The organism is Companilactobacillus pabuli (assembly GCF_014058425.1).
GTDB classification, from domain to species: domain Bacteria; phylum Bacillota; class Bacilli; order Lactobacillales; family Lactobacillaceae; genus Companilactobacillus; species Companilactobacillus pabuli.
In genome coordinates this window covers 1,672,473-1,730,143 of sequence record NZ_CP049366.1, presented here as the reverse complement: position 1 = coordinate 1,730,143, position 57,671 = coordinate 1,672,473, and the positions used below count along the sequence as shown (strand labels likewise).

Here is a 57,671-nt window from a genome sequence, read left to right as displayed (position 1 = left end):
CGTAGTTATGCGAAGATCAAGGAAGTACTTCCTTTGCCAAATTTGATTGACATCCAAACAAATTCTTACAAGTGGTTCTTAGATGAAGGACTAAAAGATATGTTTGACGATATTATGCCAATCGATGACTTTGCGGGAAACCTTTCTTTGGAATACGTCGATTACAAGTTGCTCGAACCAAAATATACTGTTGAAGAAGCTAGAGCACATGATGCAAACTTCTCAGCACCATTACACGTAACTTTGAAATTGACAAATCATGAAACTGGTGAAATTAAGACACAAGATGTCTTCTTTGGTGATTTCCCAATCATGACAGATGAAGGAACTTTCATCATCAACGGTGCTGAACGTGTTATTGTTTCTCAATTAGTACGTTCTCCTGGTATTTATTACAATCAAGATACTGATAAAAATGGTCGTATAAACTATGGTACAACTGTTATCCCTAACCGTGGTGCATGGTTGGAATATGAAACAGATGCTAAAGGTATCGGTTATGTAAGAATCGATAGAACTAGAAAATTGCCTATTTCTGAATTAGTTAGAGCTCTTGGCTTTGGTGAAGACTCAGAAATTCTTGATATTTTTGGTGAAAACGATACTTTGAACCTAACACTTGAAAAAGATGTTCATAAAGAAGCAACTGACTCACGTGTTGAAGAAGCTTTGAAGGATATCTATGAAAGACTTCGTCCTGGTGAACCAAAGACTGCAGATAGTTCTCGTTCATTACTATATGCTAGATTCTTTGACCCACGTAGATATGACTTAGCTCCTGTTGGTCGTTACAAGATCAATAAGAAGTTAAATCTTAAGACAAGACTTCTTAACAAGACTTTGGCTGAAACACTTGCTGACCCAGATACTGGTGAAGTTATTTTAGCTAAGGATACATTGCTTGATCGTGATGCAATGAAGAAATTGAGTCCATATCTTGATAGAGACGATTTCAAGACTATTACTATGACTCCTTCAGACGAGGGTGTTCTAACAGACCCAATTACTATTCAAACAATTAAGATTTATTCAGAAGCTGACAATGAAAAAGTTGTTAATATTATTGGTAACGGTCATATTCCTGAAGAAAACCGTACAATTACACCAGCTGATATTTTAGCCGGTATTAACTACTTCTTGAACTTGAAAGAAGACATCGGTACTACAGATGATATTGATCACTTGGGTAACCGTCGTATCCGTTCTGTCGGTGAATTGCTACAAAACCAATTCCGTATTGGTTTGTCACGTATGGAACGTGTTGTACGTGAAAGAATGTCAATTCAAGACTCAGCAACTGTTACACCTCAACAATTGATCAACATTAGACCTGTTGTAGCTTCAATCAAGGAATTCTTTGGTTCATCACAATTGTCACAATTCATGGATCAAACAAACCCACTTGGAGAACTAGAACACAAGCGTCGTCTATCAGCCCTTGGACCTGGTGGTTTGACTCGTGACCGTGCCGGATATGAAGTTCGTGACGTTCACTATACTCACTATGGTCGTATGTGTCCTATTGAAACACCTGAAGGACCTAATATCGGACTTATTAATAACTTGGCTTCATACGCTATCATCAACAAGTATGGTTTCATCGAAACACCATATCGTCGTGTTTCATGGGATACTCACAAAGTAACTGACAAGATTGATTACTTAACTGCTGATGAAGAAGATAACTACGTTGTTGCTCAAGCTAATACACCATTAAACGATGATGGTTCATTTGTTGAAAACACAATTTTGGCTCGTCATAAAGATGACAACATCGAAACTACTCCAGAAAAAGTCGATTACATGGACGTTTCTCCTAAGCAAGTAGTTTCTGTTGCTACTGCATGTATTCCTTTCTTGGAAAACGATGACTCGAACCGTGCCTTGATGGGTGCCAACATGCAACGTCAAGCTGTTCCTTTGATCAATCCACATGCACCATTAGTTGGTACTGGTATGGAATACATTGCTGCCCATGATTCTGGTGCTGCTTTGCTTGCTGACCACAGTGGTGTTGTTGAATACGTTGATGCTAAGAAAGTTACTATCAAACGTGACGAAGATGGCACAACTGACGATTACAAGATCACTAAGTTCCGTCGTTCAAATAATGGTAAGTCATATAACCAAAGACCTATCGTTCACAAGGGTGAAGAAGTTAAGAAGGGTGAAATCATTGCCGATGGTCCTGCCATGGAAAATGGTGAATTAGCTCTTGGTCAAAACCCACTTATCGCCTTCATGACATGGAATATGTATAACTATGAAGATGCGATCGTTCTTTCAGAAAAATTAGTTCGTGAAGATGCATATACTTCAATCCATATTGAAGAGTATGAATCAGAAGCACGTGATACTAAACTTGGACCTGAAGAAATCACACGTGAAATTCCTAATGTTGGTGAAGATTCATTGAAGGATCTTGACGAATTCGGAATTATCCGTATTGGTGCTGAAGTTCGTGATGGTGATATCTTAGTTGGTAAAGTTACACCTAAGGGTGTTACAGAATTATCAGCCGAAGAAAGACTATTGCACGCTATCTTTGGTGAAAAGGCTCGTGAAGTTCGTGATACTTCACTTCGTGTACCACATGGTGGTGGCGGAATTATCCAAGACGTTAAAGTCTTTACTCGTGAAGCCGGAGACGAACTTGATCCTGGTGTTAACATGTTAGTTCGTGTTTACATTGCTCAAAAGCGTAAGATTCAAGTTGGTGACAAGATGGCCGGACGTCACGGTAACAAAGGTACTGTTTCAATCGTTGTTCCTGAAGAAGATATGCCATACATGCCAGATGGTACTCCAGTAGATATCCTATTGAATCCAATGGGTGTTCCATCACGTATGAATATCGGACAAGTTCTAGATCTTCACTTAGGTATGGCTGCTAGAAAACTTGGTATCCACGTTACAACACCTGTTTTCGATGGTGTAACTAACGATGAACTTTGGGACATTGTTAAAGAAGCTGATATGGATTCAGATGGTAAGTCAATCCTTTATGATGGACGTACTGGTGAACCATTCAAGAACCGTGTTGCTGTTGGTGTCATGTACTACTTGAAACTAGCTCACATGGTTGATGATAAACTTCATGCTCGTTCAATCGGACCATACTCACTAGTTACTCAACAACCACTTGGTGGTAAAGCACAATTTGGTGGACAGAGATTTGGTGAAATGGAAGTTTGGGCCCTTGAAGCTTATGGTGCCGCTTATACATTGCAAGAAATCTTAACATACAAGTCTGATGATATTGTTGGACGTGTTAAGACTTATGAAGCTATCGTTAAGGGTGAAAGTATTCCAAAACCTGGTGTTCCTGAATCATTCCGTGTTCTTGTCAAAGAACTACAAGCCTTAGGACTAGATATGAAAGTTCTAGACTCACATAAGAAAGAAATCGAACTTAGAGATATGGATGAAGATGATGATACAGTAAGCATCGACGCTCTATCTAAGTTTGCTAAACAACAAGAACAAAAACGCGCTGAAGAAGAAGCTAAGAAACTCGAAGCATCTAAAGATTCAGCTGAGTCAACTAGTACAAAATCAGAAAACTAGTTAAAACTTTAGGGAGGTTACCTTTTGATAGACGTTAATAAATTCGAAAGTATGCAAATTGGTTTAGCATCTCCGGATAAGATTCGTAGTTGGTCTTATGGGGAAGTTAAAAAGCCAGAAACTATCAACTACCGTACTTTGAAACCAGAAAAAGATGGTCTATTCGATGAAAGAATTTTCGGACCAACTAAAGACTGGGAATGTGCCTGTGGTAAGTACAAGCGTATCCGTTATAAGGGTATTGTTTGTGACCGCTGTGGTGTTGAAGTTACTCGTTCAAAAGTTCGTCGTGAACGTATGGCTCATATCGAACTAGCAGCCCCAGTATCACACATCTGGTACTTTAAGGGTATCCCATCACGTATGGGACTTGTTTTGGACATGAGTCCAAGAAACTTGGAAGAAGTTATCTACTTTGCATCATACGTAGTTATCGATCCAGGTGAAACAGATCTAGAAAAGAAACAACTATTAACTGAAACAGAATATCGTAAGAAACGTGAAGAATTTGGCGACAAGTTCGTTGCTAAGATGGGTGCTGAAGGTATCCGTGATTTACTTAGCCAAGTTGATATGGATGCTGAAGTTAAAGAATTGCGTGATACATTGAAGTCCGCTCAAGGACAAAAACGTACACGTGCTATCAGACGTTTGGATATCTTAAGTGCTTTCCAAAAATCAGGTAACAAACCTGAATGGATGGTAATGGAAGCAATTCCCGTTATCCCACCTGATTTACGTCCAATGGTTCAACTTGAAGGTGGCCGTTTTGCCACTTCCGATTTGAACGATTTGTACCGTCGTGTTATTAACCGTAACAACCGTTTGAAGAGATTGTTAGACTTGCACGCTCCAAGTATCATTGTTCAAAATGAAAAGAGAATGTTGCAAGAAGCTGTCGATGCTTTGATTGATAATGGTCGTCGTGGCCGTCCTGTTACAGGTCCTGGTAACCGTCCATTGAAGTCACTTTCACACATGCTTAAAGGTAAGCAAGGACGTTTCCGTCAAAACTTACTTGGTAAACGTGTTGACTACTCAGGACGTTCAGTTATCGATGTTGGTCCTACACTTAAGTTCTATCAATGTGGACTTCCACGTGAAATGGCTTTGGAATTGTTCAAACCATTCGTTATGCATGAACTTGTAAAGAGAGAAATTGCTTCTAACGTTAAAAATGCTAGAAGAAAGATCGACAGACAAGATGATGACATTTGGGATGTACTAGAAGACGTTATCAAAGAACGTCCAGTACTTCTTAACCGTGCCCCTACACTTCACAGACTTGGTATTCAAGCCTTTGAACCTGTATTGGTTGATGGTAAATCAATGCGTTTGCACCCACTAGCTTGTGAAGCTTACAATGCCGATTTTGATGGGGATCAGATGGCTATCCACGTTCCTCTATCAGACGAAGCTCAAGCTGAAGCTCGTATGTTGATGCTAGCTGCTCACCATATTCTTGCTCCTAAAGATGGTAAGCCTATCGTTACTCCTTCACAGGATGTTGTTTTAGGTAACTACTATCTAACAATTGAAACAAGACATATGACTGGTGAAGGTAAGATCTTCAAGGATGCCAACGAAGTACAAACAGCACTTCTAAATGGTGATGTTCACTATCACACAAGAATTGGTATCGCTGTAGACTCAATGCCTAACAAACCATTCAAGGATGAACAAAGAGATAAGGTTATGATTACTTCAGTTGGTAAGGTAATCTTTAACGAAATTCTTCCTGAAGATTTCCCATATTTGAATGAACCAACTGATGACAACTTGATGCACGGTGTTCCTGATAAATACTTCCTTGGTAAAGGTGAAGATATTCATCAACGTCTTGACGAAATGGATCTAGTAGACCCATTGAAGAGTGGTTATCTATCAGATATCATCGCTCAAGTCTTCAAGATTTACCGTGTTCAAAGAACTTCATCACTACTTGATGATATGAAGGAATTAGGTTACACAATCTGTACACTTTCTGGTTTGACAGTTGGTGTTACTGATGTTCCTAACTTAACTCAAAAACCTGAAATCATCGAAAAAGCCCACAAACAAGTTGCTTCAATTTCTAAGCAATTCCGTCGTGGTCTTATCACTGACTCAGAACGTCACGACCGTGTTATCAGTGTTTGGAACGATACAAAGGATGAAATTCAACAATTGTTGATCGACTCATTTGATCCTACAAACCCTATTTCAATGATGTCTGACTCTGGTGCTCGTGGTAACATTTCAAACTTTACTCAGCTAGCTGGTATGCGTGGACTTATGGCTGCCCCTAATGGTGGTATGATGGAAATCCCTGTTATTTCCAACTTCCGTGAAGGACTAACAGTTATGGAAATGTTCATGTCAACCCACGGTGCTCGTAAAGGTATGACCGATACAGCTTTGAAGACAGCCAACTCAGGTTACTTAACACGTCGTCTAGTTGATGTTGCTCAAGATGTTATCGTTCGTGAAGAAGATTGTGGTACTGATCGTGGTCTTGTTGTAAGTGCAATCACTGAAGGTACTGATATGATCGAACCATTGTATGACAGACTAGTTGGTCGTTATACACAAAAGACTGTCAAGGATCCTAAGACTGGTGAAGTTATCGTTCCTCGTGGTGTCTTGATGGACGAAGATATCGCTCAAAAGGTTGTTGACGCAGGTGTTACACACGTTACAATCCGTTCAGCATTCACATGTGATACAAAACATGGTGTATGTAAGAAATGTTACGGTAGAAACCTTGCTACTGGTGAAGAAGTTGAAATTGGTGAAGCTGTTGGTACTGTTGCCGCTCAATCAATCGGTGAACCTGGTACACAATTGACTATGAGAAACTTCCATACCGGTGGTGTTGCTGGTGGCGATGATATTACTCAAGGACTTCCTCGTGTTCAAGAAATCGTTGAAGCTAGAAATCCTAAAGGTCTTGCTGTTATTTCTGAAGTTGATGGTACTGTTACTGCAATCGACGAAAACCCAGCTGAACATACTAAGGAAATCACTGTTGAAGGTGATATCGATAAGAGATCTTATAGTGTACCTTACACATCAAGTGTTGCGGTTGCCGAAGGTGATCACGTTAAACGTGGTGGTAAGTTAACACAAGGTTCAATCGATCCTAAGGAATTGATCAAAGTTACAAACGTCCTACATACAGAAAACTATTTGCTTGCTGAAATTCAAAAAGTTTACCGTATGCAAGGTGTTGATATTTCTGATAAGCACTTTGAGGTTATGATTAGACAAATGCTTAGAAAGATTCGTATTCTTGATCCTGGTGACACAGATGTATTGCCTGGTCAATTAATGGATATTTCACAATTTACTGATCATAACCGTGAGACATTGTTCAATGGCGGTGTTCCTGCTACTGGACGTCCTGTTCTTCTTGGTATTACGAAGGCATCTCTTGAAACTAACAGTTTCTTGTCAGCTGCTTCCTTCCAGGAAACAACAAGAGTTCTTACAGATGCTTCAATCAGAGGTAAGAATGATCCACTTCTTGGCCTTAAGGAAAATGTTATTATTGGTAAACTTATTCCTGCCGGTACTGGTATGGCTAAGTACAACCATATGGAACCTAAGAAAGTCGGCCCTATGGCAGATAATTCTTTAAATGGTGCCTACACAATTTCTGACATCGAAGCTCAAATGAAAGCTGAAGATGCTGCTAAAGAAGAAAAGCATTAGTAAATAATAAAAGCCGATAGATTAATTTCTATCGGCTTTTTTTGTGATTTGTTGAGTAAATGACTTGTATTTAGCCCAGTGTTATCCTCTATAATAAGAGATATAAATTACTGAAAATAATTTGGGGGTTAATATTTTGCAAAAACAAGAATTATCTTATAAAGACACCAAATTTACTGTTGATACTTACTGGATTGATCCATTAGTAGATTATGAAGAACAAGTTGATCGACCAGTGGTTATTATTTGTCCTGGTGGAGGTTTCAAGTTCCATTCAGATCGTGAAGCCCAACCGATTGCTCTGAAGTTCAATTCAATTGGTATCCACGCTGTAGTACTACGTTATCAATTAGTAGACGATGATCACAGCGTTTATCCTTTATCATTGCAAGAAATGGCAACAACTTTGAATTGGTTGAAGACACAAGTTGAACATCATATTGATTTGAAGAAAGTTATTTTGATTGGCTTTTCAGCGGGTAGTCAAATTGTGGCTGATTTTAATTCCATCATGTTGGATCCAGAACAAAGGGAGAAGATCTTTACTGACGAATTAGAAGTAGAGCCTGCAGTCAATGTTATGGGTTATCCAGTTGTCGATATGACACTAGGTTGGCCTAAAGAAGATAGCTGGGCTATGAAGATTTCTCCAGATATTTATTATTGGCAAGCTCAAGAACACTTAACGAAGAATGGTAAACCAACTTTTATTTGGCAAACTGTTACTGATGAAGTAGTTCCGGTAATGAATTCAATTATTTATGCACAAAAAATGGATATGTTAAAGATTCCATATGAGTTGCATTTGTTTGGCTCAGGTAGTCATGGGTTGTCACTGGCAACTTACGTAACACAAAATCCTGGAGTAGCAAAGAATCTTAATGATTATGATGCTAAATGGTGGGAGCTTTGTGTCAACTGGCTTAAACTACAAAAGATTTTGCCTAAACATTAAATAAGAGAGCAGATAGATTATTCCTGTTGACCAAGTCAGGTAGGGAATGAATCTAAAAGCTCTTTTTTTGTACCAAAAATATTGAATCAAACAAAAGAAACAAGCTAATAACAATATGTATAAAAATGAATTTAAGCCAAAGAGTAATCCAATAATAGTTAAAACTTCGATGTCTCCTAATCCTAGGGGATATTTTTTATGCAATAGAATTAAAGTCAGGTAAATGGTCAAGGCTACTAACCAGTGAACATGATTGAAACGTAGAAGAAGGCTTGGAATCGCCAATAAATAAAAAATAGGGTAGACGTAACCAAAGAATGAATCACTGAATCCTGAAATAATCAGCATTACGAAAAATGACAAATACGAAAAGTCACCGATATATAAGAAGAAACACAGTAGTAAACCACCAGTAAATTCAAGGAATGGATTACTAAAATCAAGTTGATTTTTGCAAGAAATGCATTTACCATGAACAATGAAATAACCTATTATAGGTATAATTTCGAACCATCGTAGAATCCTACCGCAGTAGTCGCAATGAGAACGTCGAGAAAGACTGATCTGTGGGTAATCATGTGCAATAACTTTTAGAAAGGAGATAATGCAAGCTCCTAGTATGAAAAATAATAAGTATAAAAAGTATATCAATTTAACCACCTCATTAAAGATTACGTTGAAATGTGGATAACTTTTTAGAAAGGTTGCATTGACATGGCATTTTTAAGATGGTATTCTAATAGACGTGCTTTTATTGGCAGCAATATTAGTTTGTTTATTAAATATAAAGCTCATAACGTACGCCACTAACGTGGTTTATTATTTTACTCAAATATGAACCACCTGGATGTGTGTACTTAAATAATTAGGAGGAACTTTGAATGCCTACAATTAATCAATTAGTTCGCAAAGGCCGTAAGTCACAAACTTCAAAGTCTGATGCACCTGCATTGAACTACGGCTACAATAGTATGAAGAAAGTTGCCACAAAGAACCCAGCTCCACAAAAACGTGGTGTTGCAACTCGTGTCGGAACAATGACACCTAAGAAACCTAACTCTGCCCTACGTAAGTATGCCCGTGTTAGATTATCAAACCTTATTGAAGTAACAGCATATATCCCAGGAATTGGCCACAACCTACAAGAACACAGTGTTGTTTTAGTACGTGGTGGACGTGTAAAGGATCTACCTGGTGTTCGTTATCACGTTGTTCGTGGTGCCTTAGATACTGCCGGTGTTGATGGACGTATGCAAAGTCGTTCAAAATATGGTGCTAAGAAGCCTAAGAAATAACAATTAATTATTATAAAGAAATAATGTAATAACGGAGGAATTTAATATGCGTAAAGGTAGAGCTCCAAAACGTGATGTTTTGCCAGACCCAATGTACAACTCAAAGCTAGTAACTCGTTTGATTAACCATTTAATGTATGATGGTAAAAGAGGTACTGCTTCAACAATTTTATATCGTGCATTCGATATTATTAAGGATAAGACAGGTAACGAACCATTGGACGTGTTTGAAGAAGCAATGAACAATGTTATGCCTGTTCTTGAAGTTAAGGCTCGCCGTATCGGTGGTTCTAACTATCAAATTCCTATCGAAGTTCGTCCAGATCGTCGTACAACTCTTGGACTTCGTTGGATTACAAGCTATGCTCGTCTACGTGGTGAACACACAATGGACGAACGTCTAGCTAACGAAATTATGGATGCAGCTAACAATACTGGTGCTGCTGTTAAGAAACGTGAAGATACACATAAGATGGCCGATGCTAACCGTGCATTCGCTCACTATCGCTGGTAGGATCTAGTTTAAAACTAGTTAATTTGAGAGGAGAAACAATTTTTCATGGCTAATAAACGTGAATTTCCACTAGAAGATACCCGTAATATTGGTATCATGGCCCACATCGATGCCGGTAAAACTACAACTACAGAACGTATCTTGTACTATACTGGTAAGATCCACAAAATTGGTGAAACACATGATGGTGCTTCACAAATGGACTGGATGGCTCAAGAACAAGAACGTGGTATTACTATCACATCAGCTGCTACAACTGCTGAATGGAAGAACAACCGTATCAATATCATTGATACTCCCGGACACGTTGACTTCACAATCGAAGTTGAACGTTCACTCCGTGTTCTAGATGGTGCTATTACAGTTCTTGATGCTCAATCAGGTGTTGAACCACAAACAGAAAATGTTTGGCGTCAAGCCTCAACATATGGTGTTCCTAGAATCGTCTTTGTTAACAAGATGGATAAAATCGGTGCTAACTTTGACTACTCTGTAGAAACATTGCATGAAAGACTAGATGCTAACGCACATGCTATTCAAATGCCTATCGGTGCCGAAGACAAATTCGAAGGTGTTATCGACTTGATCGAAATGAAAGCCGATCTATACGACGAAGATGAATTAGGTACAAAATGGGATACAGTTGATGTTCCTGAAGAATATCGTGCTGAAGCTGAAAAGAAACGTTCAGAATTAATCGAATCTGTTGCTGATGTTGATGATGATATCATGGACAAGTACCTTGAAGGTGAAGAAATCAGTAACGATGAAATCCGTGCTGCTATTCGTAAAGCAACAATCAACTTGAAATTCTTCCCAGTTCTTGCAGGTTCTGCCTTCAAGAATAAGGGTGTTCAAATGTTGATGGATGCCGTTGTTGACTACTTACCATCACCACTTGATGTACGTCCTTATAAAGCTACAGATCCTAAGGATAATTCAGAAGTTGAACTTATGGCTGACGATGCAAAGCCATTTGCTGGTTTAGCATTTAAGATTGCTACTGACCCATTCGTTGGACGTCTAACATACATTCGTGTATACAGAGGTTCACTAGAATCAGGTTCATACGTTCTTAACGCAACTAAGAACAAACGTGAACGTGTTGGTCGTTTGCTACAAATGCACTCTAACCACCGTAAGGAAATCCCTGAAGTATTCTCTGGTGATATCGCTGCTGTTATTGGTTTGAAGAACACTACAACAGGTGATTCTCTAACAGATACTGACCACCCATTGATCCTTGAATCATTGGATATTCCAGATCCAGTTATCCAAGTTTCTATCGAACCTAACTCAAAGGAAGATAGAGATAAGATGGATGTTGCTATCCAAAAACTATCTGAAGAAGATCCTACTTTCCAAGCTGAAACAAATCCTGAAACTGGTGAAACATTGATCGCCGGAATGGGTGAATTGCACTTGGATATCATGGTTGACCGTATGAAACGTGAATTTAACGTTGCATGTAAGGTTGGTGAACCTCAAGTTGCTTACCGTGAAACATTTACACAACAAACAAGTGCTCAAGGTAAGTTCGTTCGTCAATCTGGTGGTAAAGGTCAATATGGTGATGTTTGGATTGAATTTACACCTAATGAAGAAGGTAAAGGCTTCGAATTCGAAGATGCTATCGTCGGTGGTGTTGTTCCTCGTGAATACATCCCTTCAGTAGAACAAGGATTGAAAGAATCAATGGAAAACGGTGTTCTTGCTGGATACCCATTGATCGATGTTAAGGCTAAGTTGTATGATGGTTCATACCACGAAGTCGATTCATCTGAAGCTGCCTTCAAGATTGCTGCTTCAATGGCTCTACGTAACGCTGCTAAGTCAGCTGGTGCTGTAATTCTTGAACCTATTATGAAGGTTGAAATTGTTACACCAGAAGATTACTTAGGTGATGTTATGGGACAAGTTACTGCTCGTCGTGGACGTGTTGAAGGTATGGAAGCACGTGGTAATGCACAACTTATCAATGCTTTCGTTCCACTTGCAGAAATGTTTGGTTACGCTACAACACTTCGTTCAGCAACACAAGGTCGTGGTACATTTACAATGACAATGGACCACTACGAAAAGGTTCCTAAGTCAATTCAAGCTGAAATCATTAAGAAAAATGGTGGAAACCCTGAAGACTAATTATTAATTTAGTAAATTAAAAAACGTAATGACAATCGTCGTTACGTTTTTTTTGTACAAAAAAATACTTCTCAATTAAGAGAAGTATCTATTAAACGACTTGTTTCTTCTATTATAAACTGATTTTAATAACAACAAGGCAATGACAATGAAGACTAAAGTTTCAATAATCGTTAATATATTGTCGGCTGTGGTGACTTTTTCAGACATCAGTTCTCCAGAAACACTAAATACTAGTGTATCTAATAAGAAGTGAATGATGACCGGTAAGTAGAACAGATCAGTATACAAGTAAATTCCGCACATCAACAAACCCATGCCAAAAGCGAAAACTACTTGCTCAATAGTACTTGCTAGGTTTTGTCCCGCGGAGAGATTACCTAAATGTAATAATCCAAAACATAAACTACTGATAATAGCTGCCCAAAAGACATGATAAGAATTGTTTTTGAAAGCTACTAATAAGATAGTTAAGAATGCATATCGGAAAAGTAACTCCTCAGCGATACCAGCTTCAAGTCCACTCAGAATGTATTGTGGTTTCAAATTGATGCCTGAGAAATTAAAGCGAAAAAATGAAGTTAAGATATTACCACTACCAAATGCGTTCCAAAGTACAAACCAAAGGCTAAAAATTAAAACCAAACTAAGAACAATCCAATTAACGTCATTTGACAGACGCATCTTAGGAAAACCATAACCCCAGCGTGTCATTAAAACTATGATTAAGATCATAAAGGTAATTCCACCGAGAAAACTTGAATTAGTGATTAAAGAAACAAATGGATTGAAGTAAAGAATTGTTCCATAGGTAATCAGACTCAAAGTACTCATGGAAAGCACTGCAAAACAATAAATACTGATCAATAGTTGCAATGATTTACTCTCAATTGTTCCAAAAAACACTCTGACATAAGGAATATAAATCACTAACATCGAAACGAGCATTAAAGCTAGTGAAGAAGGTAAGTTCCAATTGTATAGTCGCATGGAGACGTTAATTAAATAGTGATAAGATTCCGCAATCGTTACCGCTTGAAAGAATAGTTGAAAGATATAATTCATTCGATCGATTATTTTTTGAGGACTTGGTTTTAAATACAAAGCTAAGAGATTTAAAAATATAGGAACGAATAAATAAAGGTTCTTCGTCAAAGCACTGTACCAAAAAAAGATTAGTGCATTAAGGATAACTTGGACTTTAAACAAAATAAAATAACTTTTGTCTTTATTATTTCGTGAAAACCTGTTATTATAACTAAATTCGAGATTATTATTCAATTTACACCTCCACTACTTCTTTAGAGTATAGTTGAAAAACATTTTTTTAGAAAGCGTCTTTCATTTGAAAAAATACTTGATTTTACCTTGAAAATGTAGAGTTCATCGTGTAATATTATAAGAGTGCTTATTTCAGATAGAAGTATGTACAAAAGTGATATTGAAATAATATCGACGGCTTAGAAGTGAGAGGTTGCGACACACCCGGCCGCTTTGCCACGGCAGGGCTGGCGGATATTTTCACGGAGCCGGTCATCTTGAAAGAGACAAAAAGGAGGTAACCCCATGGCAAGTCAAAAAATTCGCATTCGTTTGAAGGCTTATGAACATCGTATTTTAGATCAATCAGCTGACAAAATTGTGGAAACAGCAAAGAGAACTGGAGCACAAATTTCAGGTCCAATTCCATTGCCTACAGAACGTTCACTATATACAGTGCTAGCATCACCACATAAGCACAAGGATTCTAGAGAACAATTCGAAATGCGTACACATAAGAGACTTATCGACGTTGTTAACCCAACAAAGAAGACGGTTGATTCACTAATGAAGTTGGATCTACCATCTGGTGTTGACATTGAAATCAAATTATAATCAATTAATTAAACAAAAATAAATTATTGGAGGTGCAAACATGGCCAGAAAAGGTATTCTTGGTAAAAAAGTCGGAATGACTCAAATTTTCACTGACAACGGAGAACTTGTTCCCGTAACAGTTGTTGAAGCAACACCAAACGTTGTTATGCAACTTAAGACAGTTGAAAATGATGGTTATGAAGCCGTTCAACTAGGTTTTGAAGATAGACGTGAAGTTCTATCAAACAAACCAGCCAAAGGTCATGCAGAAAAGGCAAACACAACTCCTAAACATTACATTCGCGAATTCCGCGATGTTGAAATGGGAGATTACGAATTAGGTGGCAACGTAACAGTTGATACATTTAATTCAGGTGATATTGTCGACGTTACAGGTACAACAAAGGGACACGGAATGCAAGGTAACATCAAGCGTTTTGGTCAAGCTCGTGGTCCAGAAACTCACGGTTCTAGATATCACCGTGTTGCTGGTTCAATGGGTGCCATCATTAACCGTGTATTCAAAGGAAAGATGCTTCCAGGTGTTATGGGTAACAACCGTGTTACTACACAAAACCTTGAAATCATCAAAGTTGATGCAGAACGTAATGCAATCATGATCAAGGGTAATGTTCCCGGTGCAAACAAGTCATTAGTTAAAATCCAAACAGCTATTAAAGCTAATCAAAAATAGGAAGGAGGAAATGAGTTATGACAAAAATCACAGCTTACAAAGATAACGGTGCTGAGAACGGTGCTGTTGAAGTACAAGATGCAGTCTTTGGTATCGAACCAAACGATAGTGTTGTTACAGATGCAGTAATCATGCAACGTGCATCAATGAGACAAGGTACTCATGATGTTAAGAACCGTTCCGAAGTACGTGGTGGTGGAAGAAAGCCATGGCGTCAAAAGGGTACAGGACGTGCTCGTCAAGGTTCAATCAGATCACCTCAATGGGTAGGTGGTGGTGTCGTATTCGGCCCAACACCAAGATCATATGCCTATCACCTTCCTAAGAAGGTTAGCCGTTTGGCATTGAAGTCTGTACTTTCACAAAAGGCTGCTGACAGTAACTTAATCGTTATTGACTCAATTTCATACGACAAGCCAAGTACAAAAGCTTTTGCACAATTACTAAATACAGTAGGTGCTGATAACAAGGCTCTTGTAGTTGTTGAAGATGGTAACGACAATGTTGCTTTATCAGCAAGAAACATTGATAAAGTTAAGGTTGTTGCACCAGAAGGTGTTAACGTTCTTGACGTTATTAACGCAAACAAGTTAGTTGTTACAAAAGCAGCACTTTCTAAAATTGAGGAGGTGCTTGGATAATGAACGCTAGAGACGTAATTATTCGCCCTGTTATTACTGAAAGCTCAATGGATGCTATGAACGACAAGAAATATACTTTCGATGTTGCTCTAGATGCTAACAAAGTTCTTGTTAGACAAGCCGTTGAAGAAGTTTTCGGTGTTAAGGTTAAGCAAGTAAATATCATGAATGTCGCTGGTAAGAAGAAGCGCCAAGGTCGTTACGAAGGTTTTACAGCAAAACGTCGTAAGGCTATCGTTACTCTTACAGCTGATTCAGATGAAATTAAGATTTTTGACGAAGAATAAATAAGGAGGTCAAATAATGGCGATTATCAAGTATAAACCAACCACAAACGGTCGTCGTAATATGAATGGTTCTGACTTTTCTGAGATCACAAAGACAACTCCTGAAAAGACACTTCTAGAATCACAAAGCCATACAGCTGGTCGTAACTCATACGGTCATATTACAGTACGTCACCGTGGTGGTGGACATAAACAAAAATACCGTGTTATTGATTTCAAACGTAATAAAGACGGTGTTAAAGCTACAGTTAAGGCTATCGAATACGATCCTAACCGTACAGCTAATATTGCACTTATTCATTATTCAGATGGTGTTAAATCATACATCTTGGCTCCAAAGGGTCTAGAAGTAGGACAAGTTATTGAATCTGGTAAAGATGCAGATATCAAACCAGGTAACGCATTAGCACTTGCTGATATTCCTGTTGGTACAACACTTCACAACGTTGAATTGAAACCAGGCAAGGGTGGTCAACTAGGCCGTTCAGCTGGTACTTCAATCCAATTGCTAGGTAGAGATGGTAAGTATTCAATCTTACGTATGCCTTCTGGTGAAGTTCGTTTGATCCTTTCAACTTGCCGTGCAACTGTTGGTGCTATTGGTAATGAACAACATGAACTTATTAAGATTGGTAAGGCTGGACGTAAGCGTTGGTTAGGTATGAGACCTACAGTTCGTGGTTCAGTTATGAACCCTAACGATCACCCACACGGTGGTGGTGAAGGTAAAGCTCCTATCGGTCATCCATCACCATTGTCACCATGGGGTAAGAAGACCTTGGGTAAGAAGACTCGTTCATCACATGCCAAATCTGAAAAGCTTATCGTTCGTCATAGAAAAGGTAAGTAAACTATTCATTAGAATAATATAAGGAGGACATAAGATGAGTCGTAGTTTAAAAAAAGGACCATTTGCTGATGCACACCTTCTAAAGAAGATCGATGCTCAACAAGACTCTGATAAGAAGTCAGTTATCAAAACATGGTCAAGACGTTCAACAATTTTTCCTAGTTTCGTAGGATACACAATCGCAGTTCATGATGGTCGTAAGCACGTTCCAGTTTATATCCAAGAAGATATGGTTGGTCACAAATTAGGTGAATTCGTACCTACACGTACTTTCCATGGTCATGCAACTGATGACAAGAAGACAGTTAAGAAATAAGAAGGGAGACTTAAATGATGGCAGAACAAGAAATTACATCTGCAACAGCTAGAGTTACTAACGTGCGTATCGCACCTCGTAAGGCTCGCCTTGTTATTGATCTAATCAGAGGCAAGAATGCTGCTGAGGCACTTGCAATTTTGCAATTCACACCTAGAGCAGGCTCTCCAATTATTGCTAAAGCTCTTAAGTCAGCAATTGCAAACGCAGAACATAACTTTGATTTAGATGCACAAAACCTATTCGTTAGCGAAGCATTCGTAGACGAAGGACCAACTCTAAAACGTTTCCGTCCTAGAGCTAAGGGTTCAGCATCACCAATTAACAAGAGAACAAGTCACATTACAGTTGTAGTAAGTGAAAAAGAATAGTATTGGAGGTAACTTGAGTGGGTCAAAAGATTAATCCAGTCGGATTCCGTGTCGGTGTTATCCGTGACTGGGATGCCAAATGGTATGCAAACAATAAAGACTTTTCAACATTTTTACATGAAGACCTTAGAATTCGTAAGTACATTGAAGACAAACTTTCAAATGCTTCCGTTTCAAGAATCGAAATCGAACGTACTGCCAAGAACGTTACAGTTTCAATTCATACTGCTAAACCAGGTATGGTTATCGGTAAGGGTGGTTCAGAAGTTGAAAAATTACGTAATGAACTAAACAATTTAACTAAGAGAAATATTCACATCAACATCATTGAAATCAAGAAACCTGATTTGGATGCAAAATTAGTTGGTGAAAGTATCGCTCGTCAACTTGAAGCTCGTATTGCTTTCAGACGTGCACAACGTCAAGCAGTTCAACGTTCAAGACGTGCCGGTGCTAAAGGTATCAAGGTACAAATTTCTGGTCGTTTAAACGGTGCCGATATGGCTCGTCGTGAATGGCATACAGAAGGAACAGTTCCTTTGCACACATTGCGTGCAGATATCGATTATGCTTGGGTTGAAGCTAAGACTCAATACGGTAATCTAGGTGTTAAGACTTGGATCTATCGTGGTGAAATTCTTCCAGCTAAGCCACAACATAACGATCAAAAAAATGAAGGGAAAGGAGAATAATCTATGCTAGTACCAAAACGTGTAAAACACCGTCGTGAATTCCGTGGTAAGATGCGCGGAGAAGCTAAAGGTGGAAAAACTGTTACATTTGGTGATTATGGTTTGAAGTCACTTGACTCAAGCTGGATCTCAAATAGACAAATTGAAGCAGCCCGTGTTGCTATGACTCGTTACATGAAGCGTGGTGGTAAGGTTTGGATTAAAATCTTCCCTCATAAATCATACACTGCTAAGGGTGTAGGTGTTCGTATGGGTAATGGTAAAGGTGCTCCAGCCGGATGGGTAGCTCCAGTTAAACGCGAAAAGATTTTATTTGAAATCGGTGGCGTTTCTGAAGAAGTTGCTCGTGAAGCTTTAAGACTTGCATCACACAAACTACCCGTTAGAACTAAGTTTGTAAAACGTGAGGAAGTAGGTGGCGCTGATGAAGGCTAGTGAAATCAAAGAGCTAACTGCTGCTCAATTGCAAGACAAAGTTAAAGAATATAAAGAAGAACTATTCAACTTGCGTTTCCAACAAGCCACAGGTCAATTGGAAAACACAGCTCGTCTAAAGGCTGTAAGAAAGAACATTGCAAGATTAAGAACAGCTCAAAACCAAAAGAATAACGAAAAATAATAAACAGGAAGGGGATATCAAGTTGAGCGAAACACAAACTCGTAACCATCGTAAAGTATATCAAGGACGTGTCGTTTCAGATAAAATGGATAAGACAATCGTCGTTGTTGTTGAAACAAGAAAACAACATCCAGTTTATGGTAAGCGTGTAAGATATTCTAAAAAATACTACGTTCAAGACGATAACAACGAAGCTAAAGTTAACGATATTGTACGTATCATGGAAACTCGACCTTTGTCAAAGACAAAGCGCTTCCGTTTATTAGACATCGTTGAAAAAGCAGTTAAGATCTAGACTATAACGGATGAGAGGAGGGCCAAAACGTGATTCAACAAGAAAGTCGTCTAAAAGTTGCAGATAATTCTGGAGCTCGTGAAATTCTAACTATTAAAGTACTTGGTGGTTCAAACCGTAAGATTGCTAACATCGGTGATATTATTGTTGCTACTGTCAAACAAGCAACACCAGGTGGCGTTGTTAAAAAAGGTGATGTAGTTAAGGCAGTTATCGTAAGAACTGTTTCAGGTGCTCACCGTGCTGATGGTTCTTACATCAGATTTGACGAAAATGCTGCAGTTATTATTAATGCTGATAAAACACCTAGAGGAACTCGTATCTTTGGACCAGTTGCTCGTGAACTACGTGATAACGATTTTATGAAGATCGTATCTCTAGCACCAGAAGTGCTATAAAAAGAACAATTAAATTCAGGAGGTGCTGAATAGTGTTTGTAAAAACTGGAGACAATGTCAAAGTTATCGCTGGTGACGCTAAGGGTAAAACAGGAGTAGTTAAAAAAGCTATGCCTGCAGTAAACAAAGTTATCGTCGAAGGCGTAAACGTTGTAAAGAAACACTCTAAGCCAACTAACGCACAACCACAAGGTGGAATTGTTGACGTTGAAAGACCTATTAGCGCAACTAACGTTAAAGTTGTAAATAAGACAACTGATAAAGAAGACAAATAAGAAAGGAGAAAACTAAATGGCTAACGCATTAAAAGAACAATATGTTAGTGAAATCACACCATCAATGATGAAGAAGTTCAACTATTCATCTGTTATGGAAACACCTAAGATCGAAAAGATTGTTTTGAACATGGGTGTTGGTGATGCCATTGCTAACTCAAAGAATCTTGACGAAGCTGTTGAAGAACTAAGCTTGATTGCTGGTCAAAAGCCTTTGATCACAAAAGCTAAGAAATCAATCGCTGGTTTCAGACTTCGTGAAGGTATGTCAATCGGTGCTAAAGTTACTCTACGTGGTGACCGCATGTATGACTTCCTTGACAAATTAATCAATATTGCTTTACCACGTGTTCGTGACTTCCGTGGTGTATCAACACGTTCATTCGATGGTCGTGGTAACTATACACTAGGTATCAAAGAACAATTGGTTTTCCCAGAAATTGACTACGATAAGGTTAACAAGATTCGTGGATTGGACATTGTTATTGTTACAACAGCTAACACAGATGAAGAATCACGTGAACTATTAACTCAAATCGGTATGCCATTCAAAAAATAATAGGAGGTAAATTCATTGGCTAAGAAATCACAAATCGTACGTAATCATAGACCCGCAAAGTTCTCATCACAAGCTTATACACGTTGCGAACGCTGTGGACGTCCACATTCTGTATATCGTAAGTTCAAGCTTTGCCGACTTTGCCTTCGTCAATTGGCTCATGAAGGTCAAATCCCTGGTATGAAAAAAGCTAGCTGGTAAAATTTTTAATTTAAAAAGGAGGCAAATCAAATGGTCATGACAGATCCTATTGCAGATTACTTAACACGTATTCGTAATGCAAACATGGTTAAACATGAATCTCTAGAAATTCCTGCTTCAAACATCAAGAAGAGTATGACAGAGATTCTTAAGAATGAAGGATTTATCAAGGATTACGAAGTTGTTGAAGACAACAAACAAAACGTACTTCGTATTTTCTTGAAATATGGTAAAGATCAACAACGCGTTATCTCAGGCTTGAAACGTATCTCAAGACCAGGTCTACGTAGTTATGTTGATTCAGATAACGTGCCAAAGGTTCTTAACGGATTAGGTATCGCTATTCTTTCAACTTCAAAAGGTGTTATTACTGACAAAGAAGCCCGCGCTCAACACGTTGGTGGAGAAGTAATCGCTTATATTTGGTAATATACTTAAAAAGTAAGGAGGTGCACTAATTTGAGTCGTATCGGTTTAAAAGTAATTGAAATACCAGCAGGTGTTACAGTTACTCAAAAAGATGAAAACATTACTGTTAAAGGCCCTAAGGGTGAATTAACAAGACATTTTGATCCAAAAATCAAGTTAACTCTTGATGATAAGGAAGCTAAGTTCTCACGTGAAAGCGAAAATGATAAAGCTCTTCATGGAACAATGCGTGCTAACTTAAACAACATGATTATTGGTGTTACAGAAGGTTATGAAAAGAAGCTTGAACTAAGAGGTGTTGGTTACCGTGCACAAGTTAAGAACAATCAACTAACACTTACAGTTGGTTATTCACATCCTGTTGTTATGGACACACCAGAAGGTATCAAAGTTGAATCACCTTCAAATACAGAAATCAACGTTTCAGGTATTAGTAAGCAAAAGGTTGGTCAATTTGCTGCTGAAATCCGCGATGTACGTTCTCCAGAACCTTATAAAGGTAAAGGTATTCGTTATGTTGGCGAATATGTACGTCGTAAAGAAGGTAAAACTGGTAAATAGTAAATAAATCCATGAGGTGAAAATTGTGATAACAAAACCAGACAAAAACAAAGCACGTCAAAGACGTCAAAGACGCATTCGTGCCAAAATCTCTGGTACTGCTGAGCGCCCACGCTTAAACGTATTCCGTTCGAATAAAAACATTTACGCTCAATTAATTGATGACGTAAAGGGTGTAACGCTAGCAAGTGCCTCAACTCTTGATAAAGAAGTTAAAGACGGTTCAAAAGTTGAACAAGCTCAAGCTGTTGGTGCATTAATTGCACAAAGAGCACAAGAAGCAAAAATCAGTGACGTAGTATTTGATCGTGGCGGTTACCTATACCATGGTCGTGTACAAAGTCTTGCTGAAGCAGCTCGTGAAAATGGGCTAAAATTCTAGAAGGAGGAAACCAAATTTATGACATATATCGATCCATCTCAATTAGAATTAGAAGATCGCGTTGTCTCAATCAACCGTGTTACTAAGGTTGTTAAAGGTGGACGCCGTCTACGTTTTGCTGCTATCGTAATCGTTGGTGACAAGAATGGTCACGTAGGTTTCGGTACTGGTAAAGCTCAAGAAGTTCCAGAAGCTATTCGTAAAGCTGTTGAAGATGCTAAGAAGAACCTAATCAGTGTTCCTATGGTTGGCTCAACAATTCCTCATGAAGTTATCGGTAACTTCGGTGCTGGTAGAATCTTGTTGAAACCTGCTGAAGAAGGTTCTGGTATTGCTGCTGGTGGTGCTGTTCGTGCCGTTATCGAATTATCAGGTGTTGGTGATGTTACAAGTAAGTCACTAGGTAGAAATACACCTATCAACGTAATTCGTGCAACAATCGATGGACTAAAACAACTTAAGACTGCCGAAAGCGTATCTGAAATGCGCGGTATCTCAGCCCAAGAATTGCTTAACTAGAAGAAAGGTGCGTAATGATGGCTAAACTTAAAATTACTCTAATTAGAAGTGCAGCTCACCGCCTTCCTGCTCAACGTACAATTGTTAAAGAACTAGGACTCGCAAGAGTTTCAAGTTCAGTTGTTAAGCCGGATGATCCTGCAATTCGTGGTGCTGTACGAAAAATCGCTCACTTAGTAAGCGTTGAAGAAGTTAAAGATTAATAAATTTACAAGAGATTAGGAGGTGCAATAATGGAACTAAACGAACTTAAGCCAAGTGCAGGCTCAAGACATGCTAGAAAGCGTCTAGGTCGTGGTACTTCAAGTGGTACAGGTAAAACTGCTGGTCGTGGTCAAAAAGGTCAATTAGCTAGATCAGGTGGTAAGACACGTGTAGGTTTTGAAGGTGGACAAATGCCATACTTCCGTCGTATGCCTAAACGTGGATTCAATAACATCAACCGTAAGGAATATGCTATTGTAAACCTAAGTGATTTAAGTAAGTTTAATGATGGTGCTGAAGTAAATGCTGAAACATTGAAGGCAGCAGGAATCATTAAAAAACAATATAATGGTGTTAAGTTGCTTGCTAACGGTGAGGTTAGTGCTAAGTTAACTGTTAAAGTTGCTAAGAGTTCAGCCGCAGCTACTAAAGCAATCGAAGCCGCTGGTGGCACTGTAGAGGTGATCTAATGCTTAGAACTATCAGAGATGCTCTAAAGGTTAAAGAAATCCGTAAAAAGATTCTCTTTACCTTGATGTTACTTGTTATATATCGTTTGGGATCACAAATCACAGTGCCTGGTGTTAATGCTGCGGCAATGGATAAAGTTGGTTCTACAGGGTTAGTTCCACTATTGGATACTGTAACCGGTGGTGGTCTTTCAAACTACTCTATTTTCTCAATGGGTGTTTCACCATTCATCACGGCTCAAATCGTTGTTCAACTTTTACAAATGGATATCATTCCAAAATTTGTTGAGTGGAGCAAACAAGGTGAGGTAGGTCGTAGAAAGTTAAATCAAGTAACGAGATATTTGACGATTGTTTTAGGTTTTGTTCAGTCAATCGGTATTACTGCCGGTTTTAACCAATTAAGTGGGTTAGGATTAGTTAAATCACCTAACATGAAAGCTTTCATTACAATTGGGATCATCTTAACTGGTGGTACAATGCTTCTTACTTGGATTGGTGAACAGATTACCGATAAAGGTTTAGGTAATGGAGTGTCAGTAATTATCTTCGCTGGTATTATTGCTAGATTCCCTAATGGAATTCAACAAATTTACCGTGATTATATTACTAATTCTAGCTCAGCTGATCTTGCTAAAAATATTGGATTCTTGGTTGGTCTTGTGATCATCATCTTGATTGTTGTACAGTTTGTTACTTATGTTCAACAAGCAAGTAGAAGAATTCCAATTCAATATACAAGACGTGCTGCAGGTAGTGGTAGTGAAAGTTTTCTACCATTGAAGGTTAACGTTGCTGGTGTTATTCCTGTTATCTTCGCTAGTTCATTTATTGTTACACCACAAACTATTTTGATGGCGTTCCAAGCAAATCACAGTGGAGATCAATGGTATCAAGTATTAACAGAAATATTCAGTATGCAGACTACAACAGGTTCGATAATTTATACATTGTTGATTGTATTATTTACATTCTTCTATGCATTTGTTCAAGTAAATCCTGAGAAGCTTGCAGAAAACCTACAAAAACAAGGGGCTTATATCCCTGGTGTTTGGCCTGGTAATGAAACAATTAAATTCATGTCAGGTGTATTAATGAGACTATCAACTGTCGGAGCTGCGTTCCTAGGTTTGGTTTCATTACTTCCATTACTAGCTGCTAACTTATTCAATTTACCTCAATCCATCGGATTAGGTGGTACGAGTTTATTGATTATCGTTGGTGTTGCTTTGGAAATGGATCGTCAATTACGTGGTCTTTTGATGAAGCGTGAATACGTTGGATTTATTAGATAATTGGAGATGTGACAATGAATATTGTATTGATGGGATTACCTGGTGCTGGTAAAGGTACTCAAGCTGAAAAGATTGTTGAAGATTTTAAAGTTGTTCATATTTCAACTGGTGACATGTTTAGAGCAGCCATGGCTAATAAGACAGAAATTGGTCTAAAGGCTAAAGGGTTCATCGACAAAGGTGAACTTGTTCCAGATGATGTTACCGAAGGTATCGTTCAAGAACGTTTATCTGAAGAAGATGTTCAAAAAGACGGATATATGTTAGATGGATTTCCGAGAACTCTTGAACAGGCTAACGCTTTACAGACAATTGCAAAGAATGTAAACAAACCAATAGATGCTGTCATCTATATTGATGTAAAGCCTGAAACATTAGTTGATCGCTTATCTGGAAGATATATTTGTTCTAATTGTGGAGCAACTTATCATAAAGTATACAATCCTACTAAGGTTGAAGGAACATGTGACGTTTGTGGCGGACATGATTTCTATCAACGTGAGGATGACAAACCAGAAACAGTTAAGAATAGATTGAAAGTTAATATTGAAATGAATACACCATTAATTGATTTTTATGACAAGCTAAACTTGTTGTACAAGATCAATGGTGAACAAGAAATAGATGAAGTTTATAACGAAGTTAAGAAAGTTTTACAAAACTTGTAAGACTTTTTGCTTTGAATGTTTACATGTACGGAAAATTATTGTATAATTCGCCAGTATATGCAGAATAATTTCATCCCGTATGGAGGTTAATATCTTTGGCAAAAGAAGATGTCATTGAAGTAGAAGGTACAATTTCAGAAACATTGCCTAATGCGATGTTTAAGGTAAAGCTTGAAAATGGAGCTACAGTTCTAGCCCATGTGTCAGGTAAAATCCGTATGCACTATATCAGAATTTTACCCGGTGACAAGGTTACCGTGGAATTATCCCCTTATGATTTAACCAAGGGAAGAATTACATATAGATATAGATAATAAGTTTTTTAATGGAATGGAGGTTCCACAATATGAAAGTAAGACCATCCGTTAAACCTATGTGCGAACACTGTAAAGTAATCAAGAGACGCGGTCGCGTCATGGTGATTTGCTCTGCAGATCCAAAGCACAAACAAAGACAAGGATAATTTAATAGGAGGTGCATTGATTAATGGCTCGTATAGCAGGTGTAGATTTACCTCGTGATAAGAGAATCGTTATTGCCCTAACATACATTTTTGGTATCGGTAATACAACAGCTCAAAAAGTGCTTGAAAATGCCGGCGTGTCAGAAGACATCCGTACTAGAGATTTAACTCCTGATCAAGAAGATAAGATTCGTGCAGAAGTTGATAAGGTACGTGTTGAAGGTGACTTACGTCGTGAAGTAAGCATGAATATCAAGAGACTACAAGAAATTGGCTCATATCGTGGTATGAGACATCGTCGTGGTTTGCCAGTAAGAGGACAAAACACAAAGAACAACGCAAGAACTCGTAAGGGTAAGAAGACTACCATTGCAGGTAAGAAGAAGTAATAATAAGATAGGAGGTTAATCATGGCACAAAATAAAGGTCGTAAACGCCGTACTAAAAAGCATATTGAATCTGGCGTGGCACATATCCACTCAACATTCAATAACACACTTGTTATGATCACTGATGTTAACGGTAATGCCGTTTCATGGTCATCAGCTGGTGCATTAGGATTCAAGGGTAGTCGTAAATCAACACCATTTGCTGCACAAATGGCTGGAGAAGCTGCTGCTAAGGAATCAATGGAACATGGTATGAAAACAGTTGAAGTAGCTGTTAAGGGACCAGGCTCTGGTCGTGAAGCTGCAATCCGTTCACTACAAGCTACTGGTTTGGAAATTACTGCTATTCGTGATGTTACACCAGTTCCTCACAATGGTTCTCGTCCTCCAAAGCGTCGTCGTGTATAGAATGGTTGTATACCCATATGAACTACGCTACACACATTTCGTTTTGAAAGGGGAACTAACCGAATGATCGAATTTGAAAAGCCAGCTATTACTTCTGTTGAAGAAAGCAGTAGTTATGGTAAATATATTATTGAACCGCTTGAAAGAGGTTATGGTACAACTTTAGGTAATTCATTACGTAGAGTATTGTTAGCATCACTCCCTGGTACAGCGGTATCTGATATTCAAATAGATGGTGTATTGCATGAATTCTCAGCTATTGATGGCGTAATTGAAGACGTTACACAAATCGTGCTTAACGTGAAGAAATTAAAGCTTAAATCTTATGCTGAAGACAGCCTAAAAGCTGAAGTTGACATTGTTGGCCCAGCTACTGTTACAGCTAAAGATATCAAAGCTGACGATGACTTGGAAATCCTCGATCCAGAACAATTTATTTGTACTGTTGCTGAGGGTGGACACTTCCACATGCAAATGACAATTAAAAATGGTCGTGGATATACTCCTGCAGAACAAAATAAGACGGACGAAACACCTATTGGTGTTCTTCCAGTTGACTCTATTTTTACACCTGTAGAAAAAGTTAACTATCAAGTTGAAAACACTCGTGTGGGTAAGAGAAACGACTTCGACAAATTAACAATCGATATCTGGACAAATGGTTCAATTGGACCACGCGAAGCTATTAGTTTATCAGCTAAGATTCTTACAGAACATCTAAACAGTTTTGTAAACCTTACTGAAGAAGCTAAGAGTGCTGACATGATGATTGAAAAAGAGGAAACTCAAAAAGAGAAGAAACTTGAAATGACTATTGAAGAACTTGACTTGTCAGTTCGTTCATATAATTGTTTGAAGCGTGCCGGTATTAATACTGTGCAAGAGCTTACTGAAAAATCCGAAGCAGATATGATGCGTGTCCGTAATCTTGGACGCAAGTCACTTGTTGAGGTTAAAGAAAAGCTTGCTGATCTTGGATTGTCATTGAAGCAAGAAGACTAATACTATCAAATTCAAACAGGAGGTATAGACATGGGCTACCGTAAATTAGGACGTAACAGTTCACAAAGAAAAGCTATGTTACGCGATTTAACTACTGATTTAATCATTAATGAACACATTGTTACTACTGAAACACGTGCTAAAGAAATCAGTCGTACAACAGAAAAAATGATAACCTTAGGTAAACGCGGTGATTTGCATGCTCGTCGTCAAGCTGCTGCTTATGTTAGAAACGAAGTTGCTAACATTACAGAAGATGATGATGCAGTTATTGTACAATCAGCTCTTCAAAAACTTTTCAGTGATATTGCACCTCGTTACAAAGAACGTAATGGTGGATACACACGTATCTTGAAGACAACTCCACGTCGTGGAGATGCTGCACCAATGGTTGTTATTGAATTAGTTTAATAATAATTGTTTATTAATATTTAAAAAATCAGTCATTCTGATAAATTAGTGAGTGTTAAGATGATGGTCGCGAGACTAAGTCTATCTCTGAGATCTCTTTAAAAGGGGACACTAATTTGTCGAATGATTTTTTTTTACATAAATTTTGGTATTATAAATGTATGTCACACGGTTAGGGAGATAACGCTGTGGAAAAAATCATATCAATAAAGAATTTAACTTATACTTATCCTGATTCAAAAACACCAGCTATCAATGATTTGTCATTAGATATTTATAAAAACGAATGGCTTTCGATTGTTGGGAAAAATGGGAGTGGTAAGTCAACTTTGACCAAATTGATTGATGGCTTGATTGAGGCGGATTCTGGAACTATTGCTATTGATGGGGAAATCATTAACGAAGAGAACATTTGGGACGCTAGAACTAAAATTGGAATTATTTTCCAAAATCCTGATCATCAATTCGTTGGAGCAACAGTGGAAGATGATGTAGCCTTTGGACTTGAGAACCAAGGTATGCCTCGAGAACAAATGGTTAAAGAAATCGATCGAGCATTGGATTTAGTTAAGATGTCAGGCTTCAAAACACGTGATCCTCAGTCATTGTCTGGTGGTCAAAAACAGCGTGTTGCTATTGCTGGGGTGTTGGCGACTAAACCACAGATTGTCATAATGGATGAGTCTACTAGTATGCTGGATCCTGACGGTAGAAAGACGGTTCTTGATTTGGTTCAAAAACTACGTCAGGAACAAGATTTAACAATTATTTCTATTACACACGATATTGAAGAGACAGAATTGTCGCAAAGAATTGTAGTCATTAATGATGGGAAAATTGTTCAAGAAGGAACACCGGCATCTATTTACGATATTGGACCTAATTTGACTAAATTTGGACTTGAGGAGCCATTTTCAAGTCAGTTAGTCCAAACACTAAGGGATAGTGTAAAATTGCCTGAAGGGTATCTGAGTGAAGAGGAGTTGAAGGAACAACTATGGAAATTACATTCGAACATGTGACCCATTCTTATAACGTGGGTAGTCCGACAGCAAGTCTTGGCTTAGATGATGTTTCTATGACAATCAAGGATAAGAAATTTACGGCTATCGTTGGGCAAACTGGTAGTGGTAAATCAACTTTGGTTCGTCATATTAATGCTTTGCTCAAACCAACGTCAGGAACGATTTTGGTTGGAGACCGCAAGATAACTTCAGAAACTAACAACAAGAATCTGAAGTCATTGCGTAAAAATATTGGTATGGTTTTTCAATTTCCTGAGAGTCAATTATTTGAAGATACGGTTCAAAAAGATATTATGTTTGGACCAATGAATTTTGGAGCTAGTGAAGAGGATGCTAAAGAAGCTGCTAAAAAGATGATCAAATTAGTTGGACTTGATGAATCATATTTGCAGAAGTCACCTTTTGATTTATCTGGTGGTCAAATGCGTCGTGTGGCGATTGCTGGAGTGTTAGCTAGTGATCCTGAAACAATTATTTTGGATGAACCAACAGCCGGATTGGATCCTGTAGGTCGTGCGGAGATTATGGGCTTATTTAAGGATTTGCAATTAAAAGGTAAGACAATTATCCTGATTACGCATAATATGGATGACGTGGCTAATTTCGCTGATGAGATGGCAGTTATTCACAGTGGAAAACTAATTGCGACTGGTTTACCAAAGAACGTTTTTAATCAACAAGATTTATTAAAAGAGGATCTGTTGTCGCTACCTAAGAGTGCTGAATTTGCCAAGGAATTGAGCAGTCAGGGCTTTCACTTCGATAAATTGCCAATTACAATTGAAGCCTTAGGAAAAGAAATCAAACAACAGTTAGGTGATTAAATGGATAAGATAATTTTGGGAAGGTATTTACCTGGGGATTCACTGTTGTACCATCTAGATCCGCGAGGTAAATTCCTATTAACGTTTTATTTTGTGGGGATAGTCTTTTTGGCTAATAACGTTGCATCTTATGCCTTTTTATTAGCATTTGTGGTTTTTGCTGTCTATTTGTCGAAAATCAATTTTGGCTTTTTTATCAAAGGATTAAAGCCAGTCTTTTGGTTGATTTTGTTCACGGTCGCATTGCAATTGCTGTTCACGCCTAGTAGTCATCCAATGTGGCACTGGGGGATATTTACATTCTCCAAAGAGGGATTAGTAATTGCCGGTTATATCTTCATGCGGTTTGTGTTGATTATTTTTATTTCAACTTTATTGACGTTGACGACTACGCCTATCGAAATTTCCGATTCAATCGAGAGCATTCTCAAGCCATTGAAAAAAGTTAATTTTCCAGTGACCCAAGTAGCTTTAATGTTGTCGATTGCATTAAGATTCGTGCCGTTATTAGTTGATGAAACGACCAAGATCATGGATGCTCAACGTGCTCGTGGGGTCGATTTTGGTGAAGGTGGTTTGATCAAACGGATTAAGTCATTTGTACCGATTTTGATTCCATTGTTCGTCAGTAGTTTTTCAATTGCTTACGATTTGGCAATTGCCATGGAGTCTCGTGGTTATAAGGATGGAGAAGGTCGAAGCAAGTATCGAGTTTTGAAGTGGGAAAAGCGTGATACTTTGACGATTTTGTTCATGCTAGGTTTAACGATTATTTTATTATTATTACGGAGTTATTAATTTATGACGAGATATAAATTGACGATAGCCTACGATGGAACTAAATTCCATGGCTTTCAACGTCAAAATGATTTACGGACAGTTCAAGGAGTTTTGGAAAAAGCTCTGACTAAAATGACTAAGGGACAACACATTGACGTCATGGGCTCTGGTAGAACGGATGCTGGAGTCCACGCTTTTGGCCAAGTGATCCATTTTGATTATCCAGGACAGATGCCAGCGTTGAACATGTTAAAAGCTGTTAACTCTTTGATGCCACTGGATGTTTTGGTTAAGGATTCAGAAATAGTCGATGAGAATTTCCACGCTCGTTACGGAGTTAAGAAAAAGACGTATCAATATCGCGTTGACTGTGGATATTATACAGATCCTTTCAAGCGGTTTTACACAGGCCACTATCCTTATAAGGTCTCTGTGGATAAAATCCAAACTGCACTCAAGGATTTGGAGGGTGAGCATGACTTTACGAGTTTCGCTGCTTCAGGTGGTGTGATTGAAAATAAAGTTAGGACTATCTATTCGGCGACATGCGTGTATAATAAGAACAATGACGAATTAGTTTTCGAATTTACAGGCAATGGCTTCCTATATAATATGGTTAGAATCTTAGTTGCTACTCTGTTAGAGATTGGTAATGGGCGCAGGGATGTACACGATTTCTTGAGGTTGTTTGAAGTAAAAGACCGCCAAGAAGCACGAGGAACAGCACCTGCTAGTGGGCTATATTTAAAAGAAGTTTTTTACGATTAATCTGTGGATAATTATTGACTTACAATGAAAATCACAGTATTATTGTAACTGGTATTGTTTGCCCCACGATAAGCCCCGGAAACTTATTGAGTTGTCAAACAGACGTAGAAACTGGAGGAAATTAAAGTGCGTACAACACCATTAGCAAAAGCAAGTGAAGTTGAACGTAAATGGTATGTAATCGACGGTGAAGATGTTGTCTTAGGTAGACTTTCATCTGTTGTTGCTTCTATTCTTAGAGGTAAGAACAAACCAACTTACACACCTAACGTTGATACAGGTGATAATGTTATTGTCATCAATGCAGATAAAGTTAGATTAACAGGTAAGAAAGCTAAGAATAAGATTTATTATTCTCACTCAGATCACCCAGGTGGGTTGAAGAGTATTAGTGCCGGTGAAAAGAGAGATACAAAGCCAGAACTCTTTGTTGAAGACTCAATTCGCGGTATGTTACCTAAGAACACTCTTGGTCGTCAAGAAATCAAGAAGTTGCATGTTTATGCAGGTTCAGAACACAACCACCAAGCACAAAATCCAGAAATGTTGGATATCAACAAACTAATTTAAGGAGGAAAAGAATTTGGCACAAGTATCATACGCCGGAACAGGTCGTCGCAAGGACTCAGTTGCTCGTGTACGCCTAGTACCCGGAAACGGAAAGATTACTATCAACAAACGTGATGTCAAAGATTACATTCCTTTTGACAATTTGATTGCTGATATGAAACAACCTCTAGATGTCACTGAAACAGCAGACAGCTATGACGTTATTGCTAACGTTAACGGTGGAGGCTTCTCAGGACAAGCTGGAGCAATTAGACATGGTATCGCAAGAGCCCTACTTGATGTTGATCCTGATTTCAGACCATCACTTAAGTCAGCAGGCTTCTTAACACGTGACCCTCGTATGAAGGAACGTAAGAAACCAGGTCTTAAGAAAGCCCGTAAGGCTTCACAATTCTCAAAACGTTAATATTTATTATTTCCAGTTTTGGTTCAAAAACATCTCTCAATGCGAGGGATGTTTTTTTGTTATAATTAAGAAAAAATTGGAGGATACCGATGTTCTGGCTATTACTAGTACTGATTATTATTGTCAATCTATATTTGTATTTTCATTACAGCAAGCGTAGTAAACAAAAAAATTCAATCAATTCTTGATACTCCAGAGATTGTCAGTGAAATCAAAGAGATAGTCCGCAATCACAACGATTCAAAAATAGTGTTAAAATTGATGCGCGATAAGTACTTCTTGAACACCAAAGAAGCCATTTTAGTCTTAAAGAGGATAAAAGAGGAGAAAAAATGATAGATTTGACAAAGTTATCCACAAGTTATCAAGTAAGAAGACTTAAACCTCAAGATGCTGATCACGTTTTGAAGTTAGCCTTGAGCAATGACAGTTATTATAATTTCTGTCCACCACGTCCTAATCGTCATACCATTTTGGAGGATATTAAAGTCGTTCCTACCAATAAGACAATGGATGATAAGTATTATGTTGGTTTTTATGAGGAAGACAAACTAGTCGCTGTTTTAGATTTGATCAGCGGTTATCCTGATGAAAAAACTGCTTGGATCGGTTTCTTTATGGTCGATGCTGCTGTTCAAGGTAAGGGAATTGGATCTAAGATATTTGTCGGAATTGAGAAGGAATTAACGAAGCAAGGTTTATCGAAAGTAGAATTAGCTTTTGCTAAAGGAAATGCCAAGAGTGAGAAATTCCTTTTGAAGAATGGTTATCAAAAAACGGGGCAAGAACTCAATGTACCTGGCTATACAGTGGTAGTTGTGGAAAAGTCGTTATAAACTTTTAAAATCTTTGTAAACAAGACTTAATATTAAGAAAGTATAAAATCCAAACGTTAAGTAGTAGTTGAAGTTATAATATTAATTGTCATTATGTATACAAAGAATTTAAGAGGTCTAAAATGTCATATAAAGTAAGTTTTGAAAATATAGAAACTACGGGTCTGGAGGATTCCCCAGTTGCCAAAAATTTAGCCAAATTACGAGCTAATGAGGCTCGCTTCTTTTGGAATAAATATCAACATGAATTAGTTACTATGCCGGCTGATGAGGTACCAGAGATTTTGAATCGAATTGAAGCAATTTTAAAGGAACGAGATTTAGATTTACCTTACAAAGCTTTAGAGGTCAGTGACTTTGCTGCCAACAATGTTCGCTGGTCACAAGTTTATTACGATAATGGACTAGAAGTTAGCGTTATTTATAGTTTAGATAAAAATGGTCGTCATTCAGTCAGTTTTAAATTAGCACATGGAATTGACGTACCAGCTGAATTGAATAGGAAGTTTAAATTCGTCCATCAAAGATCACAAGCGGCGGATAAAATTAGAAGTGCATATTTTATTTTGCAGCGTAATTATTAATAAAAAAAAGATATCACTAGGACGGCAACAAGATTGCTGCATTCTAGTGATATCTTTTTTACGTTAAGAGATTTTTATTTAGTCTGTACCACATTTAAAGTATCGGCTGGAATCCATTCATCAGTAGCGACACGATACATCTTAATTCCGTTAATTTTGGCATAACTATCAGTTCTCCAACTAGTTTTAGTTGGTAAACTTTTATCTAGATCTGGACCTTGTGAATCGTAAAGTTCAGCGGGTTTTGTAAGGTTAACATCCGTTTTGTCATTAATCGGAATATATGGAACACCGCTATCGACTGAAACAAATTCATTGGTGGCTACTTGATAAAAGTCGTTACCGTCGATTGAAACGATTCTATTGAATTTCCAACCGGTATTTGGTCCCAATTCTCTGGATAATAATTGGCCATCGCTATTGATTAGACTGGCTACTTCATTGTAGATTCTGACGTAACCTAATTTATCAGTTTCTACGATATCAAAATCATCAGCACAAACCCATTTGTTACCAATTTGGTAATATTCTTGACCGTTGATCATCGCAGTGGCTGAAATCGTAATTTCACTACCATTTACTACAAGGTCTTTACCAGTTTCAGCACCAGTTAAGTCATGCAATGAAACTGTACCGATGACTTTTGGAATAATAGTAATTGGCGTAGCTAATGTATTTACTGTTGTAGGATTTACTTCATCATTACTTGCACTAACAGGTACCGGATTTTCCTTATAGCTTAATTTGATAACTTGTGGTGCTTGTTCATATTTACCTTGCAAACTAGTAGTTGGGCTCAATAAGGTATAACCGTTTAGACTAGCTTCTTTAGTTAAATCAAAACTATCACCAATCAAATTGCCATTGACTGTTTTAGTTAGAGGAACACCATTTGACATGATTGGATTGCCATTTTGATCAACATATTCGATAGTGACATTGGGATGATCTTGCCAAATTATCGGTTGATCATGCATAACATTTCCAAAAAATGGATTACCTTCCTTTGGCTCGATAGAACCTAAACTACTATTACCATAAACCAGCATTTTTGAATCGCCATCAGGATGTTGGATTTCATAATATTCATTGCCCAAGTATTTCAAATCAGTAGTATCATTCTTGTCATTAACAGTAAAATTATATAGAGTACCGTTATTTCGATAAACATTTTTAGGATTATCAAATAAGTTACCAGAGTTGTCATAAAAAGGATCAGCTTTAAATATGAGTGGTTGATCAATAACGCCATAAATAGTTTTAGGATTATAATTCCAACTATTTGTCCAAGCAATTAAATAACCATTATTAAAGAGACCTTGGAAAAGCTTCATATTTTTTAATGATGAAAAGTCACTAACAGTAGAATTATAAAAATATACGTCCCCTGTCATACCTAAGTCAGCATATTTAGTTAGCCATGGGGCGATTTCCTTTACATCATCATTAGTAAAACCGTTAAAGGCTTCGTCGCCATTAAATGAGAATTTATTAGTTATATCTAGATTTAATGTTGAGTCATTCATGTATGATGGCAAAATAGTAAGATCGGGTATTTGACTAACATTGATTTCTTTTCTAGATGGATCACTATAATTACCGTCTAAAGTTAAACTAGAAAATTTTAGGCCGTCTAGTGGGACCAAACTTGGATTAGCTTTTTCATCTGAAGCTAATGTCACTGACAAATCAACAGCATCACTGCTAGGCAACAAATTTAAATATTGCATGCCGTCTAAACTTTCAATGGCTTGAGGTAGTTCTACTTGATTAGGTAGATCTCCTGAAATAGTAAGTATTGAATTTGATTTGTAATTTTTAATGTCACCGACAGTAATATTATCGCTTGTTTTTATTCCTAAACTAGTTTTGACTAAGGCGGCTAAATTGGAATCACTAAAATTTACTACGGTATCATCAGTTAAATTATTTGGTAAAGCATATGATTGAGTATCATTAGTAATATTGGTTTGACTAACTATCGTAGTTGAAGGCATGGCAATATTAGGTTGACCATCTTGGGCAAGGCCATTATAAATATAAGTTTCATTGCTAGGTGGGGTATTTTCTACCGTATATGAATATAAAGGAGTTGTGGGATATGTTACTCTAATTGGATTTTCACTAGAATCCGTTTGTGTAGAAGTATCCGTATTAGATGTTGAAGCCATACTCGTTGAATCAGATGAGTTGCTGTTATCGGTGATTGATGGATTTGGTTCATTGTTATTGGTAGAAGTTGTTGTTGGATTTGTATTCGCGTCTGTATTATCGTCGGTATTTGTGACCGGAGCGGTAGCTGTATTACTAGAATCATTATTGATAGTTGTGGCAGATTGATTATTAGTTACAGGTTCATTTTCTTTCGAAGTCTTTTGATTAGTAGCTGTCGCCAATTGACTATTAGTTGTACTGGATGTTGTTTCATTTTTTGAGACATTGGTTACTGTAGCAGATTGATTCACTGGATTGGTTGTATCCGCTTTAACAGTTTGTCCAGATAGAACCGTTAATATCATTGCTGAAAAAATTGTTGCTCCTAAATAAATACTTTTTTTATTTGTTAACATATATCATTACTCTTTTCTTAATTCCCTTATTTCTCATAAATAATGTTAGAAAGTATTCAGGAATCTTTCCAATAAAAGGGTAGCAATGTATATTAATAAATTAATAGGATGTTAAAGACGTTTACTGCCTCTTGCATTCTTAAATTAATACTTATACTAAATGTAAATATGAAAGCAATATAAAAAGACATTAAAGTTAATGTCTTTTTGTTTGAAAGAAATTCATATTATTTAGTAGCAATATCTGTGTAAATAGTAATTCCGACCATCAACAAGGTGAAGAGTACGATTAGTCCAATTATGATGAAATGACGTTTCTTGTTCATCAAGAAAATAGCTGCAAATTCTCGAATTAAAGCATTGGGCAAAAAATAAAATCGAGTTGGTGCACCGATTCCATTAGCGGCCAAGTGTGCCATTTTAGCATAAATTCCAGCCCGAAAAATGTGATAATTATTGCTGAAAAATTTGATATAAGCTTTTTCACTACCGAAATCCTTTTGGATTAATGCTTTAGAATACTGCATATTTTGCAAAGTATTACGTGATTTATCTTCTAAAAGAACTAAATTTTTGTCCCAGCCTTGAGCGATTGCAAATTTCGCCATTGCTTGAGCCTCAGATAATTTTTCATCCGGCCCTTGTCCGCCAGAAAAGACTATCTTTGGTGCGGGACGTCCTTTTTTAACTTGCTTTTGAGCAAATTTGATAGCGGCTTTGATGCGATTGCCTAGTAAGGTCGAAACTTGGTCACCGTTGATCAATCCAGCTCCAAGGACGATTAAGTAATTGGCTTTGTAACGTCTAGGTAGAAATTGATACAGTAAGACGTTTACCAAGAAATTGTATGAGCAAATTACTAAATAAGTACCGATGACCGGCAATCCAGCTATAAAAGTGTTGAACCAATCAGGCAAGAATTTCGAATGTCCCGCCATGAAAGAATTAGCGAACCATAAGACAATTAAAAATATCGCTAATAATAGTGTCAACATATTGGACAAAGTGTGGCTTTCTCTTTTCCAAACGATAAAGGCATTCCACAAGAGAAGCAGCCACATCATAGCTAAGGTAATCACGATGATACCCACGATAATCAGGAAAAGTATTCCCATTGTGGTGATAAATATTAAATTGGCGGTGCTAAAAATCAAAACTGCTAATTCAGCTAAAAAACTAATAAAAAAGATGGTAAAAGTAATTCCATTTACTAATCGACGTGGTTCGTAAAGCCATAATCCCAAGAAAATACCAAAAAGAATTAACGTGATAATCCCCCAATAAACTGATATCCTCTGGAGTTCATTCATATATGAAACGAGTCCGTTCATAATCATCCTCCTATAATCATTCTAATTTTAGCATATTGGATAATTTCTGAAACGTTATTAGCAACGCTGTATTGTTCATGTCATAATGGAAATAGAGGAGGGTTTTAGATGGGTGAAATTAAACTGATTTTAAGCGATATTGACGGGACAATTTTAAATGATGAAAATGTGATTGATACAGGTTTAAAAACTGCTATTAAAAAATTACGTCAAAAAGATGTTCCTTTTGTTTTGGCTTCAGCTAGATCTCCTGAAGGGATGAAACAGATTGCTTCAGACTTGGATGTTTTAGACAATCCAATTGCTTGTTACAACGGTGCTCTAGTTGTTAAAGATTTGCAGAATAAGAACTATACCACTATTTTGAGCCATGAATTAAATGTTACCGAAGTAGAACAGATGCTTACAATTCTTGATCAAAAATTCCCAAAAGTTTCTATTAATTTATATTCCGGATCTGACTGGTACGTTAATAATTTGGATAAATGGGTCCAAATTGAAGCTGATATTACCAAAATGAATCCAACAGTGAAAAACTTAGATAATTTAATTTCTACACATACTGTACCGATTCATAAATTGTTGTTAATTGGTGAAGCAGCACAAATTCAACAAACCTTAAATTATTTTAAACAATTGAATTTCTCAAATAGTTCATTTTACTTATCAAAACCAAATTATTTAGAGATCACTAATAGTAATGTTTCCAAGGAAAAAGCGTTACGTGAACTAGCGAAGACTTATCAATTAGATTTGGAAAATACGATGACTTTGGGCGATAATTTCAATGACGTACCAATGCTGAAGATTGCTGGGTTAGGTGTTGCAATGCAAAATGCTCCAGTTGAAGTTCAAAAATGTGCTAATGTGGTAACAGAGACTAATAATCAAAACGGAGTCTCAAAGGCTATTGAAAAATACGCTCTCTAGGGGGTTAGTATGATGGAAAAGATTTCAGTTATTAAAGGTGATATTGCTTATTTACCATTTCATGTGGATGCCATTGTCAATGCGGCCAATTCAGCTTTAGTACCAGGTGGCGGAGTTGATGGAGCTATTAATAAAAAAGCAGGTCCAGATCTTGGTCGAGCGATGTTGAAATTTGGTGGTACGCCAACAGGAACTGCTGTTTATACGCCAGCATTTGATTTAAACGCTGATTATGTCATTCACGCTGTTGGGCCTAGATATCAAGATGGCGAGCATGGTGAAGAAGAATTATTAAGTGATGCTTATCAATCAATTATGAAACTAGCTCAAAAACTAGAAGTCAATTCTTTGGCAATTCCATTTTTGAGTACCGGTGTTTATGGTTATCCGTTGGAAGATGCCATTAAAATCGCTGTCGAAACAGTGAAAGAATTCAACTTGAAAGCACGGATTTACTTTGTGGCTTTCGATGAATCAACTGAAGAAATTGCTAAGAAATGTTTAGATAAGTAAAAATTTTAATAGAATTAATTTGTTTATAAACTCGAAAAAAATACCCAGCAATCAAATTTGATTACTGAGTATTTTTTTAACCAATATTTTCAATTCCATCAATAGCAGTCCAAGTAATGGTAGAAGTATAAGTACCAGTAGGTTCGATGCCGCTTTGTTGCAATAAGATACCATTGTCATGGCCCCAACTGTCGTCAATGTCGAATTGCTGTTCAGCATCTTGAGATTTGGTTCCGTTGGCAATGTTTGCGACTTTGTTAGTAAGTGGATAGATATTACCATCTTTATCGACAAAGATTATTCCACCATTGTCCCAAGTTTGTGAACCATTAGAAAGGGATGTTGCTTGAGCTTGTAGAGTCCAAGAAGAGTTTTTCGAACGTTGATCATTAACGGTCAAAGACCAGTCCTTACTACGATGAATCATTCGATTAGTTGGATATTCTTGTACAGTTTGGAAATGACTCGTTTGAGCTGCATTAACGATCAAGTCACCTACAACATTGACTGTATAACTAATGATATTCGATTTATTAAAATTCTCATCTTCAGCATAGAAGGAGACGGTATTTTTACCTTCAGTTAAATCTTTTGCCAAAACATTGTAACTGAAGGTGTCAGCTGAACTATCAGAATTCAAAGTTCCTAAAAGTGGTGCATCGCTTGAATCTGGTGTTTCAGAACCATTGATGATTCGATGAATAGTTATCTTGGAATCATCGAGCGTATCAGTTGGTTTGTAAGCTACAATACCACCTAAGTTAGTTTGACCGGAGATTTGAATTTTTTGATTGTCTTCGCTGTTAGCTGTCAAAGTTAATGTTTTTGGTTGAACGATAGTAAATGCTGGTGACATAACGTTTTTCTGCAAGTTAGTTCCAATAAAACTAGCATGTTGACTAGCTACTGGAGTTGAAACAGTATTGTCGTCAGCTTTAGCAGTTCCAGTGAAAGTGATTTTGGCTAACTTATTAGTAGAAGAAATGTCTTTACTTAAAGTTGTCGTTACATTCGTTGAATCTCCATTAACTGAAAGATTCTGTGTTGTGCCATCTGTATAAGTGATTTGACCACCACTGTAAGTAATATTAGTGGGTAAATCAATATCAGCAGCGATTGATTTCCAATCTTGTGAACCACTGAGGTATTTTAGATCATATTCAAGTGACAATTTATCGCCGTTGTTGACCTTGCCAGAATCGCCAACTTCACGAGGATTGCCATTACCGTCAGCCTGAGTGATATCGAATAACTTGCTAGTAGTGTCAGCTTCAACAATTGATGGTACTGATTCAAAGACTACCAAATTAGTTTCAGTATCCGTACCAGTTGAGCCCGTGAATCCCCAATACAATTTAGTTAAGCCATCCAGATGCATTTTTGATAAATCAATATTAACGTTTTTTTCAATATCGGCATCTTTAGGAGCACCATCTAGAGTTTCATCATTAAATTTGTAAGTAATCATTGGTTTACCAGTATCAGTCATTGATTCTGGTGTCCAAGTGATGGTTAGATGATGCCATTGTTGGTCGGTTAAAATATTTCTTTGTCCATTGATTTTAAAAGTAGGATCATAGTGAATCAATTCAGGATAATCATTTTCTGAATCAAAGGTATATGAACTTGAATCACCAGGGTAACTATAGGCAATATGATTGATTTGTGTTGGATCAGGAAATGAATTTAAGGGTACATCATAATAACTGTCTATACTGTTATCGCCGTTAAACTTAGTATCGAATTCAAGTGCCCAACTCTTTTGGATGGCTGAGCTAGCTAATTCTGCAACAGTCGTTCTGAGGGGTACGCCCCAAACACCCATCGTTTCACCACCGACAGGAGTATTGGTGATTAATTGATGATTGAAGGCGTCAGCTCCTTGTCCTTGTAAAACAAAAGCCATTCCGTCACCGTAATTACCATTGCTACGACCACCACCAAAGAGTAGCCACATTGAGACAGTTTGTTTTTTATTAATATCGATATAATTTTGATTAGCTTTATCTGAAGCGTTGAGATTAGACCAAACTGCCCCGAAGCTACCAGTCTTGTCTTTATCGGTGATTTCAATAACATTGCGGCTAGTAAAATTGCTACCTGAATTTGGTGGCAACAGTTTAGCATTATTAGTGCCGTTATTTAAATTGGCAATATCAAACCATTGACTGACATCTGACAATCCATTAGGAACGTGATCATCGTCACTCAAAAGCTTATATAGAGAAGCGTTTTCTGATAGTCCCGAATATTCAGAAATTGCTCGTACATTATTCAAATTAAACGCCAAAAAAGCCCCAAAACTAAGAATTATTAATGAAAGTAAATAAACTAATTTTTTGATAATAATCCCCCCAATAAGGATATAATCACAATTGTGTTTATCTGATTAAACAGATTTCCAAACTCATATTAGTATAAACAAGTTAATAATTCCATATAAATGCTTATATTTTCTAAATAAAAAATCGATTGGATTTTTATCCCAATCGATTTTTATTTAAAACTATTAGACCATCTGCTCATTAACATATTGAGCGTACAATTCATGGTCTTGCATAAGCTGTTTGTGAGTTCCGTGTCCAGTTATTTGACCATGTTCAATGAAGTAAATTTGATCTGCATCAACGATTGTTGAAAGGCGATGTGCGATAACTAGAGTAGTGCGACCGACCATTAATTGATCTAAAGCACGCTGAACTTTTTCCTCGGATTCTGAATCAAGGCTGGCTGTGGCTTCATCCAACATTAGAATTTTAGGATTACGCAAGAAAGCACGAGCAATGGCAATTCTCTGTTTTTGACCGCCGGATAACTTCACGCCACGCTCACCAATTTGTGTATCCAATTGCTCAGGAAAGTTAGATACGAATTCTTTGGCGTAAGCTAATTCCAATCCGTGCCACAATTGCTCATCAGATAGTTTTTCATCCAAGCCATATTGCAAGTTGTCACGAATACTACCAGCAAAGACGGCACTATCTTGAGAAACGTAACCGATTTGTGACCGCCAATTATTTAAATCAATCTGCTTGATGTTATCTTTACCAATGAAAATCTCGCCACTGTCAGGTTGATAAAATCTTTCTAATAGTGAAAAGATAGTTGATTTACCACCACCAGATGGTCCGGCGAAGGCTATCACAGTGTTAGGTTTGGCCTCAAAAGATACATTTTGAAGAATGGGATGTTTAGGGTCATAACTGAAGTCTAAATGCTGGGCATTAATTGTTTGTCCTTCGACGTCTAAAATTTTACCTTGAGTGTTTTCGGGGTTGGTATTTAGAATTTCTTGGATTCTTTCTGTGGAACCCATGGCCTTTTGGACTTGTGAGAAGAATGTCGCAAAACTAGCAACCGGTGTGATGATGTTGAATAGATACAATAGGAAAGCTACCAATGAGCCACTAGTTAGAGTTCCTTGCTGTATTCTGACAGCTCCGTATCCTAAAATACCGACGAAAATTCCTAGCATTACAGTCGTCATGATGGGTTGGAGGACAGCTTCGACTTTGGCGTCTTTGATACCAACTTTAAAAATTTTATCGATTAAATTGCCACCGGTTTGTTTTTCAAATTGTTCACCATTGCTGGATTTGATCAATCTTACTTCGGATAGCTTTTCACTAGCATCGGCGTTGAAGTCAGCCGTAGCGGCTTGTAGTTTTCGTCCTAGTCGTGACATGATTCGACCAATTGGCAAGAGAATCAAAACGATAATTGGAACGATACTGAACATTAAAGCTGCCATTTTCCAATCCATGAAGAAGAGAATAATCATTGAACCGATTAGTTGAATTGCACCGGTGATGAAATTAGGAAACTGTGAAGTAATCAAATCTTTGATGACGCTAGTATCGTTGACTAGACGAGAACTACTTTCACCAGACTTGTGATCATCAAAATAATCAACTGGCAATTTGAGTAGATGCGCCCAAAGTTTCTCACGCAATGTTTTAACAGAACTTTCACCAACAAAACGCAAAATGTAGCCTCCAATTGTTCCAAAACCTAGTTGGATTACGAAGGCTAGAATTAGAACAGCCAGCATTTTACCATCGATTTTTGACAGTCCTGAAGTATCAACTAGTCCTTTGGTCAATTGAGGTACGATCAAACTGGCACCACTAGTAACTAAACTTAAGAGCAATCCTATTATAAATAGAGATTTTTTGGGATTGACGCTGTTAATTAGTTGAAGAAAATTTTTGAAATTGAATTTGGAGCTTTTAGGTAAGTCTTGTCTGATTGCAGGATTGCGCATAAACATTTCCTCGTTTTAATTAATATCTAAAACCATTCCAGAAATCTTGACGGAAATCCGGACGACGACCGCGGTGTCCACAGTGACCTTGTGGCATGCCATGGGTGAAAGGTGAGTGACGCATATGTTCACGCATTTCATGACGCATGTGTTCAATATCCTCAGGTGTCATTTTGTCACGCATATCCATCATTTGTTCACGCATATTAAGCATGGCTTGGTAGCGGTCAGTTGGATCGATGAATTTTTCAGAATTTTGTTTGAAATCATCATCCCAGCCTTCAGAAATCTTTTTAAGATAGTCACTGAAGTTGATTTTTTCTTCGTCGTTTAAACCAGCCAGAAAGGCTTCACTGTAATTCTCATTTTTTAGAGAAGCGTTGTCTTCGGCTTTTTGACGACCAGCATCGGTTAGGTAAATCAGTTTACTGCGTTTGTCGTGTTCATCTTCTTTACGAATAATATCGCCATTGTTTTCCATTTTCTTCATCAATTCAGCGATTGAACTTGGACTCAAGTCCAAAATTTCGCGTAAATAATTTTGAGTGAGACCATCGCCTAATTTCAAGACAGCTAGTACTCGTTGTTGTCCTGTAAGCTTTTGTTTCTTTTGGCTCATGTAAAAATTAGCAGCCTCACTGATAAATCGTAGTTGTTTCATTAAATCATCTGTTAAGTTACTCATATTAAAATCCTCATTTCTATTAATTTATTTCGGTACCGAACTTTATTACAAAAACTAGTATAGTTCGGTACCGAAGCAAATGTCAACTATTTTCTTTCAGAAGTAAAAAATATTGACTCTGAAAATTAAAGGAGTATTATCTTAATGGTAAAAATTACTATTTAGGGAGAATTAAATGGCTAAAAAATCAAAAATCATTAAAAATCAAAAGCAACAAGAATTAATTCAAAGATATGCAGCAGTACGACAAGAATTAAAAGCAAAGGGTGATTATATTGGTTTATCGAAATTACCTCGTAATTCTAGTCCAGTTCGTTTGAAGAATCGCGATGCAATTGACGGTCGTCCACACGCTTATATGCGTAAGTTTGGAATGTCACGTTTGAACTTTAGAAAGCTAGCTCACGCCGGTCAAATTCCTGGTGTGAAAAAGGCTAGTTGGTAAGGAGAAATTATGGAAAAAATGAATGTAGCAACAGCTTATCGTAATTTAAAAAGTCCCAATTTGAAAACTAGAAAGAGGGCTCTAAGAGCTATTAAAGATAGTAAAAAGAAATCTGTGAAGTAATTAACAATCTGAATGAAAACGTTTTCTTTCTCTGATATAATTAACTTGTGTGTAATTAATAATATGGGGAAAGAGGGGACAAATCATGGCTGGTACGAAGAAGAAAAAACATAGTTTTCCGTCTGCGTATACTGTTATCGTTATTGTTCTAATTTTGGTTCAAGCTCTGACTTTCTTTATTCCTTCGGGAAAATACAGCACGTTGGAATACAATTCAGGGTTGAACAAGTTTGTTATTACCGAGGCTTCAGGGAAGACAATCAAGAAGCCGGCAACACAGAAAACATTGGATAATTACAAGATTAAAATCAATGTTTCCAAATTCAAGGATGGTACGATCTATCGTCCAGCAGCAATTCCAAATACTTACCACCAAATCAAGAAACCTAAACGTGGTATTTTTGGAACAATCAATCAATTCTTAACTTCACAAGTGCAAGGTATCGTTGATAGTGTTGATATCATCGTCTTCGTCTTGATTCTTGGTGGAGTTATCGGAGTCGTCAATGCCACTGGAGCGATGGATTCCGGGATGATGCGACTTTCCGAGAAATTAAAAGGAAAACAAAAGTGGTTGATCGTAATTGTTACTTCACTGATTGGTCTAGGTGGAACGACCTTTGGTATGGCTGAAGAAACAATTGCCTTCTATCCAATTTTGATTCCAATTTTCTTACTGGCAGGGTACGATACCCTAACGGCAGTAGCGGCAGTTTACTTAGGTACCGCAATCGGTTCAATGAGTTCAACTATTAATCCGTTCTCAACCGTTATTGCTTCTAACGCTGCCGGAATCAACTTTACTGACGGATTACCAATGAGAGCCTTGATGTGGGTTTGTGCAATTGGTATCTCAATTATTTATACAATTAGATATGCTGAAAAAGTTAGAAAAGATCCATCGAAGTCATTAGTTGCTGATCAAGCTCAAGAAGATAAGGACCGTTTCTTGGGTGATTTAGATTTATCCGAAAAGAGTGACTTCACCGCTCGTCAAAAGTTATCATTGATTATTTTTGCGTTAGGATTCGTTGTAATGATTTACGGTGTTCAACAATTAGGTTGGTACTTTACTGAAATTGCGGTTGTCTTCTTAGCTGTAACGTACTTGCTGATTTTTACGGCTGGTCTCAAAGAATCCAAGTTCGTCGATAGTTTCGTTTCTGGAGCTGGAGACTTATTGGGAGTTGCTTTGACGGTTGGTTTAGCTAGATCTGTTGGTATCGTTATGGAAAATAGTTACGTCAGCGATACGATCATGAATTACTTCAGTAACAAGATCAGTGGTATGAATAGTGTCTTGTTCATCTGTGTCTTGTTCTTCGTTTATATCGTCTTAGGATTCTTCATTCAATCATCTTCAGGTTTGGCGGTACTTTCCATGCCAATCATGGCTCCTTTGGCCGATGTTGTGGGAATCGATCGTGCTTTGATCATCAATGCTTACAACTGGGGACAAGGTTTGATTGGTCTGATTGCGCCAACGGGATTGATTTTAGTATCGTTATCAATGGTTAAAGTTGGTTTCGATAAGTGGATCAAATTCGTTACGAAATTGTTAATTATGATAGTTGTTTTGATTTTAGTATTCTTAAGTATAGGTGTTTTATTATAAGAAAAGTCGTTGGTGAATTATCATCAACGACTTTTTTTGTACAATTTGTCAATTATAAGTATTATAAAATGTTATTCATTTTTAAATCGTCAATACTTAAATAAAAGTGTTGGGAGATAAGAAAATGAATGGTAATGCCAAAGTTCTTTCTAATCATGAATTACAATCACAAGCCCCTAGCTATTTGGAGACGATTTTTTCATTAGCTAATGGACATTTCGGTATTCGTGGCAGTAATCCACTACAAGAGTCATCTACTGGTGGTACCGTCGTTAATGGCTTTTATGAAATTTCGCCAATTCATTACGGGGAAGCTGCCTTCGGTTATGCAAAAAATAATCAAACTATTGTCAACTTACCAGATTTTTATGCATTAGAAATTTTTGATGAGAATGAAGACAGATTTGTTGCAAAGCTTGATGAAAAATCATTAGATATGCAAACGGGGATGTTGACTAGCAATTATATTTTGACCAATTCCGAGCAGCAGAAAATTAAATTAGTCGTTAAAAGCGTTTTGAGTCAGAACAAGGATTCATTCGTTGGTTTGCAGTATAAGATTCAAAGTTTGGATTATCAGGGAAAATTACTAATTAAAAAGCATTTGCAACCGGTCAAGAATGCCACAGAAAATAATGATCCTAGAAAATCTCGAGTTGTACAAACACTGACTTATCAAAGAGAGACTATCAATAACAGCTGTGAAATATTAAAAATCGCAACTAAATTCAGTCATCTTCATCTCGATTTAGGCTTGTGTTCTAAAATTTCATTGGAACAAAATATTGTTTTAAAAGAATCATTTGAATTTGAATGCATCGGTATCGTTGGTGAGATTGATCAAACGTTGAATTTGGATAAAATACCGACATTTCAAGATATTTTAGCTGATAGTCAAGATTTTTGGGATAAATTTTGGCATAACAGTGAAGTGATTATTTCCGGAAACGACGAACTAAATCAGGCTTTGCACTACAATATTTTTCAATTGATGTCATCTAGTGGTCGTGATGGAAAAACTAACATTGCGGCTAAAGGTTTGTCTGGAACTGGCTATGAAGGCCATTACTTTTGGGATACGGAAATGTATATGGCTCCATTTTTTGACTTTACTAATCCACAAATTGCTCGTAATTTAATTAAGTATCGTTATAGCATTTTGCCAGAATCTAAGAAAAGAGCTAAAACTTTGGGTGTTGATCAAGGAGTGTTGTTTGCTTGGCGGACGATCAATGGCCAGGAAGCTAGTGCCTATTATCCAGCCGGAACAGCACAATACCATATTGATGCTGATGTTGCTTTTGGCGTTTATCGATATTTGTCGGCAACTGATGATTGGCAATTCATTGAAGATTATGGACTAAAAATTGTTTTGGAAACAGCTAGATTTTGGCGTGGTTTTGGTAGTTATACAGAGATGAATGGGCGAAAGAAATTTTGTTTTTATGATGTAACAGGTCCTGATGAATACACAGCTATTGTGGATAATAATTATTACACTAATCGAATGGCTAAATTTAATTTGAATTTTGCAGTGAAATTGATTGAGAAATTCCCTCAAAAAGCTCAATCATTAGGGGTAACTTCAAAAGAAATTAATGATTTGAAACAGACAGCTCAAGCAATTTATTTACCATATGATAAGAAGCTTGGAATCAATCAACAAGATGACAGTTCATTCAAGAAGCCAGTTTGGCCATTTGAAAAAACGCCTAAAGAGAATTATCCACTGCTTTTGCACTATCATCCGTTGACTATTTATCGTTATCAAGTTAACAAACAGGCTGATACGATTTTGGCTGATTTTTTATTCAATGATATTTCTCAAGCACAATTAAAACGTGAATATGATTACTATGAAAAAATAACCACTCATGATTCTTCACTTTCTAGATCTATTTTTAGTGCGATGGCTGCTCGAATCGGTCTCAAACAAAAGGCCTATGATTACTTTATTGATACGGTCAGAACTGATTTAACCGATTTACAAGGTAACTCCGCTGACGGCTTGCATGTGGCTAATCTTGGTGGAAGCTGGTTGACAGTCGTCTTTGGCTTCTGTGGAGTAGAAGTAAAAAATGGCACTTTATTTCTTCACAATAATTTACCGAAGGCATGGAATAAGTTGTCAATTCGCTTGAAGTTTAAAGGACGTTTATTGAAGATGACATATTCCCCAGACAAGATAGAAGTAGATTTATTAGATGGCCAACCAATTAAATTATTTATTGACGGAACTAGTCAAATGATTGTCTAAGACCTTTGGCTTGAAAGGGGCTTTTCGTTATAATTAGAGTAACAATTTTGCTTGGAGGAAAAATATGTCAGATTATCGAATTGAAGAAGATACTTTAGGAGCTGTCAAAATTCCAAAAGATGCGCTTTGGGGAGCACAGACACAGCGTAGTCGCAATAACTTTTCCACAGGAAATAAGATGCCTTTAGAAATTATCAAGGCTTTGTTACAAATTAAAAGAGCAGCAGCAATTGCTAATAAAGAGGTTGGAGCAATCGATGCTAATAAAGCAGATTTGATAGTAGAATCGATTGATCAATTGTTAAAACTTGATGATGCCAGTTTACGTAAGGATTTCCCATTGGTTGTCTATCAAACAGGTTCTGGTACGCAAACGAATATGAATGTGAACGAAGTCGTCAGTCATGTTGCTCAAAACATCAATCCTCAATTAGAAATTTTGCCAAATGATGATGTTAATCACGGACAAAGTTCCAATGATATTTTTCCTACAGCAATGAATATTACTGCAGCCATGGCAGTAGAAAAATTAATAGATTCTCTAAAACATTTGATAGAAGAATTGCAAACTAAGCAAGCTAAATACTGGCGTGTAGTCAAGATTGGTCGAACACATTTGCAAGATGCAACACCGTTAACTTTTGGACAAGAAGTCAGTGGTTGGGTTTCAATGTTGCAACATGATTTGGATTATTTACAAACACTTAAGAAAACTCTTGGTGAATTAGCAATCGGTGGAACGGCCGTGGGAACTGGTTTGAATGCCGCTCCTGGTTTTGCTGAAAAAATTGCTGAACAAATGAGTATCGTTTACGACTTTGAATTTACTGCTGATACGAATAAATTCTTTGGTCTAGCAGCACATTCAGGTTTAAACGTTGTTCATGGCGCGATCAAAACTTTAGCCAGTGACTTGTTGAAGATTGCTAATGATGTCAGATTCTTAGCTAGTGGTCCCCGTTCTGGGTATGGTGAATTGAATATTCCGGCTAATGAACCTGGTTCTTCAATCATGCCGGGAAAGGTCAATCCTACTCAAGCGGAAGCTATTACAATGGCTGCTATTAAAGTTATGGGTAATGATGTCACAATCGATTTGGCTGCTAGTCAAGGTAACTTTGAGATGAACGTCTATAAGCCAGTTTTAATCAGTACTTTCTTAGAATCGGCTGAGTTGTTGACCGGAACGATGACTGGTTTTGCAGACAAAATGATTGCTGGTTTGACGGTCAATAAAACGCGGATGCAAGAACTAGTCGACCAATCGTTGATGACAGTTACAGCATTATCGCCACATATCGGTTATCATCACAGTGCTGAAATTGCCCAACTGGCTCAAAGAGAAGGAACGACTTTACGAGAAGCTGCTATCAAGTCTAAATTAGTTACGGCAGAACAATTTGATCAATGGGTCGTGCCAATTGATATGACAAATATTGAGGAGAAAAAAGATGGCCAATAAGTTTATTTTTAAACCAAATAAGATTGAGGAATTAAAGGATAGTTATGATGTCGTAATCGTCGGTTCTGGTGGGGCAGGTTTGACGAGTGCGATTCAAGCTTATGAATTAGGACTTTCACCAGTGATTTTAGAAAAAATGGACAAAATTGGTGGCAATACCAATCGAGCTTCTTCAGGGATGAATGCCGCCGAGACTTTCGTCCAATTGAATCACCATATCGTTGACAGCTTTCAAGAATTTTATGACGAAACTTTTATCGGTGGTGGCAAACAAAATAATCCCGAACTTTTGAAATTCTTCACTGAACACGGAGCTTTAGCAATCGACTGGTTGGATCAACATGGATTAAAACTCGATGATTTAACTATCACTGGTGGAATGAAAACTATGCGAACTCACCGTCCTAGTAGTTTGATGCCAATTGGTGGCTATTTAGTTACTGAATTGTTGAAATACGTTGAAAAATACCAAATTCCTCTATTTGATAATGTTAAAGTAACTGATATTTTATCTGATAATGGTCAAATTAATGGTATCAAAGCTGAATCAGACCGTGAAATTGAAATTAAGACTTCTGCGGTGATTTTAGCAACAGGTGGTTTCGGAGCTGGAAAGGACCTCTTAGCACAGTATCGTTCTGACTTGCTTAATCTTAGAACGACTAATCAACCGGGAGCTACTGGAGATGGAATCAAACTAGCTCAAAAATTGGGCGCTCAATTAGTCGATATGGAACAAGTTCAAGTTCATCCAACTGTTCAACAAGATACTCCTCATGCATATTTGATTGGTGAAGCTGTTCGTGGCGAAGGAGCCATTTTAGTCAATAATGATGGAACTCGTTTCGTCAATGAATTGGATACTAGAAAGAATGTCACTCAAGCTATCGATGGTTTAGGTGGAACTGGTGCTTACTTGATTTTTGATACCGATATTCGTAAGCGGGTCAAAGCAATCGAATTTTATGATCACGTTGGTTTAGTAAAAACAGGACAAACTTTGACCGATTTGGCCACTGAAATCAAAGTTGATGCAAATAATTTAGAAGAAACCGTATCTAAGTGGAATCAAGCAGTTAAATCTCAACGAGACTCAGAATTTAACCGTACGACAGGTATGGAACGTGATATTTCGGACGGACCATTCTTTGCTATCCATATTGCGCCAGCTGTTCACTATACGATGGGGGGCTTGAAGATTAATGATAAAACTCAAGTGTTGAATACGGATAATAAAGTTATTAATGGCTTGTTTGCGGCTGGTGAAATTGCTGGTGGTTTACACGGTAATAATCGAATCGGTGGTAATTCAATCGCTGAAACGGTAGTCTTTGGTAGACAAGCTGGACAACAAGTTTATAAATATCTCCACTAAAAAAGCTGACCAAAACGGTCAGCTTTTTTAGACTAATTTAGTAAGGTCAAGTGGTGTTTCTAGGTGATAATCAACTTTTGCAAATTCAGGGTTCTCTTTAGCACCCCAACTAGCTAAACCAAATTCGATACCGGCATTTTTGGCACATTGGAAGTCATAAATTGAATCGCCAACGTACATCGTATCTTGAGGAGATAAATTTAAAGTTTCCATGGCTTTTAAAATAGGATCAGGATTTGGTTTGTGTAATTTTGTTTTGGAAGCAGTAATAAAGATATCAAAATATTTATCAATATCAAAATTATCTTTAACAACTTGCATTTCAGTATCAGTTCTTGAAGTAACAATGCCAAGTTTGATGTTTCGTTGGTGTAATCGTTCTAAGGCTTGTTCGATACCATCAAAAACTGTGGCATAGTGGAACATAGCATGATCATTTTCATTCCAGTCGGCTAATAATTTTTGGCTCTCTGCTTCTGAATGTACATACCTTTCGACAGCCTTAGTACCGGGAATTCCTAAAATATAGAAGAGTTCTTCAGCGGTTGGTTTAATACCATAAGTGTCGGACAGTGTTTTTTGGAAAGATTTGATAATCGTTTTTTCGGTATCAATCAAAGTGCCATCAACGTCGAATAAAATTGTACTTTTCATAATGAAATCCTCCTAAATGTAAATCATCTGTGTTTTGGATTTAATTAATTTGTTCTCAAGCTTTTGGGGCAACTCACCATTTGTAATAATATAATCAATTTGATTTAATTTGAGAGCTTTGAAATTGTGTTGAACGTTTACTTTACTACGATCCAATAAGAGAACGATTTTTTTGGATTGTTTACGAATTTTCGCTTTATAATCAAGGTCATCTTCATAAGCATAATAAACTCCTTGTCCATCGATTCCGACACAACTGAGAAAAGCATAATCGAATGAATAATTCTCCATATCAAGACAAGGCTTAGTTCCGACAACACAACGTTTCTCGGGGTCCAAATTACCACCTAAGATTCGTGATTTGCAAGGAGCAAAACGAATTAGTTGGTCAGCAATATCCAAGGAATTAGTTACGGCAAATAATTCTTTTTTAGTGATATATCTCGACAAAAAGCTAATGGTTGTAGAAACGTCTAAATAAATTTGATTGGCTTGATTAGCAAAAACAGCAGCTTTTTTAGCCAATTTTTGTTTGTCAGTAACGTGCTGATCATTACGTTTTAAGTAGTTGTCGAGTTTTTTAAAAGTATTGGGTAAACTAATACCGCCATAACTTCGTTCAACTAAATCATTATCAGTTAATTTGACGATATCACGACGAGCAGTGTCCCTAGAAGTATTGGTTAAATCGATGATTTCTTTGAGAGACAGAGAGTGTTTTTCTTGCAGAGTTTGCATAATTAGTTCTAACCGTTCTTTTTGCATATGTTTACCACCTAAAAAATAAGTTACTATAAGCATTTATCTTATAGTAACTTATTTTAACTTAAAACACAATATTAAGCTTCTTGATCACTTGATTGCATTTTGTCGTTGTAACCAAAGAGGTAAGTGAGAATAAATGCTGCGCCAAAGGCAATTAAATGAGAGACGATGTAGGCAGTGAAGTTAGAATCAATTCCACCTTTAGGATTGATGAATGAAGGGAAACCGATCAAACTTCCAGTAAATCCATAAATTACTAAGTTCATTCCACCAGCGACAGCACCGCCGATTGCATTACCAATCATTGTCATGTAGAAGACCTTTTTGTATTTTAGAAGGATTCCGTAAAGTGATGGTTCAGAAATTCCACAAAGAGCAGAAACACCAGCTGAATATCCAAGAGCTTCAAACTTCTTTTTCTTAGTCTTGACAGCTACTGCAAAAACTGCACCGGCAATTCCCATAGCAGTAATTGAAGTTAAAGCACAGATAACACTTTGACCGTTGACAGCTAAGTCATTGATAACGATAGGAATCAAAGGCCAGTGAAGACCAAAGACAACGAGAATTGGATAGAAGGCACCGTAGATAGCACCACCGATAATGCCATTGAAAGCTAATAAACCAGAAATACCATCGGCCAAACCTTTACTCAAAACAGTGATAATTGGAGCAACGGCTAGTAGTAAAACAAAAGATAAAATAATAATTTCAATAATAGGAACGAAGATACCTTGAATCATTTCAGGGATAGCTTTCTTGAGATACTTTTCAACATATTTACCTAACCAAGCTGCTACGATAATAGGGAAGACGGATCCAGAATAGTTCATGATTTTAACGGCGAAGTCACCGAATAATCCGATTTCTGGAACCTTGTTGCCGGCAATACCAATAATATTGGGATGAATTAGAAATGCTCCAATAACAGCCATGGCAATAGGATCAGAACCGAGCTTCTTGGCAGCAGTAAAGCCTAGGATAACTGGCAAGAAGTAAAAGATCGTATCAGCCATTGTATTGATCAATAAGTAGATTCCGGCTTTGTCACTTAAAACTCCAGCACTAACTAAACCGGCTAAGATACCTTTGGTGATACCAGAACCAGCTAAAACGCCGATGATTGGCATCATAGAAGCAGTTAAAATACCGATAAATTCATCGTAGCCGTGTTTGATTTTTGCACCAAGACTTTGGTTTTCTACTTGTTCAACAACAGCTTCTTTAGAGATTGAATCTTCAGTGTTAAGACGGGGCAAAACATCTAGAATGGCATTGAAGACATCAGTCACTTTATTGCCAATAACAACTTGATATTGGCCTTGAGCTTTCATAACTTTGATAGTAACGTCCATATCTTCTAAAGCTTTAGTGTCGGCCTTTGATTCATCTTTTAATGTGAAACGCAGTCTTGTCATGCAGTGAATCAAAGTGTCGATATTTTCATCGCCGCCGACGTGTTTGATAATTTGTTTTGCATCAGCTGTATAATCCATAATTTTTCTCCTTTAACATAGTCTTTCTTCAGGTAAGTAATCGATTGGTAACCAACTTAAAATATCTTCTAAAAATTTATCCCAGTAATACCAATCATGTTTACCGTTGGTAAAATCAGTTTCAACTTGAATGCCGAGTTGTGATAATTCGTCAATGAATTTTTGATTGTCTTGATAAAGAAAATCTTGTTTACCGCACCAATCAAATAATTTAGGGACGGCTTCATTGCAAGCAAGTTTTTGTTTAGCCAAATGTATGAGATTATTTTGAGAATTATTAAAATTCTTTTGATCAAAGATACCGTTCCAATAATTCTGAGGACGAAAACTCTCAAGAATTTCATTATTACAAGGGTAAAAGGCTCCGGATAAGGCAGCAGCGTGGCTAAATTGATTGGTAGAAAGGGCTATTTTATAAGCTCCATAACCACCCATCGAAGCACCCATGATGAAATTCTTCTCTCGATCAGTAGAAATCTGTGGGAAAAATTCATGTACGACCTTCGGTAATTCTTCGGCAATATCGCTGTAGTAATTTAGACCATAATTGGTATTGGCATACCAGCTCAAATCAGCGTTGGGCATAACGACTGCCACGGCGGTATTTTTAAGCAAACGTTCGAGACGAGTTTTACGCAGCCAAGAAGTATTGTCATCGCTCATGCCATGGAGTAAGTAAATCACCGGAAGATCATTTAAAATATTTTGGTCCCAAGTGGTGTCATTAGTAACTTGTGGTAAGAGGACGTCCATTTGGCAATCTTTAAGTAAAGCATTAGAAAAGTAATTGATTTTTAAATGTGCCATTTTTTGCTCCTTCATCTTTTTTGTTATTTGAACAAATCTCATTGACAAGGCTTATTGTATACGCTTACAATTTAATTAATCAGTTTATATTTGCTCAAATAACTACCATTTTTTGTATAGGAGTGAGAAATATGGCTACACCAATGGAGATACTAGAATTTGATTACGTTAATCCCGTCAAATGTATTTATCATCGGCCAATTGGAAAAAAATATGTTGTCCCACATTGGCACGAGGCAATTGAAATTACCTATGTTGCTAAGGGCAATCCGGGGACTATGTTTATTGAAGATCAGACGTATCAGTTGGAGCAGGGGGATATCTATGTTATTAATTCTCGTTTGATTCACGGATTTGATACTAAAATCACCAATAGTCAGCGGATAGTTACCTTGCTGATCAATTTTGATTGGCTACGTCATTGTTTACCAAAAACTGTTCGTAATAAGAGCTTTTCTTTAATTAAGCAACCAAAAAAAGACAGCCAATTGGCTGCCTTCAGGGAGTTAGTAGGTTTAATAAATAATATTAAGGATTATCAATGTCTAGATACTAGTGAGGATAATCATCTGCATCAATTATCAATGTCGGTAGAACTAATCAGTGTTTTAGTAAAAAACTTCACGGTTGATCAGGAATTGCAACATCAAATACCGCAAATGATTGCCCAAGTAATTGAAGATTTTCATCAGCAATATCAAAATGAAATTCAACTATCAGATATGGCTAAGAATTACAATTATAGTTATGCTTATTTCTCCAAGTTATTTAAGCGTTACTTAGGCATCTCACCTAAGAAATATTTGACCTTGTTACGAGTTCAAAAAGCAGCCGAAATGATTGAAATTAGTGATGATAAATTAAGCCAGGTAGCTTTGAAAACAGGTTTTCCTGATGAAAAAAGTTTTTATGCTGCCTTTAAAGCTAAGTATCGACAAACGCCTTTGGAGTATCGTAAGAAGTTAGAGAACATAAATTAAATTAAATCGCCACTAGCACCTTTAGTGTCGACGGATAATAAATGAGTTTCCCAATTTGGGAAGCTCTTTTTTGTTTCGTCAATAATTTTTTGAGCGTCATTGAGGTTAGAAGCAATAGCCATTAAAGTTGAACCACTACCACTGATATAAAGAACGCCGCCGTCTTTTTGACAGATAGATTTAACAGCTGAATAGTCGGGAATCAATTTGCTACGGAAAGGTTCATGCATTTTATCGATGATAGCTTGACGAATCAACTCCAAATTACCACTTTCTAAAGCTTTGGAAAGAGCTACAGCGTGTCCAACTTGATAGCTGACCGTTTGATAGTCCATCGATTTGGGGAGAACTTGACGAGCTTTTTTGGTGCTTAGTTGATAATCGGGAACTAAAGCTACAAAGAATAAATCTGGGGAAACTTTGAAAGCAACATTTTGAATATTTTCTTGACTATCAGTAAAAGAAACGTTCAAATTTCCTAAAATGGCAGGAGCAACGTTGTCGGAATGTCCTTCCATTTCAGTTGCCAAGGTTAAGATTTCTTCTTTATTTAATGGAGAGTCAAACCACAAGTTAGCTCCCATCAAACCACCGACGATGCAAACGGCCGAACTGCCTAATCCACGAGAAACGGGAACATGATTGTCGATAGTGATTTTTACGTTGGGAACTGGTTGATTGAGGAATTGGCAACCGCGGACGAAAGCTTGATAAATTAAGTTTTGTTCATTTTGAAATTGTTCGTCGCAGCCATTTATGATCAATTTTTGAGAGCTTTGCTCAAAGTCAATTGTTGAATAGAGTGAAACGGCTAAACCCATACAGTCGAAACCGACACCTAAGTTGGCACTTGTAGCAGGGACTTTAATTCTTATCATAAAAATCAGCCTCGACTTTCTGTTGGATGTAGTCTTCCATTTTATCTTTATCGATCACATCATCATGCAAAACTGGTAAATTCCAAACCTCAGCGAGATTTTTAGGAATTGGTAGATTAGTTTTTTCGTGAATAGCTTGCATGGCATCGAAGTCATCGTCAATTTTTTGTTTGAGAATAGCCTCTGCAACTACGTGCGTAAATTTATAAGGACTAGCTGTACTGAGTAGGATCATAGGTGTTTTAGAGTCTTTTTCTTGATAGTCACGCATGACCTTGTATCCGACTGCAGTGTGAGGGTCCATTAAATAGTTATCTTGTTCATAAACTTGTTCTATGGACTGTTTGATTTCTTCATCAGTGCTATATCCACAATAAAAATCTTTTTGAATTTCAGCCAAAACTTCTGGTTTAACTTGATACTTGCCGATATCTTCCAGTTGATCCATTAATTGCTTAACGTATTGCGTATCTTCGCCAGACTTGTAATAGAGTAGTCTTTCAAAATTGCTAGAAATTTGAATATCCATGCTAGGTGCGAAAGTCTTTAGGAATGGACGATTGCGGTCATAAACACCAGTTTGGAAAAATTTTGTTAGGACATTGTTTTCGTTGCTGGCAACAATGAATTTTTTAACAGGCAATCCCATTTGTTTAGCGTAATAACCAGCTAAGACATCACCAAAATTACCAGTTGGAACAGTGAAATTAACTTGGTCTCCTAAGTTGATTTGATCTTTTTTTACTAGTTGTATATATGAAGCAAAGTAATAAACGACTTGGGGAATCAGACGTCCGATGTTAATAGAATTAGCACTTGAAAGACTGACATTTTCGCCTAGTTTTTGCTTGAAATTTTGGTCGTTGAAAATCTTTTTGACATTACTTTGAGCATCGTCAAAATTTCCTCTGATAGCAGTGATTTCTGTGTTGCTACCAGTAGTCGTCTGCATTTGTAATTGTTGAATCTTGCTGACACCGTTATGTGGATAGAAGACTGTGATACCCATTTTTTCAAGATTTTTAAAGCCTTCAAGAGCAGCCTTACCAGTATCACCACTCGTGGCTGTTAAAATCATGACTCTTTGTTCTGATGTTAGAACTTGTTTCATTAATTGTGGCAACATTTGTAGACCAATATCCTTAAAAGCACTCGTTGGTCCGTGAAATAGTTCTAGAATATTAAAATTGTTAACTTGTTTGATAGGAGTTATAAGTGAGGTGTCAAAGCTATGATCATAGGCATTTTGGATACATTCTTCAATTTGTGTTTCTGAAAAATCTGGCAATAATTTCATCAAAACAAT

65 protein-coding genes (2 of these 65 cut by a window edge) are annotated in these 57,671 nt (G+C 37.3%); 52 read left to right on the top strand and 13 right to left on the bottom strand.

Going from position 1 to position 57,671, the window contains the following annotated elements:
* From rpoB to G6534_RS08440, 3 genes are all read left to right on the top strand, one after another.
* Positions 1–3,567, top strand: the 3' portion of a protein-coding gene (gene rpoB / locus G6534_RS08450) for a DNA-directed RNA polymerase subunit beta (RefSeq protein WP_059073674.1). The gene continues 42 nt to the left of window position 1, outside the view; the window shows 3,567 of its 3,609 coding nt (coding positions 43–3,609); its start codon lies beyond the left edge, outside the window; the stop codon is at positions 3,565–3,567.
* A 24-nt stretch (positions 3,568–3,591) separates the two neighbouring features.
* Entirely contained in the window at positions 3,592–7,260 is a 3,669-nt protein-coding gene (rpoC, locus tag G6534_RS08445; protein ID WP_059073675.1) for a DNA-directed RNA polymerase subunit beta', read from the top strand.
* A gap of 136 nt (positions 7,261–7,396) precedes the next feature.
* On the top strand, positions 7,397–8,215 hold the full coding sequence (locus G6534_RS08440) for an alpha/beta hydrolase (RefSeq protein ID WP_059073676.1): 819 nt from the start codon (positions 7,397–7,399) through the stop codon (positions 8,213–8,215).
* Here the strand turns inward: G6534_RS08440 and G6534_RS12375 are convergent.
* Complete coding sequence (locus G6534_RS12375) at positions 8,189–8,875, bottom strand: prepilin peptidase (RefSeq protein WP_420826951.1); 687 nt, start codon at positions 8,873–8,875, stop codon at positions 8,189–8,191. The genes G6534_RS08440 and G6534_RS12375 overlap by 27 nt on opposite strands.
* Positions 8,876–9,096: 221 nt before the next feature.
* On the opposite strand from G6534_RS12375, the gene rpsL reads away from it, so the two are divergent.
* The 3 genes from rpsL to fusA are packed head-to-tail and all read left to right on the top strand — an operon-like array spanning position 9,097 to position 12,166.
* The gene (gene rpsL, locus G6534_RS08430) at positions 9,097–9,510 is read left to right on the top strand and encodes a 30S ribosomal protein S12 (protein WP_010018509.1); all 414 of its coding nucleotides are present in this window, start codon (positions 9,097–9,099) and stop codon (positions 9,508–9,510) included.
* A gap of 46 nt (positions 9,511–9,556) precedes the next feature.
* A complete protein-coding gene (gene rpsG / locus G6534_RS08425) occupies positions 9,557–10,024 on the top strand; it encodes a 30S ribosomal protein S7 (RefSeq protein WP_010018510.1) in 468 nt (155 codons plus the stop codon).
* Between the two features lie 45 nt (positions 10,025–10,069).
* Positions 10,070–12,166: an elongation factor G gene (gene fusA, locus G6534_RS08420; protein ID WP_059073677.1), complete on the top strand. Its 2,097-nt coding sequence runs from the start codon at positions 10,070–10,072 to the stop codon at positions 12,164–12,166.
* A gap of 75 nt (positions 12,167–12,241) precedes the next feature.
* On the opposite strand, the gene G6534_RS08415 is transcribed toward fusA, so the two are convergent.
* Positions 12,242–13,447 (bottom strand): CPBP family intramembrane glutamic endopeptidase, encoded by a 1,206-nt coding sequence (locus G6534_RS08415; RefSeq protein ID WP_059073678.1) that lies wholly within the window; start codon positions 13,445–13,447, stop codon positions 12,242–12,244.
* 285 nt (positions 13,448–13,732) lie between these two features.
* Here G6534_RS08415 and rpsJ point away from each other — a divergent pair, with 285 nt between their 5' ends.
* From rpsJ to G6534_RS08230, 37 genes are all read left to right on the top strand, one after another.
* Positions 13,733–14,041 carry a 30S ribosomal protein S10 gene (rpsJ, locus tag G6534_RS08410; RefSeq protein WP_010018513.1) on the top strand — a complete coding sequence of 103 codons (309 nt, stop codon included), beginning with the start codon at positions 13,733–13,735 and terminating at the stop codon, positions 14,039–14,041.
* 40 nt (positions 14,042–14,081) lie between these two features.
* The gene (gene rplC, locus G6534_RS08405) at positions 14,082–14,717 is read left to right on the top strand and encodes a 50S ribosomal protein L3 (RefSeq protein ID WP_010018514.1); all 636 of its coding nucleotides are present in this window, start codon (positions 14,082–14,084) and stop codon (positions 14,715–14,717) included.
* Between the two features lie 17 nt (positions 14,718–14,734).
* Entirely contained in the window at positions 14,735–15,358 is a 624-nt protein-coding gene (gene rplD, locus G6534_RS08400) for a 50S ribosomal protein L4 (RefSeq protein WP_059073679.1), read from the top strand.
* Positions 15,358–15,645, top strand: coding sequence for a 50S ribosomal protein L23 (rplW, locus tag G6534_RS08395; RefSeq protein WP_059073680.1), 288 nt, complete (start codon positions 15,358–15,360; stop codon positions 15,643–15,645). The genes rplD and rplW overlap by 1 nt, the downstream gene beginning before the upstream one ends.
* A 16-nt stretch (positions 15,646–15,661) precedes the next feature.
* Positions 15,662–16,495, top strand: coding sequence for a 50S ribosomal protein L2 (gene rplB, locus G6534_RS08390; protein ID WP_059073681.1), 834 nt, complete (start codon positions 15,662–15,664; stop codon positions 16,493–16,495).
* Between the two features lie 34 nt (positions 16,496–16,529).
* Positions 16,530–16,811: a 30S ribosomal protein S19 gene (gene rpsS / locus G6534_RS08385; protein WP_010018519.1), complete on the top strand. Its 282-nt coding sequence runs from the start codon at positions 16,530–16,532 to the stop codon at positions 16,809–16,811.
* Between the two features lie 17 nt (positions 16,812–16,828).
* The gene (gene rplV, locus G6534_RS08380; protein WP_010018520.1) at positions 16,829–17,182 is read left to right on the top strand and encodes a 50S ribosomal protein L22; all 354 of its coding nucleotides are present in this window, start codon (positions 16,829–16,831) and stop codon (positions 17,180–17,182) included.
* A 17-nt stretch (positions 17,183–17,199) separates the two neighbouring features.
* Entirely contained in the window at positions 17,200–17,874 is a 675-nt protein-coding gene (gene rpsC / locus G6534_RS08375; RefSeq protein WP_059073682.1) for a 30S ribosomal protein S3, read from the top strand.
* 3 nt (positions 17,875–17,877) lie between these two features.
* Entirely contained in the window at positions 17,878–18,309 is a 432-nt protein-coding gene (rplP, locus tag G6534_RS08370) for a 50S ribosomal protein L16 (RefSeq protein ID WP_059073683.1), read from the top strand.
* On the top strand, positions 18,299–18,493 hold the full coding sequence (rpmC, locus tag G6534_RS08365) for a 50S ribosomal protein L29 (protein WP_010018524.1): 195 nt from the start codon (positions 18,299–18,301) through the stop codon (positions 18,491–18,493). Before rplP ends, rpmC begins: the two co-directional genes overlap by 11 nt.
* A 22-nt stretch (positions 18,494–18,515) precedes the next feature.
* A complete protein-coding gene (gene rpsQ, locus G6534_RS08360) occupies positions 18,516–18,788 on the top strand; it encodes a 30S ribosomal protein S17 (RefSeq protein WP_010018525.1) in 273 nt (90 codons plus the stop codon).
* Between the two features lie 29 nt (positions 18,789–18,817).
* A complete protein-coding gene (gene rplN, locus G6534_RS08355; RefSeq protein WP_010018526.1) occupies positions 18,818–19,186 on the top strand; it encodes a 50S ribosomal protein L14 in 369 nt (122 codons plus the stop codon).
* Between the two features lie 32 nt (positions 19,187–19,218).
* Positions 19,219–19,461: a 50S ribosomal protein L24 gene (rplX, locus tag G6534_RS08350; RefSeq protein WP_010018527.1), complete on the top strand. Its 243-nt coding sequence runs from the start codon at positions 19,219–19,221 to the stop codon at positions 19,459–19,461.
* A 16-nt stretch (positions 19,462–19,477) separates the two neighbouring features.
* Positions 19,478–20,020, top strand: a complete 543-nt coding sequence (gene rplE / locus G6534_RS08345; RefSeq protein WP_059073685.1) for a 50S ribosomal protein L5 — start codon at positions 19,478–19,480, stop codon at positions 20,018–20,020.
* A gap of 15 nt (positions 20,021–20,035) precedes the next feature.
* Positions 20,036–20,221: a type Z 30S ribosomal protein S14 gene (locus tag G6534_RS08340; protein WP_010018530.1), complete on the top strand. Its 186-nt coding sequence runs from the start codon at positions 20,036–20,038 to the stop codon at positions 20,219–20,221.
* Positions 20,222–20,251: 30 nt separating this feature from the next.
* Entirely contained in the window at positions 20,252–20,650 is a 399-nt protein-coding gene (gene rpsH / locus G6534_RS08335; protein ID WP_010018531.1) for a 30S ribosomal protein S8, read from the top strand.
* Positions 20,651–20,680: 30 nt separating this feature from the next.
* Positions 20,681–21,211, top strand: coding sequence for a 50S ribosomal protein L6 (gene rplF / locus G6534_RS08330; protein WP_059073686.1), 531 nt, complete (start codon positions 20,681–20,683; stop codon positions 21,209–21,211).
* A 16-nt stretch (positions 21,212–21,227) separates the two neighbouring features.
* Entirely contained in the window at positions 21,228–21,593 is a 366-nt protein-coding gene (rplR, locus tag G6534_RS08325; RefSeq protein ID WP_029606445.1) for a 50S ribosomal protein L18, read from the top strand.
* 18 nt (positions 21,594–21,611) lie between these two features.
* Entirely contained in the window at positions 21,612–22,112 is a 501-nt protein-coding gene (gene rpsE, locus G6534_RS08320) for a 30S ribosomal protein S5 (protein WP_059073687.1), read from the top strand.
* Between the two features lie 17 nt (positions 22,113–22,129).
* Positions 22,130–22,315 (top strand): 50S ribosomal protein L30, encoded by a 186-nt coding sequence (gene rpmD, locus G6534_RS08315; RefSeq protein ID WP_010018537.1) that lies wholly within the window; start codon positions 22,130–22,132, stop codon positions 22,313–22,315.
* A 30-nt stretch (positions 22,316–22,345) separates the two neighbouring features.
* Positions 22,346–22,786, top strand: coding sequence for a 50S ribosomal protein L15 (gene rplO, locus G6534_RS08310; RefSeq protein ID WP_010018539.1), 441 nt, complete (start codon positions 22,346–22,348; stop codon positions 22,784–22,786).
* The gene (gene secY / locus G6534_RS08305; protein ID WP_059073688.1) at positions 22,786–24,081 is read left to right on the top strand and encodes a preprotein translocase subunit SecY; all 1,296 of its coding nucleotides are present in this window, start codon (positions 22,786–22,788) and stop codon (positions 24,079–24,081) included. The genes rplO and secY overlap by 1 nt, the downstream gene beginning before the upstream one ends.
* Before the next feature lie 14 nt (positions 24,082–24,095).
* On the top strand, positions 24,096–24,749 hold the full coding sequence (locus tag G6534_RS08300) for an adenylate kinase (RefSeq protein WP_057814562.1): 654 nt from the start codon (positions 24,096–24,098) through the stop codon (positions 24,747–24,749).
* Between the two features lie 95 nt (positions 24,750–24,844).
* Positions 24,845–25,063 (top strand): translation initiation factor IF-1, encoded by a 219-nt coding sequence (gene infA / locus G6534_RS08295; protein WP_010018544.1) that lies wholly within the window; start codon positions 24,845–24,847, stop codon positions 25,061–25,063.
* A 32-nt stretch (positions 25,064–25,095) separates the two neighbouring features.
* On the top strand, positions 25,096–25,212 hold the full coding sequence (rpmJ, locus tag G6534_RS08290) for a 50S ribosomal protein L36 (RefSeq protein ID WP_010018546.1): 117 nt from the start codon (positions 25,096–25,098) through the stop codon (positions 25,210–25,212).
* Positions 25,213–25,235: 23 nt separating this feature from the next.
* Positions 25,236–25,601: a 30S ribosomal protein S13 gene (gene rpsM / locus G6534_RS08285; protein ID WP_059073689.1), complete on the top strand. Its 366-nt coding sequence runs from the start codon at positions 25,236–25,238 to the stop codon at positions 25,599–25,601.
* A gap of 21 nt (positions 25,602–25,622) precedes the next feature.
* On the top strand, positions 25,623–26,009 hold the full coding sequence (gene rpsK, locus G6534_RS08280; protein WP_057814566.1) for a 30S ribosomal protein S11: 387 nt from the start codon (positions 25,623–25,625) through the stop codon (positions 26,007–26,009).
* 63 nt (positions 26,010–26,072) lie between these two features.
* Positions 26,073–27,011: a DNA-directed RNA polymerase subunit alpha gene (locus G6534_RS08275; protein WP_010018550.1), complete on the top strand. Its 939-nt coding sequence runs from the start codon at positions 26,073–26,075 to the stop codon at positions 27,009–27,011.
* Positions 27,012–27,041: 30 nt separating this feature from the next.
* Entirely contained in the window at positions 27,042–27,422 is a 381-nt protein-coding gene (gene rplQ / locus G6534_RS08270) for a 50S ribosomal protein L17 (RefSeq protein ID WP_010018551.1), read from the top strand.
* A 188-nt stretch (positions 27,423–27,610) separates the two neighbouring features.
* Positions 27,611–28,444, top strand: a complete 834-nt coding sequence (locus G6534_RS08265) for an energy-coupling factor ABC transporter ATP-binding protein (protein WP_059073691.1) — start codon at positions 27,611–27,613, stop codon at positions 28,442–28,444.
* Positions 28,420–29,271 carry an energy-coupling factor transporter ATPase gene (locus tag G6534_RS08260; RefSeq protein WP_059073692.1) on the top strand — a complete coding sequence of 284 codons (852 nt, stop codon included), beginning with the start codon at positions 28,420–28,422 and terminating at the stop codon, positions 29,269–29,271. The genes G6534_RS08265 and G6534_RS08260 overlap by 25 nt, the downstream gene beginning before the upstream one ends.
* Positions 29,272–30,069: an energy-coupling factor transporter transmembrane component T family protein gene (locus G6534_RS08255; RefSeq protein ID WP_059073693.1), complete on the top strand. Its 798-nt coding sequence runs from the start codon at positions 29,272–29,274 to the stop codon at positions 30,067–30,069. It begins immediately after the preceding gene.
* A 3-nt stretch (positions 30,070–30,072) separates the two neighbouring features.
* Entirely contained in the window at positions 30,073–30,819 is a 747-nt protein-coding gene (truA, locus tag G6534_RS08250; RefSeq protein WP_182082586.1) for a tRNA pseudouridine(38-40) synthase TruA, read from the top strand.
* 126 nt (positions 30,820–30,945) lie between these two features.
* Positions 30,946–31,389: a 50S ribosomal protein L13 gene (gene rplM, locus G6534_RS08245; RefSeq protein ID WP_057814576.1), complete on the top strand. Its 444-nt coding sequence runs from the start codon at positions 30,946–30,948 to the stop codon at positions 31,387–31,389.
* 13 nt (positions 31,390–31,402) lie between these two features.
* On the top strand, positions 31,403–31,795 hold the full coding sequence (gene rpsI / locus G6534_RS08240; RefSeq protein WP_010018559.1) for a 30S ribosomal protein S9: 393 nt from the start codon (positions 31,403–31,405) through the stop codon (positions 31,793–31,795).
* Between the two features lie 332 nt (positions 31,796–32,127).
* Positions 32,128–32,631, top strand: a complete 504-nt coding sequence (locus tag G6534_RS08235) for a GNAT family N-acetyltransferase (protein WP_182082585.1) — start codon at positions 32,128–32,130, stop codon at positions 32,629–32,631.
* 122 nt (positions 32,632–32,753) lie between these two features.
* Positions 32,754–33,215, top strand: coding sequence for a hypothetical protein (locus tag G6534_RS08230; RefSeq protein ID WP_059073696.1), 462 nt, complete (start codon positions 32,754–32,756; stop codon positions 33,213–33,215).
* A gap of 74 nt (positions 33,216–33,289) precedes the next feature.
* Here G6534_RS08230 and G6534_RS08225 read toward each other — a convergent pair whose 3' ends face one another.
* Both G6534_RS08225 and G6534_RS08220 read right to left on the bottom strand, forming a co-directional pair.
* Positions 33,290–35,785: a MucBP domain-containing protein gene (locus G6534_RS08225; RefSeq protein WP_059073697.1), complete on the bottom strand. Its 2,496-nt coding sequence runs from the start codon at positions 35,783–35,785 to the stop codon at positions 33,290–33,292.
* A gap of 227 nt (positions 35,786–36,012) precedes the next feature.
* Entirely contained in the window at positions 36,013–37,116 is a 1,104-nt protein-coding gene (locus tag G6534_RS08220; protein ID WP_059073698.1) for a YdcF family protein, read from the bottom strand.
* Between the two features lie 108 nt (positions 37,117–37,224).
* Here G6534_RS08220 and G6534_RS08215 point away from each other — a divergent pair, with 108 nt between their 5' ends.
* Entirely contained in the window at positions 37,225–38,046 is an 822-nt protein-coding gene (locus G6534_RS08215) for a Cof-type HAD-IIB family hydrolase (RefSeq protein WP_059073699.1), read from the top strand.
* Positions 38,047–38,055: 9 nt separating this feature from the next.
* Positions 38,056–38,559, top strand: a complete 504-nt coding sequence (locus tag G6534_RS08210) for a macro domain-containing protein (RefSeq protein WP_369833213.1) — start codon at positions 38,056–38,058, stop codon at positions 38,557–38,559.
* Positions 38,560–38,635: 76 nt separating this feature from the next.
* On the opposite strand, the gene G6534_RS08205 is transcribed toward G6534_RS08210, so the two are convergent.
* The 3 genes from G6534_RS08205 to G6534_RS08195 all read right to left on the bottom strand — a co-directional run bounded on the left by G6534_RS08205 (position 38,636) and on the right by G6534_RS08195 (position 43,508).
* Positions 38,636–40,837 (bottom strand): L-type lectin family protein, encoded by a 2,202-nt coding sequence (locus G6534_RS08205; protein WP_182082584.1) that lies wholly within the window; start codon positions 40,835–40,837, stop codon positions 38,636–38,638.
* A 231-nt stretch (positions 40,838–41,068) separates the two neighbouring features.
* Positions 41,069–42,823: an ABC transporter ATP-binding protein gene (locus G6534_RS08200; protein WP_059073703.1), complete on the bottom strand. Its 1,755-nt coding sequence runs from the start codon at positions 42,821–42,823 to the stop codon at positions 41,069–41,071.
* A 19-nt stretch (positions 42,824–42,842) separates the two neighbouring features.
* On the bottom strand, positions 42,843–43,508 hold the full coding sequence (locus G6534_RS08195) for a MarR family winged helix-turn-helix transcriptional regulator (protein WP_059073704.1): 666 nt from the start codon (positions 43,506–43,508) through the stop codon (positions 42,843–42,845).
* A gap of 175 nt (positions 43,509–43,683) precedes the next feature.
* Between G6534_RS08195 and rpsN the strand changes: the two genes are divergently transcribed.
* From rpsN to G6534_RS08165, 6 genes are all read left to right on the top strand, one after another.
* On the top strand, positions 43,684–43,953 hold the full coding sequence (rpsN, locus tag G6534_RS08190) for a 30S ribosomal protein S14 (RefSeq protein ID WP_057814620.1): 270 nt from the start codon (positions 43,684–43,686) through the stop codon (positions 43,951–43,953).
* Positions 43,954–43,962: 9 nt separating this feature from the next.
* Complete coding sequence (locus G6534_RS08185; protein WP_161936635.1) at positions 43,963–44,076, top strand: putative metal homeostasis protein; 114 nt, start codon at positions 43,963–43,965, stop codon at positions 44,074–44,076.
* A gap of 85 nt (positions 44,077–44,161) precedes the next feature.
* Positions 44,162–45,691 carry a YfcC family protein gene (locus G6534_RS08180; protein WP_059073705.1) on the top strand — a complete coding sequence of 510 codons (1,530 nt, stop codon included), beginning with the start codon at positions 44,162–44,164 and terminating at the stop codon, positions 45,689–45,691.
* Positions 45,692–45,815: 124 nt separating this feature from the next.
* The gene (locus G6534_RS08175) at positions 45,816–47,948 is read left to right on the top strand and encodes a glycoside hydrolase family 65 protein (protein ID WP_059073706.1); all 2,133 of its coding nucleotides are present in this window, start codon (positions 45,816–45,818) and stop codon (positions 47,946–47,948) included.
* 64 nt (positions 47,949–48,012) lie between these two features.
* Positions 48,013–49,410 (top strand): class II fumarate hydratase, encoded by a 1,398-nt coding sequence (locus tag G6534_RS08170; protein ID WP_182082583.1) that lies wholly within the window; start codon positions 48,013–48,015, stop codon positions 49,408–49,410.
* Positions 49,400–50,785 (top strand): flavocytochrome c, encoded by a 1,386-nt coding sequence (locus G6534_RS08165; protein ID WP_059073708.1) that lies wholly within the window; start codon positions 49,400–49,402, stop codon positions 50,783–50,785. The genes G6534_RS08170 and G6534_RS08165 overlap by 11 nt, the downstream gene beginning before the upstream one ends.
* Before the next feature lie 27 nt (positions 50,786–50,812).
* On the opposite strand, the gene G6534_RS08160 is transcribed toward G6534_RS08165, so the two are convergent.
* The 4 genes from G6534_RS08160 to G6534_RS08145 all read right to left on the bottom strand — a co-directional run bounded on the left by G6534_RS08160 (position 50,813) and on the right by G6534_RS08145 (position 54,507).
* Positions 50,813–51,439, bottom strand: coding sequence for an HAD family hydrolase (locus G6534_RS08160; protein WP_059073709.1), 627 nt, complete (start codon positions 51,437–51,439; stop codon positions 50,813–50,815).
* Between the two features lie 12 nt (positions 51,440–51,451).
* Positions 51,452–52,204 (bottom strand): DeoR/GlpR family DNA-binding transcription regulator, encoded by a 753-nt coding sequence (locus tag G6534_RS08155; protein ID WP_059073710.1) that lies wholly within the window; start codon positions 52,202–52,204, stop codon positions 51,452–51,454.
* A 74-nt stretch (positions 52,205–52,278) separates the two neighbouring features.
* Positions 52,279–53,700 carry a PTS transporter subunit EIIC gene (locus G6534_RS08150; RefSeq protein ID WP_059073711.1) on the bottom strand — a complete coding sequence of 474 codons (1,422 nt, stop codon included), beginning with the start codon at positions 53,698–53,700 and terminating at the stop codon, positions 52,279–52,281.
* 12 nt (positions 53,701–53,712) lie between these two features.
* On the bottom strand, positions 53,713–54,507 hold the full coding sequence (locus G6534_RS08145; protein WP_059073712.1) for an alpha/beta hydrolase: 795 nt from the start codon (positions 54,505–54,507) through the stop codon (positions 53,713–53,715).
* Between the two features lie 131 nt (positions 54,508–54,638).
* On the opposite strand from G6534_RS08145, the gene G6534_RS08140 reads away from it, so the two are divergent.
* A complete protein-coding gene (locus G6534_RS08140; RefSeq protein WP_059073713.1) occupies positions 54,639–55,487 on the top strand; it encodes an AraC family transcriptional regulator in 849 nt (282 codons plus the stop codon).
* Here the strand turns inward: G6534_RS08140 and thrB are convergent.
* Together thrB and thrC are read right to left on the bottom strand one after the other, a co-directional pair.
* On the bottom strand, positions 55,484–56,365 hold the full coding sequence (gene thrB / locus G6534_RS08135; RefSeq protein WP_182082582.1) for a homoserine kinase: 882 nt from the start codon (positions 56,363–56,365) through the stop codon (positions 55,484–55,486). The genes G6534_RS08140 and thrB overlap by 4 nt on opposite strands.
* Positions 56,352–57,671: the 3' portion of a threonine synthase gene (thrC, locus tag G6534_RS08130; RefSeq protein ID WP_182082581.1), read on the bottom strand. The gene runs 171 nt beyond the window's last position; the window shows 1,320 of its 1,491 coding nt (coding positions 172–1,491); its start codon lies off the right edge, out of view; it ends in the stop codon at positions 56,352–56,354. The genes thrB and thrC overlap by 14 nt, the downstream gene beginning before the upstream one ends.

Coding starts and splice junctions, on each gene's coding strand:
- G6534_RS08185 (WP_161936635.1), top strand. CDS start 43,963: ATGGAAAAAATGAATGTAGCAACAGCTTATCGTAATTTAAAAAGTCCC.
- rplV (WP_010018520.1), top strand. CDS start 16,829: ATGGCAGAACAAGAAATTACATCTGCAACAGCTAGAGTTACTAACGTG.
- G6534_RS08300 (WP_057814562.1), top strand. CDS start 24,096: ATGAATATTGTATTGATGGGATTACCTGGTGCTGGTAAAGGTACTCAA.
- G6534_RS08230 (WP_059073696.1), top strand. CDS start 32,754: ATGTCATATAAAGTAAGTTTTGAAAATATAGAAACTACGGGTCTGGAG.
- secY (WP_059073688.1), top strand. CDS start 22,786: ATGCTTAGAACTATCAGAGATGCTCTAAAGGTTAAAGAAATCCGTAAA.
- rplO (WP_010018539.1), top strand. CDS start 22,346: ATGGAACTAAACGAACTTAAGCCAAGTGCAGGCTCAAGACATGCTAGA.
- rpsH (WP_010018531.1), top strand. CDS start 20,252: ATGGTCATGACAGATCCTATTGCAGATTACTTAACACGTATTCGTAAT.
- rpsG (WP_010018510.1), top strand. CDS start 9,557: ATGCGTAAAGGTAGAGCTCCAAAACGTGATGTTTTGCCAGACCCAATG.
- rplE (WP_059073685.1), top strand. CDS start 19,478: ATGGCTAACGCATTAAAAGAACAATATGTTAGTGAAATCACACCATCA.
- rpsL (WP_010018509.1), top strand. CDS start 9,097: ATGCCTACAATTAATCAATTAGTTCGCAAAGGCCGTAAGTCACAAACT.
- G6534_RS08210 (WP_369833213.1), top strand. CDS start 38,056: ATGATGGAAAAGATTTCAGTTATTAAAGGTGATATTGCTTATTTACCA.
- fusA (WP_059073677.1), top strand. CDS start 10,070: ATGGCTAATAAACGTGAATTTCCACTAGAAGATACCCGTAATATTGGT.
- G6534_RS08235 (WP_182082585.1), top strand. CDS start 32,128: ATGATAGATTTGACAAAGTTATCCACAAGTTATCAAGTAAGAAGACTT.
- rpmD (WP_010018537.1), top strand. CDS start 22,130: ATGGCTAAACTTAAAATTACTCTAATTAGAAGTGCAGCTCACCGCCTT.
- G6534_RS08160 (WP_059073709.1), bottom strand. CDS start 51,439: ATGAAAAGTACAATTTTATTCGACGTTGATGGCACTTTGATTGATACC.
- rpsS (WP_010018519.1), top strand. CDS start 16,530: ATGAGTCGTAGTTTAAAAAAAGGACCATTTGCTGATGCACACCTTCTA.
- rpsN (WP_057814620.1), top strand. CDS start 43,684: ATGGCTAAAAAATCAAAAATCATTAAAAATCAAAAGCAACAAGAATTA.
- G6534_RS08175 (WP_059073706.1), top strand. CDS start 45,816: ATGAATGGTAATGCCAAAGTTCTTTCTAATCATGAATTACAATCACAA.
- rpsE (WP_059073687.1), top strand. CDS start 21,612: ATGACATATATCGATCCATCTCAATTAGAATTAGAAGATCGCGTTGTC.
- rplW (WP_059073680.1), top strand. CDS start 15,358: ATGAACGCTAGAGACGTAATTATTCGCCCTGTTATTACTGAAAGCTCA.
- rplQ (WP_010018551.1), top strand. CDS start 27,042: ATGGGCTACCGTAAATTAGGACGTAACAGTTCACAAAGAAAAGCTATG.
- G6534_RS08180 (WP_059073705.1), top strand. CDS start 44,162: ATGGCTGGTACGAAGAAGAAAAAACATAGTTTTCCGTCTGCGTATACT.
- rpmJ (WP_010018546.1), top strand. CDS start 25,096: ATGAAAGTAAGACCATCCGTTAAACCTATGTGCGAACACTGTAAAGTA.
- G6534_RS08200 (WP_059073703.1), bottom strand. CDS start 42,823: ATGCGCAATCCTGCAATCAGACAAGACTTACCTAAAAGCTCCAAATTC.
- thrB (WP_182082582.1), bottom strand. CDS start 56,365: ATGATAAGAATTAAAGTCCCTGCTACAAGTGCCAACTTAGGTGTCGGT.
- rpsJ (WP_010018513.1), top strand. CDS start 13,733: ATGGCAAGTCAAAAAATTCGCATTCGTTTGAAGGCTTATGAACATCGT.
- G6534_RS08170 (WP_182082583.1), top strand. CDS start 48,013: ATGTCAGATTATCGAATTGAAGAAGATACTTTAGGAGCTGTCAAAATT.
- rpsK (WP_057814566.1), top strand. CDS start 25,623: ATGGCACAAAATAAAGGTCGTAAACGCCGTACTAAAAAGCATATTGAA.
- G6534_RS08155 (WP_059073710.1), bottom strand. CDS start 52,204: ATGCAAAAAGAACGGTTAGAACTAATTATGCAAACTCTGCAAGAAAAA.
- truA (WP_182082586.1), top strand. CDS start 30,073: ATGACGAGATATAAATTGACGATAGCCTACGATGGAACTAAATTCCAT.
- G6534_RS08140 (WP_059073713.1), top strand. CDS start 54,639: ATGGCTACACCAATGGAGATACTAGAATTTGATTACGTTAATCCCGTC.
- rpmC (WP_010018524.1), top strand. CDS start 18,299: ATGAAGGCTAGTGAAATCAAAGAGCTAACTGCTGCTCAATTGCAAGAC.
- G6534_RS08275 (WP_010018550.1), top strand. CDS start 26,073: ATGATCGAATTTGAAAAGCCAGCTATTACTTCTGTTGAAGAAAGCAGT.
- G6534_RS08220 (WP_059073698.1), bottom strand. CDS start 37,116: ATGAACGGACTCGTTTCATATATGAATGAACTCCAGAGGATATCAGTT.
- G6534_RS08255 (WP_059073693.1), top strand. CDS start 29,272: ATGGATAAGATAATTTTGGGAAGGTATTTACCTGGGGATTCACTGTTG.
- G6534_RS08215 (WP_059073699.1), top strand. CDS start 37,225: ATGGGTGAAATTAAACTGATTTTAAGCGATATTGACGGGACAATTTTA.
- G6534_RS08195 (WP_059073704.1), bottom strand. CDS start 43,508: ATGAGTAACTTAACAGATGATTTAATGAAACAACTACGATTTATCAGT.
- rplP (WP_059073683.1), top strand. CDS start 17,878: ATGCTAGTACCAAAACGTGTAAAACACCGTCGTGAATTCCGTGGTAAG.
- G6534_RS08145 (WP_059073712.1), bottom strand. CDS start 54,507: ATGGCACATTTAAAAATCAATTACTTTTCTAATGCTTTACTTAAAGAT.
- rplB (WP_059073681.1), top strand. CDS start 15,662: ATGGCGATTATCAAGTATAAACCAACCACAAACGGTCGTCGTAATATG.
- G6534_RS08225 (WP_059073697.1), bottom strand. CDS start 35,785: ATGTTAACAAATAAAAAAAGTATTTATTTAGGAGCAACAATTTTTTCA.
- G6534_RS08260 (WP_059073692.1), top strand. CDS start 28,420: ATGGAAATTACATTCGAACATGTGACCCATTCTTATAACGTGGGTAGT.
- rplD (WP_059073679.1), top strand. CDS start 14,735: ATGACAAAAATCACAGCTTACAAAGATAACGGTGCTGAGAACGGTGCT.
- rpsM (WP_059073689.1), top strand. CDS start 25,236: ATGGCTCGTATAGCAGGTGTAGATTTACCTCGTGATAAGAGAATCGTT.
- G6534_RS08150 (WP_059073711.1), bottom strand. CDS start 53,700: ATGGATTATACAGCTGATGCAAAACAAATTATCAAACACGTCGGCGGC.
- G6534_RS08165 (WP_059073708.1), top strand. CDS start 49,400: ATGGCCAATAAGTTTATTTTTAAACCAAATAAGATTGAGGAATTAAAG.
- rplC (WP_010018514.1), top strand. CDS start 14,082: ATGGCCAGAAAAGGTATTCTTGGTAAAAAAGTCGGAATGACTCAAATT.